The organism is Amycolatopsis sp. La24, assembly GCF_029087445.1.
Taxonomy (GTDB): domain Bacteria; phylum Actinomycetota; class Actinomycetes; order Mycobacteriales; family Pseudonocardiaceae; genus Amycolatopsis; species Amycolatopsis nivea.
Map to the genome: position 1 here is coordinate 57,672 of NZ_JARACH010000012.1, position 55,579 is coordinate 113,250.

A 55,579-nucleotide genomic window follows, 5' to 3' on the forward strand; every position below is an offset into this window, starting at 1 on the left:
ACCATTCCCTCGTCGGCGCGCAGCAATCCCACGCCCTGCTCGGCGGGACCCGCGAGGAGTGCCGACACCGTGGTGTCCAGCGCGACCGCGATCCGCTGCAACGTGCTGACGCTCGCGGCGGCCAGCCCGCGCTCGAACTGGCTGAGAAAAGCGTGCGAGAGACGGGAAACCTCGCCGACCTGCTTCAGGGTGAGCCCTCGGCCGCGCCGCAGCTCGCGCACCCTTGCCCCGAGCAGCTGCGCGGGATCGGGCGCAGCGCCGGAATCGGGGGAGGGAGGGGTTCGCATTGGCCCGACTATACCGGAGCGGGGGTGTTCCGAAGTGGACGTTGGAGGGGGGACGGGGCGATGTGCAAGGGAAATTCTCGCCCGGATCCTGATGGGGCGTCCTGTGCGGGGGACCGCGGGCTCACCAGCAGGCGCCGGAATGGATGCGGCCGCTTCGGTAGACGCGTTCGAAAGCCTTGATCGAGCTGCAGAAGCCGTCGAGTACGTCTGTGTTTACGGCATCTTCGACGGTCGCGCCGTCCTGGAGCGCGGTCCACACTCCCGGGGCGAGCTGGACGGCTCGGGTGGTGCCCTGCATTTGGAACCAATTGCGCACCTGGCTGGGCAATGACGAGACCTGCACGACTTTGGGATAGCCAGCCGGAAGCGATGCGTACGGCGTGGTTGTCGCCGGTGCTTCCGCGGCGCTGGGGGCAGCGGTCGGGGTCGACGGCGACGGGCTGGCGGGCGAGGGAGTACTGGAAGCCGCGGCCGATGAGGACGGCGTGCCGGGCGGACTCGCTGATTGGGGGCCTGCGCACGCGGCACCGGCGAATGCGCAGAGTGCGGCGAGGAGCACGCGCTTGCCAGGTCGTTTTCGCTGCGTCATCGCGGTTCAACCTCCACGGCCGTCCCAGCGCGGACTGGTCGTTCGCTGGGTGCCCGACCGATCCGACTGGTGCCCATCGAGTCGGCGGGAGCCGGAAGCCTGTTACGCGACCGGTTCGGCTCGTCGTCGAAAAGTGCTCCCGGAAGCCTCGGCGAGCCAGTTGACACACTTAGTACACTAAGTTGTATGACCGGTCGACCCAGCCGTGCGCCGCTTTATCGCACGATTCAGAGCGAGATCCAGCGCGACATCCTCAGCGGCAGGCTGAAGCCGGGGGACTGGCTGCCGTCGGAGAGTCAGTTGCGGGCGCAGTACGGGGTGTCCCAGACGTCCGTCCGGCGCGCCTTTCAGGAGTTGCAGCGGCTCGGGCTCGTGGAGCGGTTCCATGGTCGCGGCAGCATCGTCGCGTCGAACGAGATCCGGGCGATGAGCCCGATGCTCGGTCTGGGGCGCGAGCTGCGGCAGCGCGGTTTCGCGATCCGGCCCGAGTTGCTCAGCAATGCCGAGGAACCCGCAGCCGAAGCGGTTGCCAAGGCGCTCGACCTCGAAACCGGCGACACGGTGAGCCACATCGAGCGGCGGTACTGGATCGGCGACGATCCGTTCGTCTTCCTCGACCATTATCTTTCGCCTCAGCCCGGGATCGACTTCGCCGAGTTCACCGGGGATTCGCTGTACGCGTTCCTCTCCGGCCGCGACGCGCAGCCCACGCACGCGCGGGAGCGGGTCAGCGCCGTCAATCTCTCCGCGGCGGAGGCCGAACGGCTCCAGGTCGAGCCCGGGGTCGCGGCGATGCTCCGCGAGCGCACGTCGTTCGGCGCTGATCAGCGGCCGGTGGAGTTCACCCGCTACATCCTGCGCGGCGATCGCTACCACCTCGACATCGACCTCAGAAGCGAGCGATGAGCGCCGGGCCGCGGCTCGTCGTCGTGGGGGACGCGAGCATCGACTACTTCGTCCAGGTCCCGCACATCGCGGGCAACGACAACAAGGCCATCGGCTCCCTGTCCGGCGTCTACGGCGGCGGGATGAGCGCCAACCTCGCCGCGGCGGCCGCGCGGCACGGCATCGCGGTCGACCTGATCACCAAGACCGGAGCGGGGCCGGACACTGACGCCGCGCTGGCCGAACTCAGCAGGCTCGGGGTGTCGCTCGAGCATTCGCTCCGCGACCTCGAGCATCCGACCTGGATGTGTTTCGTCCAGCTCGACGCGAGCGGCGAGAAGGCGCTGACCGGCGCGGACACCGGGATCAAGATTCCGGCGATCGAGGAGATCGACGCGTCGGTCCTGGCAGGGGCGGACATCGTGGCTCCGCTGGCCGACGATCTCGAGTGGGCGGCCGCCGTCGCCGAACTCGGCCGGGAGCGCGGGGCGCGGGTCGCCGTCGATCTCGAACCGGACGCGTTCGAACCCGGCCAGCCGGAGTTCGCGCGGCTGCTCGGGCTCAGCGACATCGTCTTCCTGAATGCCGCTTCGGCGGCCAAACTCGCTGCCACTCCGCGGGAAGCGGCCCAGCGGGTGATCCGGCTCGGCGCGGAACTCGTTGTCCTCAGCGAAGGCGCGCACGGAGCGTCCACTGTGGACCGCGACGGGGTCGTGCATCGCGCGCGGTTGACCGGCGAGGTGACCGCCGTCGACACGACCGGGGCCGGTGACGCGCTGGCCGGGGCGTTCCTGGGCGCGTTGCTGGCCGGGGCCGGAGTGTCCGAAAGCCTTCGCCGGGCGGTGGCCCAGGCGACCCGGTGCGTGACCGCTGTCGGCGGCCGCACCTATCTGTCCGGCTCGCAGCGCGGCGGGTGGCCAGACGACTTGATCACGATCACGACTGAGAGGTAACCGAGTTGAATTCTGTGCTGCGTTCCCAGATCCACGGCAGTCTCGCCGCGGCCTGCCTGGCCGACGCGCTCGGCGCGCCGACCGAGGAACTGAGCCGGGACCAGATCCGCGCCGCGTTCGGCGGTTACGTCACCGAGCTCCACGCCCCGCTCCCGGGCGCGCCCTACGCCAAGGGCCGCGCCGCCGCGCAGATCACCGACGACTCCAGCCAGATGATCCTGCTGACCCGGCTGCTCGCCCGCACCGGAGCCGCGCTGAGCCCCGACGACATGGCGCGGCTGCTGATCGAATGGTCGAAGAACGAGAACTACTTCCCGCACTTCGCCGGGCCGACCACCCGCGAGGCGATCGCCCGGCTGGAACGCGGCGAGGACCCGCGCGAGGTCGGCCGGACCGGGACGATCATGACCCAGGGCGCCAGCAACGGGGCCGCGATGCGGGTCGGGCCGGTCGGGCTGTTCCACCACGGCGACCCGGAGGCGGCCGTCCGCACCGCGTTCACCACCTGCGTGCCCAGCCACAACACGCCGCCCGGCGTCGCGGGCGCCGCGGCCATCGCCGCCGCCGTCGCGCGGGCGTGCACTCCCGGCGCGGAGATCGTCGACATCGTCCGCGCGGCCGTCGACGGCGCGCGAGCGGGTGCCGAACTCGGCCGGACCGAGGGCCGGGACGTGCCGGGCGCGTCGGTCGAGCGGCGGATCGAACGTGCGGTCGCGCTGGCCATCACGGCTCGCGACGACGAGCACGCCATCGACCTGATCGCCGGAGAAATCGGCGTCGGCCTGCCCGCTGCGGAAGCGGTGCCGGCGGCGCTCGGGTTCTTCGTTGCCGCCGGCGGGGATCCGGTGCGCGTCGCGCGGCTCGCGGCCAACGCGGGCGGGGACAGCGACACCATCGGCTGCATGGCGGCCGCGATCGCCGGCGCGTACCGCGGCATCGAAGCGATCGACCCGGCCGCCGTCGCCCAAGTGGAGCGCGCGAACGACCTCGACCTGGCCGCGCTCGCCGACGAACTGCTGGCCGCGACCCAGCACTGATCTCCCCACCCCGATCCGAAGGGACGCTCGACGATGAGCGCACGAAGCGAAGAATTCGCCACGGTGAGCCGGAAGGAACGCCTCTCCTTCGGAGGCGGTGACCTGGCCACGAACATCGCCTGGGGCGCGCTGGCCACCTACGTGGTTTTCTTCTACACCAACGTGATCGGGGCCGCGGCGTCGGCGGTCGGCACGATCGTGCTCGTCGCGCGGCTGTTCGACGGCGTGGTCGACGTCGGGATGGGCGCGATCGTCGACCGGACCTCGACCCGCTGGGGCAAGGCGCGTCCCTGGGTGCTGTGGGCCGCCGGGCCGTTCGCCGTCGCGCTGATCCTGGTGTTCACCGTGCCGGGCATGGACCCGGCGCCGACGCTGGTGTACATCGCGATCACCTACGCGCTGATGAACATCGCCCTCAGCGCGGCGGTGATCCCGTACGGAACGCTGAACACCCGGATGACGCGGGACTTCACCGAACGGTCCCGGCTCAACGTCACCCGGATGTTCGGCGCCACCCTCGGCTCGCTGGTCGTCACCGTCCTCACCCTGCCGCTGGTGAGCGCGCTCGGCGACGACCAGCGCGCGTGGATCATCACGTTCTGCCTGTTCGGTGCGGTCGCGGCGGTGCTGTTCTTCATCACCTTCCGCAACACGCGGGAACGTCTCGTCGACACCGCGCCGCCGAAGGACCAGCCGGGGATCGCTGAATCGCTGAAGCTCGCGGGCCGGAACCGTTACTGGCTGCTGCTGTTCGCGATCTTCATCGTGTTCAGTGTCGCGGAATCGCTCTACACCGGGGCGACGGCCTACTTCGCCCAGTACTTCCTGGGCAACGCCGGGTTCGCCGCGCTCATGTCGTTCCTGCTCTACATCCCGGCGCTGCTCGGGATGCTGTTCATGCAGCCGGTCTACCAGCGGTTCGGCAAGGTCGCGCCGATGATCGTCGGCGCCGCGATCTTCGTGGCGGGTTCCCTGGTCATCGCGATCGACCCGACGGACATGACCCTGGCGGTCGCCGGTTCGGTTCTCCGCGGCATCGGGCGGATCCCGATCTTCGGCGCGATCTGGGGCATGCTGCCCGACACCATCGAGTACGGCGAGTGGAAGAACGGCCGCCGACTGGAGGGCGTGCTGTACAGCGCGGGCAGCATGGGGCAGAAGCTCGGGTACGGGCTGGGCGCGGCGGTGCTCGGCTGGGTCATGGGCGCGGCGGGCTACAACGGTTTGAACCATACGCAGCCGGATTCGGCGCTGTCCGCGATCAACGCGTTGTTCGTTTATGTGCCGATGGCGTTGTTCGTGCTGTTGATCATTCTGTTCTGGGCGTACCGGCTGGAGCGGATCTACCCGACAGTGGAGAAAGACCTGGCCGAACGGCGCGCGGCGGCTGGAGAACGCTCTCTTCCGCTCGGCGACTGAGGTGGGGTTGCCCCTACTGCGCTTGGGCAGCCAGCGGTATCGCGTTCGACTGGATTCTTCGCAACGCTGGGGTTGTTTCTTGGCGCGTGGAGGGGGATCCAGTGACGAATTCTGGTGTACGGCAGGGAAAAGCGCGGCTCGCTGCCCTGGTGGCGGCGGTTGTCGCGATCGGCGGCGCGGCTGCGTGCGCTGGTGCGGCCGATCCTCCGGCCGCCGGACCGCACTTGGTCCCGGTGAATGGCCGCAAGATGGCGTTTTCCGTGACTCCGGGCCGGTTGCCCGCGATTGTGCTCGACGCGGGCGGCGGGATGGATTCTTCGGAATGGCGCAAGGTCGTTCCGGAACTCGCGGCGAAGACCGGATCCGAGGTGATCGCCTACGACCGGGCCGGGGAAGGCAAAAGCGACGAGGCACCCGGCCCGTGGCGGGCGGACAATGCCGCCGCCGATCTCGCCGCGGGGCTGACGCAGCTGGGAGTAACGGAAAACGTCTTTCTCGTGTCGCATTCGCTGGCGGGCGAAGTCGCCTTTTCCTTCGCCCGGAGCCATCCGCGCTGGGTTGCGGGCGCGGTGTTCGTGGACGCTAATCTGCCACAGTTCTTCACCCCGGCTGAGACCGCCAAATTAGTGGCGTTGAACGAGAGACAAGTGGAAGAGCTCAAGAAGGCGCCGTCCACCCGGCAGACGCGCCAGTTGCTCGCCCAAGCCGACGGCTACGGGCCGGTGCACGCGGCGTATCACAAGCTGACCTGGCCGTCCGGCATTCCGGCGGCCGTGATCGTGTCCGCCGAGACGCCGTTTCCGACTCCCGAGGACGCGCAGTTGTGGCGGCGGGCGCAGCAGGACTTCGCGCACGCCGCGCCGAACCGGACACTGGTCACTGCTGAGCGCAGTTCCCATGACGTCCCGCTCGACCGGCCGGACGTGGTCGTCGCGGCGGTGGCGAATCTGCTGCAGCGTTGAGGTTTTCTCACTAGCCGGGTGAGCGCGGGGCGGATCTCGCCGCCGCGCGCCAGGCCCGCGAGCGCGGTGCGAACGTACGTGAGGGGAACCCTGAGGGAATCTGATTCCCTCAGGGTTCCCCTCACGTACGTCGGCGAGAGCGGAGAAAGCCACGCAGCCCGGCGGCAGTGCATCGCCGCAACGGGGCCGCCCGCCGCAGCTGCCGAGAAAATCTCACTGACCGCCGAAAAGCGAACGCGGGACCCCGGCGTCGTGCCGGAATCCCGCGTTCTCGAGGAGAAAGTCAGTCTTTCTTCAGCGCGTTCTTGACTTTGCCCGCCGCGTCGCCGAGAGCGTCCTTCACGTTTTCGGCGGCTTCCTTGATCCCGGCCTTCGCCTGGTCGGCTTTGCCTTCGTTCTCCAGCTTCTCGTCGCCGGTCAGCGAACCGGCGGCCTCCTTGGCCTTGCCGCCGAAGTCGTCTGCCTTGGCGCCGATCTTGTCGCCCATCGACATGAGTGCCCTCCTTCATTGCCGAACAACGAACGCGGGAATGCGTCAGAGTGAACGACAACGCGGATCCCGAATCGTCACTCACCCGATGATGTGATCGTCGCCACTCGTTCGGGGAGTGAGTTTTGCGCGGCGGCGGGGTCGATCCGATGAACTGAACAACGGGAACCGACTGGAGGAGAATCGATGGCTTCGACGACTGACACGGCGGCCAAGACCCAGGACGTGGAGAAGGTCAACGCCGGTCCGCTGACCAGTTCGCAGGGGACGACCACCGTCGCGGACGTGGTGGTGCAGAAGATCGCCGGGCTCGCGACGCGGGAGATCCCCGGCGTGTACGACCTCGGCGGCGGCGCGGCGCGGGCGTTTTCGGCGCTGCGCGAGCGGATCCCGGGCGCGACGGCGTCGGCCGGACAGGGCGTTTCGGTCGAGGTGGGGGAGAAGCAGGCCGCGGTGGACCTGCAGATCGTGGTCGAGTACGGCGTGTCGATCGCGGAGGTCGCGCGCTCGATCCGGCGGAACGTGATCAGCGCGGTGGAGGGGATGACCGGGCTCGAGGTGGTCGAGGTCAACATCAACGTCGGCGACCTGCACCTGCCGTCGGACGACGAGGAGGACGCGTCCGGCGACAGCGGCCGGGTGCAGTGAGCGGACGGGACCGATGAACCCGCTTGAGGAGGCCCGCCGGATCGTTGCCGCGGTGCGCGAACTGCCCGAGGTGGCGGACGTGCACGGCGGCGAGTTCGGCCGGGTCGCGACGCTCGGGGCGGGCGGCCGGGTGGGCGGAGTCCGGGTGACCGACGAGGACGTCACCGTCGGCGTGACGGTCCGGGCCCCGTTCTCGGCGGGCGACGTGGCGGCCGCGGTGCGCGCGGCCGCCGCGTCCCCCGGCCGTCCGGTGCACGTGCTGATCGCCGACGTCGAAGTGCCGGCCGCGGGGGAACCCGGGCCGGAAAACCGGAAGGAGACGGTGTCGTGAACGCAACGGGATTGGGGCTGGTCACCGGCCTCGCGCTGGGCCTCGCCGCCGCGATCGGCGGGTTCGGGGCGTTCCTGCTGGTCCTCGTGCTGGGCGCGGCGGGACTGCTCGTCGGCCGCCTGCTCGACGGCAAGCTCGACCTCTCGCAGCTCACCGGCCGCGACCGGGGGTGAGCCGTGGCTGTCGCAGCGGAGGAGCGGGGGACCCTCACGATCAGCGAGCACACCGTCGAGCGGCTGGCCGCCCACGCGGCGGGCGAGATCGACCGGGTGGGCGGGGCCGCCGGGCGGACGCTCGGGATCAGCCTCGGCGGTGAGGCGCTGGACCGGTCGGCGAAGACGTCCGCGCGGATCGCGGGCGGCGAGGTGGAGCTGGACGTGCGGATCTCGCTCGAATACCCGGCCCCGGTCGGCGCGACCACCGAGCGGGTGCGCGGCCATCTGCGCGGGCGGGTCGAGGAACTGACCGGGATGCCGGTCCGCCGCGTCGGCATCACGGTGACGGCCTTGCACACCGAGGCCGCGGGACAGAGGAGGGTGGAGTGAAACGCCGAACCCGCCGGTCTCTTCCGGCGAGCTTGACCGCCGCGGTGCTGCTGGTGTTGTGCGTCCTGGTCGCTGTCGCGGCGATCCAGCGGCTGACCGGGAACCAGCCGTGGCTGGACTATCGCGCGGTCGCGACCGCGGTCCACAACGCGCGCTGGACCGACCTCGTCCCGGCGCTGATCTCAGCCGCGGTGGCCCTGGCCGGGCTGGTGCTGCTGTGGGCGGCGCTCCTGCCGGGCAAACGCCGGATCCTCCCGCTGACGGGAGACCCGGATTCCGGGGCCGACACCACGGGCTACCGATCCGCCTTGCGCGCGGCCGCGACGGACGTGGACGGCGTCGAGCAAGCGCGGCTCAAGACCGGTTCGCGCAAGGTCAAGGTGCGGGTGAAGACCGCCCGCACCCGGCCGGACGGCCTGTCCGACGCGGTCCGCGCGGCCGTCGAATCCCGGCTCGACCACATCTCGCCGGCCCGGCGGCCCGCCGTGTCGGTGCGAGTCCGTGCGACGAGGGAGGCCTCATGAACCGCCCGGCCACGCTCAACCGCTTCCTGCTCGCGGTGATCGGCCTGGTGCTGCTCGCCGCGGGCGGATTCGGTCTGGCTACCCATTTCCGCGTGCTCAGGCTCATCGATCCGGAAGCGCCGCTCGTGCCGGGCACCGCGGAGCCGCCCACCTGGGTGTTCTACGCGATCGCCGCGGCTGCCGTCGTGGCGGGGCTGCTCGCGCTGCGCTGGCTGCTGGCCCAGCTCGCGCACCGGCCGCGCACGGGAGTGTGGCGGTTCGAAACCGATCCCGCCTACGGACGCACCGAACTGCGCGCGGACGACGCGGTGGCCCCGTTCGTCGAGGAGCTGCGCGGGCATCCCGGAGTGCACAAGGCGAGCGCGTCGCTCGCCGGAACCCGGGAGACGCCGTCGCTGGCGCTGATCCTCACCTGCGAGCGGGACGCCGATCTGGGCGAGATCCGCGGCCGCATCACCGGAGAAAGCCTGCCGCGGCTCGAGGAAGCGTTGGAGCTGAAGGACATTCCGGTCGCGATCGAGTTCCGCTTCACCGGCAAGGCGGCGTCCCGTGTCGGGTGAGGGGTAGGGGAGACCCCGGCGTTACCATCTGCGCGTGGGCGACAACGTGTCGAATGAATCGACGGAGCTGCTTTCGGTGCGCGAGGAGCAGCGGAGGATGACGCGGCAGCGGATCATCACCGCGGCGCGGCAGGTGTTCGAGGAACGGGGCTACGGGCAGGCCTCGATCGGCGACATCGCCAAGGCGGCGAAGGTCAACCGGGCGACGTTCTACCTGCACTTCACCAACAAGGCCGAGGTGTTCACCGAGGTCTACCGCGCGGTCCGCGAGGACCAGAGCGCGCAGTACTGGTCGCTGCTCGGGCGGGCGCTCGCCGAGGGCAGGGCGGCGAGCGTGCGCGCCTGGCTCGACGGGGCGCTGTCCTGGTGGGAGAGCCAGGCGGCGCTGCTGCCCGCGATCCACGAGGCGATGGCCAGCGACCTCGAGGTCGCGGCCCGGTGGAAGGACCAGATCGACCAGCTCGCCGGCGGGCTCGAGGAGTACCTCGTCCAGTTCCCGCAGGCGCGGCGCGAGGAGCGGCGGCTGCGGGTCGAACTGCTGATGGTGCAGCTCGACCAGGTGTGTTTCCGCGCGATCGTGCAGAAGGTGTTCGTCATCGAGCGGACGCAGCTGCTCGACGTGGTGACCGGGCTGTGGGTCGACGCGCTGGGGCTGGAGCGCGACTGAACCAACGGCTAGATCAACAGCTTGACGCTTGACTCGACACAGTGTCGTCCTTATTCTTCCGGGGACACCTGTGCCGCCAGTGAACGCGCAGGTCAGGCGAGGACGGCCGCAGCCCTGTGCGGCCTGCCCGCCTGGTGTCGAGGCGTCGACAGGGAAGACGCCGGTCTTCGCCCACCTGTCAACGACGACTCGGGAGCGTCCCCTATGTCCTCCAGTCCTGGCGTCGCCGCTCCGTCTCCGGCGCTGATGCGGCGCGTGGTTTTCGCGTCCGCCATCGGCAACACCGTCGAGACCTACGATTACGCGGTCTACGGCTTTCTGACGGTCGTGCTTTCGAAACTGTTCTTCCCCGCGCAACAGCCGGGCGTCGCGCTGCTGTCCGCCTTCGCGGTGTTCGGCGTCGCCTTCGTGGTGCGGCCGCTGGGTTCGCTGCTGTTCGGCTCGATCGCGGACCGGATCGGGCGCAAACCCGCGCTGGTCGCCACGGTCGCGCTGATGGCGGGCAGCACGGCGGCGATCGGCGTGCTGCCGCCGGTGGCGTCGATCGGCGTCTGGGCGCCGATCCTGCTGGTGCTGTTCCGGTTGCTGCAGGGCCTCGCGGCGGGCGGCGAGTACGGCACGGCGATGACTTACGCCGCCGAGTTCACCCCGCGCGGCAAGCGCGGCGCGATGACCAGCCGCGTGCAGATCGGGAGCGTGGCGAGCCTGCTGCTGGCCGCGGGCGCGGTGCTGTTGCTGAGCACCCTGCTGACGCCCGCGGCGATGGCGAGCTGGGGCTGGCGGATCCCGTTCCTGCTGGCCCTCCCGCTCGGCCTGGTCGGGCTCTACATCCGTTCCCAGCTCGACGAATCCCCCGAGTTCCGGGCGCTGGAGCACCGCACGCAGGTGCCCGCCTCGCCGGTCAAGGAGTCGTTCACCGCGCACTGGCGGCTGATCGTGCTGATCTTCGGCATCGCCGCGTTCCAGCAGGTCGGCTACTACGTCGCCTTCACCTACGCGCAGACCTACTTGATCCGTCTCGGGTTCTCGCAGTCGCAAGCCACATTGGCGACGGTGATCAGCATCGCGGTGGCGGTCGTGCTGGTCGCGCTGGGCGGACCGCTGTCGGATCGCTGGGGCCGGTGGCCGATGCTGCTCGGGCTGTCCGCGGGCACCTTCGTGCTGGCCTACCCGCTGTTCATCGGGCTCTCCTCGGCGAAAAGCCTGGGCGCGGCCATCGGGATGACGGTGCTGCTCGGCGTCCTGCCCGCGCTGTACACGGCGGTGGCTCCGGCGTCCTATGTGGAGGTTCTTCCCGCCCGGGTGCGCGCCACCGTGTTCGCGGTCGGGTTCGCGTTGGCGGCGACGTTGCTGGGCGGTCCGGCGCTGTATGTCAGTCAGACGCTCGTGCAAGCCACCGGGGACAACCGTGCGCCCGCGCTGTTCCTGATGTTCGGTGCGCTGTTGAGCTTGATCGCGGCGTTGTTCGTGCGGCGCGCGACCAAGCGGGTGGAGGATGCGGAGCCGGCTCCGGCGGTCAGCGAGCGGTCTCCCGAAGGGGTGTGACCCGTGTTGCTCACCGATCTCGCTGAGCAACTCGACACCGCGGCCCCGAGGATTACCGGCGAGCTGATCGACCAAGCCGGCACCTGTCTTCTCGACGCACTGGCCTGCGCCTACGGCGGACGCGACCTGCCGTGGGCCAGGCAGGCCAGGGCGATCGCGGGCAGCGGCGACGACGCCACGATCTGGGCGACCGGCGGCCGAAGGACAGGGCTCGCGGACGCGGTGTTCGCGAATTCCGTTGCCTGCCATGCGTTGCTGCACGAGGACACGCATGCCGAAAGCCGGGTGCATCCCGGGACGGTGGTGATTCCGGCGGCGCTGGCGATCGGGGAACGCCTGCGCTCGCCGTTGCCCGCGCTGCTGCGGGCGATCGTCCTCGGCTATGAGGCCATCGCGCAGGTTTCGGCCGCGGTGCTGACCGAGGAGTTCGGTGTACGCGGATGGCGGGCCAGCAGTGTCTTCGGTCCCTTTGGCGCCGCGGCTGCGGCAGCGTATTTGCTGGGGCTCAGTCCAGTGGCCACCGCGCACGCGTTCGGGATTGCTGCCAGCTCCGCTGCGGGCTTGTGCCAGTGGGCGCACGACGGGACCACCGAGGTGTTCTTCCAAAACGCCGGAGCGTCACGGGCAGGCGTCGTCGCGGCACTGCTCGCCCAGGAAGGCGCGACTGGCGCGGCGTCGGCGGTGGACGGGATTTTCGGCCTGCGCCAGGCATTCGGCGGCGCACGGGACGAAGCCCGGCCGCCGGACGTCCGGCTGGACCGGATGGCGATCTCGCAGACGTTTTTCAAGGCGTACCCGTCTTGTGCGTTGACTCAGGAACCGATCGACGCGGCCATCGTCCTTGCCGGACAAGGAATCCACCCCGAGCAGGTCATCGAAGCCACGGTGTACACGTCCGGCGTGGCGGCGCGCTATCCGGGCTGTGACAACGCGACTGCCTTGGCAGCACCGATTTCCCGGCAGATGAGCCTGCAGTTCGCGGTGGCGGCCGCGTTGACCGACGGCGCGATCCGTCCGGACCGCTATGCCGGAACGCTCGATCCGGGGCTGGCGAAGCTGGCGGCGCGGATCTCGGTAGCCGTGGATCCCGCTGCGGACGCGGCTTTTCCGGCGCGCCGAGACGCGCGGGTGGCAGTCCGGCTCGTCGACGGACGCGTCGTGTCCGCGGAAAGCCGGGAGCAAGGACGAGCGTCCGTGCCCGCGAAGTTCCGCTCCTACGCGGAACCGATGCTGGGCGCGGGGATCGACACCGTCCTGCGGGCCGTCCGGGAACCCTTCTCCGGCACCGATTCCGCGGAGTTCGCCGCGCATCTGCGCTGAATCGACAAGTTGTCGCTTGACTCGACACTGTGTCGTGTCTAATCTGGCTCGCAGGCCGGGAGCCGTTCCACGGAAGGACAATGACGTTGCGTTCCGAAGTCACGTTTCAGATCGGGTGCGACATCGGCGGTACGTTCACCGACGTCGTCGCGCTCGCCTCGGACGGACAGTCCTATGCGGACAAGTCCGACACCGTTCCGGACGATCTCGCCGCGGGACTGCTTGCCGCGCTGGAAAATCTCGCCGCTCGCGTCGGGTTGCCGCTGGCCGAGCTGCTCGCCGCGACGACGCGGTTCGTCAACGGCACGACCGTGGTGACGAACGCCGTCGCCGAACTGCGCGGCGCGAAGGTCGGGCTGATCACCACGCAGGGCTTCGGCGACAACCTGCTGATCGCGCGGTCGGCCCGCAACGCGCACCGCGACCACCACAAGCAGCTCAGCCTTCCGCAGATCGTCGCCCGCGAGAACGTGCTCGAGGTGCCCGAGCGGATCGACCGCAAGGGCCGGGTCGTCGTTCCGCTCACCGAGCGGCGGGCGCGCGAGGCGGTGGAAGCGCTGGCGGCCAAGGGCGTCGAATCGATCGCCGTGTCCCTGTTGTGGGGCTTCGCGAACCCGGAGCACGAGGAACTGCTCGCCTCGATCGTCGAGGCCGAGCATCCGGAGCTGTTCTTGAGCGTCGCGTCGCGGCTGCACCCGGTCATCCGGGAGTACGAGCGGACGATGACCACGGTGCTCAACGCGTTCACCGGGATCCGGGTCGCCGAGTACACCGAGCGGATCGAGCGCGAGCTGGCGGCGCGCGGGCTGCGCGAACCGGTCGCGTTCATGCAGGGCTTCGGCGGCACGTCGAGCGCGGCGGAAGCCCGGCAGCGGCCGATCACGCTCATCGACTCCGGACCGGCCGGCGGCGTGATCGGGGCGCGGGCGCTGGCTGACCGGCTCGGCCTCAAGGACATCGTCACCGCGGACATGGGCGGCACGTCGTTCGACGTCTCGGTGCTGCGCGACGCGACTCCGAACGTCACCCGGCGGGTGATGCTGGGGGAGCGGTTCCTGACCGCGCTGTCCAAGATCGACGTGCTGCCCATCGGCACCGGCGGCGGCAGCATCGCGTGGCTGGATTCGCGCGGAGTTCCGCAGGTCGGGCCGCACAGCGCGGGAGCTGAGCCGGGGCCGATCTGCTACGGCAAGGGCGGCGCCCGTCCGACGGTGACCGACGCGTCGGCGGTGCTCGGGCTGCTGGATTCCGGGTCCTTTCTGGACGGTCGCCGGGCGCTCGACACCGGCAGTGCCAGCGAAGCCCTCGCCCGCGAGATCGGGAAACCGCTGGGCGTGGACGCGGTTCAGGCCGCGGCGGCGGTGCACCGGATGGTGGTCGCGGACATGGGCAACGCGGTCCGCGCCGTGACGGTGGAGCGCGGGCACGATCCGCGCCGGTTCGCGATGGTGGCTTTCGGCGGCGCACTCGGCCTGTTCGCCGCGGACATCGCCCGCTCGGTCGGCATCCGGCAGATCGTGATCCCGGCCGAAGCCGCGGTGTTCTCCGCCCGCGGGCTGCTTTCCAGCGACGACGTGCGCACCCGCGCGCGCTCGGTGATGTGGCAAGGCGGCGGGGCCGAGGCGGTACACGCCGCGCTGAAGGAACTCGACGCGGAACTCGTCGAGGCGTTGCACACCGCGGGCTACTCGGGCGACCGGATCGACGTCCGCTGGGAGGGCGACTTCAAGTTCCTTGGCCAGCAATGGGAACTGCGGGTGCCGATTCCGCGGCGGGACGAGTTCGGCGAAGCGGACCTGGTCGCGATCCAGGACGGGTTCGCCGCGCGCTACGAGCAGGAGTACGGCGAGGGCACGGCTTGGGTGGGCAGTCCGGTGGTACTGATGTCGGTGCGGGTCACCGCGACCGGCCGGGTCGACTTCTTCGAGCCGGCCAAGCAGGAGCTGACCGGCGACGCGGCCGAACCGGTCGGGCGCAGGCGGATCCGGCGGGCCGGAGAGCCCGAAGTGGACGTCTACGACGCGCGGCGGATCACCGCCGGGGCCAGGATTTCCGGTCCGGCGCTGATCGAACACTCGCTGACCACCGTCTCGCTGCCCGCGGGCTGGGAACTGAACGTGGACGGCTGGGGCAACTACCTGCTGACCGACACCGCCCGGACGACCGGGTGCACCGGGGAGGAAACCGCATGACCGCCGCCGCGACCGGGCTCGACCCGGTGGACGTCGAAATTCTCGCCAAGGCACTGGACAACGTCGCCGCGGAAATGGGCGTGGTGATGATGCGCGCCTCCGGCAGCCCCGCGATCGCGGAGGCGGTGGACTTCTCCACCTTCATCGCCGACGCCGAGGGCGACATCATCAGCTACGCCGGCTACATCACGATGTACCTGGGCGCGGCCCGCCAGGCGGTCCGGCACCTGCTCGCGACGTATCCCCGCGAGCAGATCCGGCCGGGCGACATGTTCCTCTGCAACGACCCGTTCACCACCGGCAACGCGCACGCCGTCGACGTCGGCGTGGTGCGGCCGATCTTCTTCGGCGAGCAGCTGGTGGCGTGGTGCTGGGCCGAGGCGCACGTGAACGATTTCGGCGGCGCCGCGCCCGGCGGGATGGACCCGACGGCCACCGAGGTCTACGGCGAAGCGCTGCGGCTGCCCGGGGTCAAGATCGTCGACCAGGGGCGTCCGGTCGAGGACGTGTGGCGGATCATCGAGACGAACATCCGGGTGCCGGAGCTGGTGCTCAACGACATCCGGTGCTTCATCGCCGCCTGTCACCGCTGCGACGAACGGCTGCAGGCGCTCGTCGAGCAGTACGGGGCGGACACTTTCCGCCGGTATGTCGAGGCCGCCAAGGACCTGGCCGAGCAGGCCGTCCGGCGCAGGATCGCGGATCTGCCGAAGGGCACGTTCACCGCCGAGGAATTCGCCGAGCACAACGGGCATGCCGACGAGCTGTATCCGATCCGCTGCACGCTCACCGTCAGCGAGGACACGCTGCGGTTCGACCTGACCGAGTCCGCGCCGCAGACCGACGGGTTCATCAACGTCAGCGCGGCGACCACGCTGGGCGCGGTCGTCTCCCCGCTGCTGATCACCCTGTTGCCGGACCTGCCGATCAACCAGGGGACGCTGCGCCCGATCGAGGTGGTGACCCGGCCGGGCACGATCTGCGACGCGCGCCAGCCCGCGCCGATGGGCGCCGGGCACATCGAGACCGGGTTCCGGATCGGGAAGGTGGTCACCAGGCTGCTCGCCGATCTCCAGGCAGGCAGCGAAAACGCCTTCGTCCGCGAGCACGTGACCGCGCCGTGGCAGGACTCGTGGAGCGCCAGTTTCTTCTACGCTCCCGACGAATCTGGCCGGCTCGTGCCGTTCCCGGACATGAACGGCGGCGGCAGCGGAGCGGGCGCGCAGGCGATCGCGGACGGCATGGACGTCAGCGGCGTGCTCGCCCAGCCGCAGAACAGCATTCCGGACATCGAGATCAACGAACTCGCCTATCCGGTGCTGTACCTGTGGCGCAAGCTGAACCCGAACTCCGGCGGACCGGGCCGGACCCGGGGCGGCGCGGGCATCGACCTCGCGTTCACGCCGTGGTACACGCCGGGCGGCCAGGAGCACGTCATGGCGGCCTGCTGGCAGGTTCCGCCGTGCGGGGTCTTCGGCGGCTATCCCGGATCCACCAGCGGTTCGGCGCTGGTCACCGGTGCCCAGGCAGACGAGGCGTTCGCCCGAGGCGAGGTCCCGCGCGCCGTCGAGGATCTCGCCGCTGCGCCGAAACCGTTGCAGGGAAAGCAGTTCGGGCTTTCGGTCGGTGCCGGCGACGTGGTGGTGCTGCGGGTCGGCGGCGGTGGCGGCTACGGCGACCCGCTGGAACGCGATCCAGAGCGGGTCGCGGCGGATGTGCGCGCGGGCGTGGTGACGGCCGACGCGGCGCGGGTTTCCTACGGCGTCGTGCTCGACGCGGCGGGCCGCCCGGACCTCGCCGAGACCAACCGCGAGCGGGACCGAATCCGTGCCAGCAGGCGGGAATGGCCCCGGGAAGACGGCTTGGCGGTGCGCCGGAGCCCGGCGCACGAACGGCTGGCCGAACGCGGCCAGTGGTGCCAGCCGAGGCCGGGGGTCGAACTCGCGGAGTACGCCGACCCGGACACCGGAACCCTGCTGCGTGCGGACGTGGTCGTGCACCCGGACGCCCGATGACGGGCCACAACGAAAGGCGGAACGACGTGGTTGCCCCGGATACTTTCCCGGACGCGCTGGCGGCGCTGGCGAAGCTGTTTCCCGGCGAGGAGGCGGTGGTCGCGCCCGAGGGGCGGCTGACCTTCGCCGAGTTCGCGCGGCGGTGCGACGAGCTGGCCGGCGCGTTCCGCGCGGCGGGGCTGCGGCCGGGCGAGCGGGTGGGGATCCTGCTCCCGAACGGGCTGCGCTGGCTGGTCACGATGCTCGGCGCGCAGCGGGCCGGGCTGGTCGCGGTGCCGGTCAACACCTGGTACCGGTCGGCGGAGCTGGCGCACCTGGTCGGCACCGCCGACCTGCGGCTGGTGGTCACCGAACAGCAGGTGTTCGGCAAGGACATGCTCGCCGAGCTCACCGCGGCCGGGCACAGCGAGGTCTTCGAGCCCGGAGCCCGCGCCGACGGGTATCTGGGCGCGCTGTTCTGGCCGTCCGCCGAGCCGTTCCCGTCCGGGCTCGAGCCCGCCCCGGCTCCGGAACGCAGCGCGGGACCCGACGACCTCGCGATGATCCTCTACACCAGCGGCAGCACGGCGCTGCCGAAGGCGGTGCCGCTGGAACACGGCAAGCTGCTGCGCAACGGATACGAGATGGGCGAGCGGATGCACGTCGGTCCGGGCGACCGGCTGTGGTTCGCGATGCCGTTGTTCTTCGGCTACGGCGCCTGCAACGCGCTTCCGGTCGCGCTGAGCCACGGCCTGACCTTGTGCGTCGAGGAGAAGGTCGACGGCGACGCGTCGCTGGCTTTCATCGAGCGCGAACGGTGCACTGTCTCCTATGGACTCGCGACGGCGGTCCGGGCGCTGCTGGCCGCGCCGAGTTTCGGCAGCCGGGACATTTCCTCGCTGCGGACCGGCCCGGTCGGGTTCAACGCCGAGGACAAGCGGCTGGCCATCGAAGGGCTCGGCATCACCGAGGCGTGCAGCGCCTACGGGCTGACCGAGTCCTACGGCTTCGTGACCATGACCGACGCGAGCGACCTGCCGGAAGTCAAGCTGCACACCCAGGGCAGGCGGCTGCCGACCCAGGAGATCCGCATCGTGGACAAGTCCGGGGCGGTGTGCCCGCCCGGCGCCACCGGCGAGATCGAGATCCGGGGCTGCGTGATCGACGGCTACCTCAGCGGGTCGGACGTCAGCGGCGGCACGCATTCCCCGGACGGCTGGTTCCGCACCGGCGACCTCGGGTCGGTCGACGCGGACGGGCGGCTGTCGTTCGGCGGCCGGTGGAAGGAAATGCTCAAGATCAAGGGCATCAACGTCGCGCCGGTGGAAATCGAGGGCATCCTCGGCGAGCACGCCGAGGTCGACCAGGCGTACGTCTTCGGACTGTCCACTCCGGACGGCGACCAGGAGATGGCCTGCGTCGTCGTCGCGGACGAGCGCAGCGGCGCGGACGGGACCGAACTGGCGGACCGGCTGCGGGAGTACGTCCGGTCCCGGGCCGCGAGCTACAAGGTGCCCGCCCGGGTCGTGGTGCTGGATTCGGCCGCGGTGCCGCAGACGCACACCGGAAAGGTCAGCAAGCTCAAACTGCGCGAGATGCTGGAGGCGGCGGGATGACCGGGCGGCGCACCCCGGCGTTCGCGGACCTGCCGACGCTGCCGGACCGCGACGAGCACCACGCGTGGGACGTGTGGGGGCGCGCGGACGAAATCGGCACGCTCAACCTGATCGGCCCGCAGCAGCGGCTCGCCGCGGCGAAGACGGTGCGCAGCGGGCAGATGATCTCGCTGACCCTGCCGCTGGACGAACCCGCTCCCGGGCTGTTCGAGGAACGCGAGCTGTTCCGGCACGTCGTGGAGGACACCGCGGCCGGGCACGACGACCGGCTGGACGGGTTCTACCTGCAGGGTTCCTCGCAGTGGGACGGGCTGCGACACATCAACGCCGGACGGCACGGGTACTGGGGCGGCCGCAGCGAAGCCGACCTGGCGAGCAGCGAGGTGCTGGGCGTCGACCGGTGGGCCGAGCACGGCTTCGGCGGACGCGGGGTGCTGGTCGACGTCGCCGGGCACCTGGCGGCCCAAGGCACGCCGCTCGCCCCGGCCGAGCCGGTGGAGATCACTGCCGCGCTGCTCGACGAGGTCGCCGCCGCGCAGGGAACCGTCTTCGAATCCGGGGACATCCTCGTAGTCCGCACCGGATGGACGGAGTGGTACCGGGAGCTGCCGGAGCGGGAGCGGGCCGCGCTGCGCGGCACGATCGGCACCGGTTTCGCTTGCCCCGGGCTGGAGTCGGCGAAGGACATGGCCGGGTACCTCTGGGACCGGGAGTTCGCCGCGGTCGCGATGGACAACGTCGGCGTCGAGGTCTTCCCGGTGAACCGCGCCAAGGGCTTCCTGCACCGCCGGCTGATCGCGTTGCAGGGCATGCCGCTGGGCGAGCTGTGGCTGCTGGACCGGCTCGCGCGGGCGTGCGCGGAGCGGGGGAGCTACGAGTTCCTCCTCGTCTCCGGGGTGCTGCCGCTGCCGCGCGGGGTCGGCAGCCCCGCGAACGCGCACGCGATTCTCTGACGCTTAGAGAAAGGAACGAACATGCCGCTAGGACCGGTACGCCAGGTGGCGATAGTCGGGATCGGCATCACCGAGCTGTCCCGGAAATCCGCGCGCAGCGGTCTCGACCTGGCCGCCGAGGCGCTCCAGTCCGGGCTGGACGACGCCGGGCTGAGCGCCGGGGACGTGGACGGGCTGTTCACGAACGTCGGCTATCCGCTGTCGATCGATTACGACCGGATGGCAGAGGCGTTCGGACTGCGGATCCGCGCCGCTGTGCAGACCTGGAGCCACGGCCGTTTCGTCGGTCCCGCGCTGCAAGCGGCCGCCCAGGCCGTGGCGCTCGGCACCACCGAGGTCGCCGCCTGCCTGGCCGGGGTGTCTTTTTCCGGACTGGGCATGGTCGGCGGCGCGGGCGACGCGGAAGGGCTGCGGCAAGGCGGCGGCTCGCACGGGGAACTGCCGCATTACGGCATGACCGCTCCGGGCGCGGGCGCAGCGATGGCGTTCCGCCGGTACTGCGAGCGGTACGGCGTCGACCCCGCGCTGATCTCCGCGGTGCCGATGGCGATGCGCCGTCACGCGCGGCTCAACCCGAACGCGCAGATGACCAAACCGCTGGAACAAGCGGATTACGACGCGCAACCGTACATCGTGGAACCGTTGCGCCGTCCGGACTTCGCGCTGCTCAGCGACGGCGGTGCCTGCCTGCTGGTGACCACTGTGGAGCGAGCGCGCGATCTGCGGCAGCCCGCGGTGATCGTCTCCGGCATGCAGGGCCTGCGCGCCGGCCGGGACGAGTTCATCTTCGCGCCGCCCGGGCTGGGCGTGTTCACCCAAGGCGACGAGCGCCGGGTCGAGGACCATCCGGTGTACGCGATGGCGGGGTTGTCCGGGCCGGGCGACGTGGATTCGCTGCAGCTCTACGACGCTTTCTCGCCCAATGTGGTGTTCGTGCTGGAGCGATTCGGCTTCACCGGCGAAGGCCAAGCTCTCGAATGGCTGCAGGACGGCCGGATCGAGCTTGGCGGCGAACTGCCGGTGAACACCGCGGGCGGGCTGCTGTCCGAGGCACACCTCTGCGGCTGGGGGCACATGGCCGAGGCAGTCCGCCAGATCCGCGGCCAGGCCGGCGACCGCCAGGTGACCGGATGCGAAGTCGTCCAGTGGGCGACGCCGTTCGGCGATTCGACTGTCTTCACGAAGGACCGGTGACCACGATGACCACTGCGCGACCTCTTCCGCTTCGCTACCCCGAGGACGTCGAACACCTCGACGGCGCGGCTCGCGGCGAACTGCGCGTGCCGGTGTGCGGCTCGTGCGGCGAGGCCTTCTGGCCGCCGTCGCCGGTGTGCCCGCGCGATTTCCGCCGCGACGTCGAGTGGACGAACGACGCCGGGACCGGCCGGGTGCACAGCTGGGTCCGGTTCCACAAGCGGTACTTCGAGGGCGACGACGTGCCGTACGTCGTGGTGCAGGTCCGGCTCGACAGCGGCCCGAACCTGACGACGACGTGGACCGGCTCCGGCGATCCCGTGCTCGGCGAACCGGTCGTCGTGTCGTTCCGCGAGGCCGGCGACGGGGTGTGGCTGCCGGAATTCGGGCCGGGGGAGCGGGCGTGAACCTGTCTCGTGAACTGGCGGCCCGGATCGGACCGGTCGGCGTGTGGCTGTCCGTCCTGGCGGAGGTCCCCGCCGCCGAGGCCGCGAAGGCGGCGCGGGTGGTCGAGGACCTCGGGTACGGTGCGCTGTGGATCGGGGAATCCCCGGCGCACAAGGAAATCTTCACCAACGCCGCGTTGCTGCTGTCGGCGACCACACGGCTGACCGTGGCCACTGGGGTCGCCACCATCTGGGCCCGGGACGCGGTCGCCACTGAAGGTGCGGCCCAGACTCTCGGCGAGGCGTTCCCCGGACGGTTCGTGCTCGGCCTCGGCGCCAGCCACGCGGAGGCCGGACGCGGGAGCGGCCATGACCGGCCGCTGACGGCGTTGCGCGAGTACCTCGATGTGCTGGACAGCGACCGTTACCAGGGGCCGCGCCCGGAACGCGCGGTGCCGCGGGTGCTGGCGGCGTTGCGGCCCCGGATGCAGGAACTCGCCCGCGACCGGGCCGCCGGAATGCACTCGTTCTTCGTGCCGCCCGCCCATACCGCCGCCGCCCGGGAACGGCTCGGCCCGGAACCGTTGCTCGTTCCGGAACAGGCGGTGGTTGTCGACCCAGACGCTGTGCGGGCGCGCGAGGTGGCGCGGAAGCACATCGCGACCCGGCTGGCGCTGCGGAATTACGTGAATCACTTGCGTGCCTTGGGTTTCGGCGACGCTGACTTCGCCGACGGCGGAAGCGACCGGCTGGTGGACGAGCTGGTCGTCTGCGGTGATCCGCGAGTGGTGGCGGCGCGGGTTCGCGAGCATCTCGCCGCGGGGGCTGACCACGTGGCGATCCATCCGTTGACCGGTACGCCGGGTGTCGAGCCGGTGCTGGACCAGCTTCGGGCGCTGGTTTCCGAGGGAGGAATTCCGTCGTGACTGATCGTTATCGCGCGGTCGAAGGGCAGTTCCAGCTGACCGGCGTCCAGGCGCTGGCCCGGCTGCCCTTCGACGTCCGCCGCGCCGACCAGCGGGCGGGGCTGCGCACGGCGGCGTTCGTGTCCGGCTACGAGGGCTCGCCGCTCGGCGGATACGACCTCGAACTCGGCAAGCATGCCGAACTGCTCGCCGAGCACGACGTCGTGTTCAAACCGGGCGTCAACGAGGAGCTGGCGGCCACCGCGGTGCAGGGCGCCCAGCTGGCGGCCCAGTCGGAGAACCGGCGGGTCGACGGCGTCACCGGCTACTGGTACGGCAAGTCGCCTGGCCTGGACCGCGCCTCGGATGCCTTGCGGCACAACAATCTCATGGGCACTCATCGCCTCGGCGGCGCGCTGGCGCTGGTCGGCGACGATCCGGGCGCGAAGTCCTCGACAGTGCCCGGCAGCTCCGAACTGCTGCTGGCCGACCTGGGCCTGCCGACGCTGTACCCGGCGGATCCGCAGGAGGTGCTCGACCTCGGGCAGCACGCGGTCGCGCTGTCCCGGGCCTGCGGGCTCTGGGTCGGGTTCAAGATCGCCACCAACGTCGCCGACGGGACCGGCGCCGTGCGCGTCGATCCCGGCCGGTTCCGTTCCGTGGCACCGGATCCGGTGGTCGACGGGCGGCCGTTCGTCCACGAGATGACCGCCCGGATGCTGCAGCCGGACCTCGGCAGGCTGGAGCGCAGCCGGGACGGCGCGCGGCTCGAACTCGCCCGTCGCTACGCCGCGGCCAACAGGCTGAACACGATCGTCGGCGGTCGCGACGCCCGGATCGGGATCGTCGCCGCGGGCAAGACCTATCACGATCTCCGCCAGGCGCTGGAGATTCTGGGCCTGGACGAGTCCGAATGGGAGCGGCGCGGAGTCCGGCTGCTGCGGCTCGCGATGGTGCACCCGCTCGACCCCGAAATCGTCACCCGGTTCGCGGCGGAACTGCGCGAAATCGTGGTCGTGGAAGAAAAACGTTCCTTCATCGAGACCGCAATCAAGGATCTGCTCTACGGCCGCGCCGACGCACCGGCGGTCACCGGCAAACGCGGCCCCGACGGCACGGCGCTGGTCCCGGCCGACGGGGAACTGGATCCGGACCGCATCGCCGCGGCGCTCGCGGTCCGATTGCGTGCGCACGGCGGCTTCCCGTCGGTGGAATCCTGGCGGGCCCCGCGACGCACGATCGCGCTTCCGCTCGCCGCGCGCACGCCGTACTTCTGCTCGGGCTGTCCGCACAACTCGTCCACGAAGACGCCGGAGGGTTCGCTGGTCGGCGCGGGGATCGGATGTCACAGCCTGGTTCTGATGACCGGGCGCGAGGACTACGGCGACATCACCGGACTGACCCAGATGGGCGGCGAGGGCACGCAATGGGTCGGCATGTCGCCATTCGTGCGCGACGACCACCTGGTGCAGAACCTCGGTGACGGCACCTTCCACCACTCCGGCAGCCTGGCGGTGCGCGCGGCCGTCGCGTCCGGGGTCAACATCACCTACAAACTGCTGTACAACTCGGCCGTCGCGATGACCGGCGGGCAGCAGCCAACCGGGGTCATGACCGTTCCCCAAGTGATCGCGGCGATGCTGGCCGAGGGCGTGCGCCGGATCATCGTCACGACCGAGGAACCGGCGCGGTACCGGCGGGTGCGGCTGGGCCGCGGCGTGCGGGTCTGGCACCGGGACCGGCTGGCCGAAGCGCAGGAGACGCTCGCCCGCGTCCCGGGCGTGACGATGCTGATCCACGACCAGGAGTGCGCGACCGAACTGCGCCGCAAACGCAAGCGCGGGCTCGCCCCGGAACCGCCGCAGCACGCGGTGATCAACGAACGCGTCTGCGAGGGCTGCGGCGACTGCGGGGAGAAGTCGAACTGCCTTTCGGTGCAGCCGGTCGACACCGAGTTCGGCCGCAAGACCCGGATCGACCAGTCGTCCTGCAACAAGGATTTCTCGTGCCTGGACGGGGATTGCCCGTCGTTCCTCACCGTGCTTCCCGGCAAGAGCGCGGGGAAACGGCCGCTTGCCGAACCGTTGGCGGCACCGCTTCCGGAGCCGACGCGGACGGTCTCGGCTGAGCGCTTCACGGTGCGGGTGACCGGGGTCGGCGGCTCGGGCGTGGTCACGCTGTCGCAGATCCTCGCGACCGCGGCGAGCATCGCCGGGCTGCCGGTGCGGTCGCTGGACCAGACCGGGCTCGCACAGAAGGGCGGTGCGGTCGTCTCCGACGTCAAGATCGGCGCGGCGCACGCGAACAAGGCGAGCGACGGCGAGTGCGACCTCTACCTCGGTGCCGACGTGCTCGTCGCCGCGGACCCGCGCTACCTCGCCGTCACCGATTCGGGCCGGACCACCGCGGTGGTCTCGACGTCGAAGGTCCCGACCGGGGCGATGGTCGCCGACACCAGCGTCACCTTCCCGGAGGAAACGGCGTTGCTCGACCGGCTCCGCGAAGCGACCGGAACCGTGACGGCGCTGGACGCCCGGGAAATGGCCGAGGTGTTGTTCGGCCAGGACCAATACGCCAACCTCCTGCTGACCGGGGTGGCCTACCAGCGCGGCGCGCTGCCGATCCCGGCCGAGGCGATCGAAGAAGCCATCTCCCGCAACGGGGTTCGGGTCGAGACCAACGTGCAGGCGTTCCGCCGCGGTCGGCAATGGGTCGCGGACCAGAGGGCGCTGGCGGCCGTGCTCGCGAGCTTGCGCGGAGAACCCGAACCGGAACCCGCGCTGACCCCGGAAGCCCGCGAACTCCTGTCCACCGTCGGCGAGAGCGCCGAACTGGCGCGGTTGCTGCGGGTCCGGGTGCCGGATCTGATCGCGTACCAGAACGTCGCCTACGCGCGGCGCTATGTGGAGCAGGTCGAACGGGTGCGCCGTGCCGAGTCCGGCGTGGTCCCGGGTTCGACGGCGCTGACCGAGGCGGTAGCGCGGAATCTGTACAAGCTCATGGCCTACAAGGACGAGTACGAGGTCGCGCGCCTTTCGCTGGATCCGGCGCAGGAACGCCAGGTCCGCGCGCGGTTCGGCGCCGACGCCCGCATCGCGTACCGGTTGCATCCGCCGGTGCTGAAGGCGCTCGGCATGCGCCGCAAGATCGAACTGGGACCGTGGTTCAAGCCGGTTTTCCGGGTGCTGGTGGCGGGACGGCGGTTGCGGGGCACCCCGCTGGACCCGTTCGGCCGTGCCGCGGTCCGGCGGCTGGAACGGGATTTGATCGCCGAATACGAACGGGTCGTCGGCGAGCTGGCCGAGCGGCTGGACCCGGAAAACCATGCCCTGGCAGTGGAAACGGCTCTCTTGCCCGATCTGGTGCGCGGGTACGAGGACGTCAAGCTCGGCACGGTCGCGACATACCGGAGCACGCTCGCGCAGCGGATGGACGAGTTCCGTGCGGCGAAAGCTGGTGCGCCGTGCTGAACGAACTCCGCCGGGCCTTGCCTGCTGGCCGGGTCCTCACTGATCCGGATGTCCTCGCTGCCTACGCCCACGACGAGGCGGTCTGGGCTCCGCACGAGCTGCCGTTGGCTGTCGTGCGGGCGCACACCGCCGAGGAGATTCAGCAGACCGTGCAGGTGTGCCTGCGCCACCGTGTGCCGATCGTGCCGCGCGGGGCTGGCACGGGTCTGTCCGGCGGCGCGAACGCGGTCGGCGGCGGGATCGTGTTGTCCACCGAGCGGATGACCGCCATCCGCGAGATCAACGCCGCCGAGCGGCTCGCGGTGGTCGAACCCGGCGTCGTGAACGAAACCCTGCGGTCGGCGTGCGCGGAACACGGCCTCTGGTACCCGCCGGACCCGGCGAGTGCGCCGTGGTCGACCATCGGCGGCAACGTCGCGACCAACGCCGGCGGGCTGTGCTGCGTCAAATACGGCGTCACCCGCGATTACGTGCTCGGGATGGAAGTCGTCACCGGGACCGGGGAACTGGTCCGGCTCGGCCGCCGGACCGCGAAAGGCGTGGCCGGATACGACCTCACCGGGCTGATGGTCGGCTCGGAAGGCACGCTCGGCATCGTCACCGAGGTCACCGTTCGGCTGCGCGGCGCGCGGGCCAGCGAACGCACAGTCGCCGGGTATTTCCCCAGCCTGTCGGCGGCGGGAGACGCGGTCGCGGCCGTCAGCGAGTCGGGTGTGGTGCCGTCGGCGCTGGAGCTGATCGACCGGCACACCCTCGCCGCGGTGGACGCCTGGAAGAACATGGGCCTGTCCGCCGAAGCCGAAGCGGTGCTGCTCGGCCGCACCGACGCACCCGGCGAGGACGAGGCAAAGGTGCTGACCGACTGCTTCACCGCGGCCGGAGCCACCTGGGCGGCCGCATCGTCCGACGTGGACGAAGCCGAGGCACTGTTCGCTGCGCGGCGGCTGGCGTATCCGGCGCTCGAACGGCTGGGTCCGGTGCTCACCGAGGACGTCTGCGTACCCCGCGGCGCGGTGCCGGAAATGCTCCGGCGGATCGAAGCCATCGGCACCCGGCATGCCGTGCGGATCGCGAATGTCGCGCACGCCGGGGACGGCAACCTGCATCCGGTGCTCGTCGTCCCGGCCGAGGAAAGGGCACGGGCGGAGGCGGCGTTCGAGGAGATCCTCGACGAGGCGATCGCGCTGGGCGGCACGGTCACCGGGGAACACGGCGTCGGCCTGCTCAAACGCGGCGGGCTCGCCCGGGAACTCAGCCCGGCGGTGCTGGCGATGCACGCGGCGGTCAAGAACGCGCTCGATCCGCACGGAATCCTCAACCCGGGCAAGGTGATCGCGTCGTGCGCGCCGTCGTCCTGACTGCTCCGGGAGAGCTGACGGTCGCTGAGGTGGACTGTCCGGAACCCGGCAGCGGCGAGGTCCTGGTGAAGGTCGCCGCCTGCGGGGTGTGCGGGCACGACCAGGCCGACCGGGCCGGTTTGCTGACCCTTCCGCTGCCCGCGGTGCTTGGTCACGAGATCGCCGGAACCGTCGTCGCCGGTGGAACCCGGTTCGCGGCCGGTGCTCGGGTCGCGGCGAAGCAGTTCGGCACCTGCGGCTGCTGCGAACCGTGCGTGACCGGCGATGAACTGCGCTGTCCGCAGCGTGCGTTCCTCTACGGCGGGTTCGCCGAATACGCCGTGCTGCCGGAATCCGCCCTGCTCCCGGTGCCGCCCGGGGTGTCGCTGGCCGAGGCCGCGGTGGTCGCCTGCGCAGTCGGCACCGGACTGCAAGCTCTCCGCCGGGTGGCGCGCGTCGAGCCCGGCGAGACGGTCCTGGTCACCGGAGCCAGTGGGGGATTGGGGTTGCACGCAGTTCAGGTTGCCGCCGCGCTCGGGGCGCGCGTGCTCGCACTCACCGGGAGCCCGGACAAGGCCGCGCAACTGGGGAATGCCGCTCAGGTGGTGCTCGCCGGAGACACCGCCGGGCAGGACATCCTCGACGCGACCGACGGTCGGGGCGTCGACGTCGTGCTCGACAACACGGGGCACCAATCCGTGTTCCGCCAAGCTTTCCGCGCCCTCGCCCATGCGGGCCGGTACGTGCTGACCGGGCAGGTCAGCGGGGAGCCGATCCGGGTCCACCCGGCTTTCGTGTTCGAGAAGGAAGCCGTCATCACCGGCTCGGGGTCCACGCTGATGCGCACCTTCGCCGACGCGATGGCCTTGGTCGCCGAGCGCCGGGTGCGGCCCGTGGTGACTCCTTACCCGCTCGAAGCCGCAGCGCGTGCTTTCGCTGACCGGGTGACCGGGCGGGCTGTGGTGGTTCCTTCTGGAGGAGAGTCGTGACTAGACCGCTGGCCGGTGTCCATGTCGTGGAGTGCGCGAGTTTCGTCGCCGGACCGACCGGTGGCCTGACTCTCGCGCAACTGGGTGCCGACGTCGTCCGCATCGACCCGATCGGCGGCGGCAGCGATTACCTCCGCTGGCCGGTCGCGCCGACGGGGGAGAGCTACTACTGGGCGTCCCTGAACAAGGGCAAGCGCTCGGTCGCGATCGACCTGCGGAATCCGGAAGGCCGCGAACTGGTTCTCGCCCTGGCCACCGCTCCCGGCCGCGACCGCGGAATCCTCATCGACAACGCGGTCGGCCGCCCTTGGCTGGCCCACGAGCGGCTGGCCGACCGCCGTCCCGACATGATTCACGTGCGCGTCCAGGGATATCCGGACGGACGGCCCGCGGTCGACTACACGGTGAACGCCGAGGTCGGGGTCCCGGGGATCACCGGCAGCGGCGACTGGGCCGCCCCGGTGAACCACGTGCTGCCCGCGTGGGATCTCGTCACCGGGCTGAGCGTCGCGACCGGCTTGCTCGCCGCGCTGCACCGTCGCGACCGCGCCGGCGAAGGGTCCTATGTGGAGCTGGCGTTGTCCGACGTGGCTCTCGCTGGCGTCGCGAACCTGGGCTGGCTGTCGGAAGCCGCTGACCGGCAAGGGGAACGGCCTCGGCACGGCAACCACGTCTACGGCAGTTTCGGCGTCGACTTCGCCTGCCGCGACGACGCCCGCGTGATGGTCGTGGCGCTCACCGACGGCCAGTGGCGCGCGTTGCAGTCGGCCACCGGGACTGCGGAAGTGTTCACCGCACTGGAAAAGGCACTGAACGCTGACCTGCGCGACGAAGCCGAACGGTACCGCCTGCGCGAGACCATCGCGGCGGTCCTGCGGCCGTGGTTCGCCGCGCGCGACCTCGGCGAGGTGGGCAAGGAACTCGACGCCGCCCGGGTCCTGTGGGGCCGCTACCGGGGGATGGCCGACCTCGTGACCGAACACCGCGAGCAAGCCCACGAAGTGCTCGCCGACCTGCAACTGCCCAGCGGCAGCCCGGCCGTCACGGCGCGGTCGCCGCTGCGCTTCTCCGGCGAACGCGGTCCCGCCGGAGCGTGCCCGGCGCTCGGCGCGGACACCGATTCCGTACTGGCCGAAGTGCTCGGCCTCACCGCCGCCGAACTCGGCGGCCTGCACGACCGGCGGGTCATCGCCGCGCCGGAAAACCCGTACAAGGAGGTACGTTGACCATCGATTCGAGCATCGCCCTCGACCGCACCCGGTTCTTCATCGACGGCGCCTGGACCGAGCCGAAGGGCACCGAAACCCACCTCGCGCTGGAAGCCGCCACCGAGAAACCGCTCGGCCGCGCCGCGCTGGGTTCCGCCGCTGACATCGACGCCGCCGTCCGGGCCGCCCGCCGCGCGCTGGACGAGGGACCGTGGGGCCGGACCACCGCGGCGGAACGCGCGGCGACGATGCGCCGGTTCGCCGCGGCGCTGGCCGCTCGCGCCGCCGAGACGGCCACGCTCGTCAGCCGGGAGAACGGCATGCCGATCGGGCTGTCGAACGCCTTCAACGGCGACGCGCCAGCCGGGCTGCTGAACATGTACGCCGACCAGATCGAGGCGACGCAACTGGAGGAAATCCGGCCGAGCGCGTCCGGGTCGACGGTCGTGCGCCGCGCTCCGGTGGGCGTGGTCGCAGCGATCACGCCGTGGAACTACCCGCAGGTGCTCGCGATGATGAAGATCGCCCCGGCACTGGCCGCGGGCTGCACCGTGGTGCTCAAGCCGTCGCCGGAAACCGCGCTCGACGGGTACGTTTTCGCCGACGCCGCCGCGGAAGCCGGGCTGCCGCCGGGCGTGCTCAACATCGTGGTCGCCGGTCGCGAAGCCGGCGCCTCGCTGGTATCCCACCCGCTGGTGGACAAGGTCGCGTTCACCGGATCCACCGCCGCGGGCCGGACCATCGGCGCGGAATGCGGGCGGCTGATCCGCCGGTGCACGCTGGAACTGGGCGGGAAGTCGGCGGCCATCGTGCTCGACGACGCGGACCTCGACACCTTCGTCGCCGGTCTCGACAACGCCTGCTTCCAGAACAACGGCCAGACCTGCACCGTCCAGTCCCGCGTCCTCGCCCCGCGCTCGCGCTACGCCGAGGTGGTCGACGCGGTCGCGCAGTACGCGCGCGAAATGGTGCTGGGCGATCCGCTCGACCCGGCCGTCACGTGCGGTCCGATGGCCAGTAAGGCACAGCTCGAAAGGGTCCTCGGCTACCTCGAACTGGGCCGCGCCTCCGACGCCCGGCTGGTGGCGGGCGGCGGCCGTCCCGCCGCGCTGTCCCGCGGCTGGTTCGTGGAGCCGACGGTGTTCGCCGACGTGGACAACCGCGAACGGATCGCGCAGGAGGAGATCTTCGGCCCGGTCGTCACCATCACCCCCTACGAGGACGAGGACGACGCGGTCCGCCTCGCCAACGACAGCGAATACGGGCTCGGCGGCTCGGTCTGGACCGCCGACGAGGACCGCGGCCTCGCCCTCGCCCGCCGTGTGCGGACCGGGACCATCGGCCTCAACTACTACCTCCAGGACCTCGGCGCGCCGTTCGGCGGGATGAAGGGCAGCGGCGTCGGCCGCGAACTCGGGCCCGAGGCGCTCGACAGCTACCTGGAATTCCAGTCCGTCTACGCCAGCGCCGCCCAGCTCTGACCCAGCGCCGCCCCGGGGCCGCACCGTGCGGCCCCGGGGACCGACCGCGGAGGAGAAGACCCGTGCCCCCTGTTCGCCGCCTGCGCACTGTCGCGCTCGCCCTCGCGCTTGTCCTGCCCCTTACTGCTGTCCCGGACGCTGCCGCCGCCACTCGCTACCGGGTCCAGCGGCTGGTCAGCGGCACCACGCTGCACTCGCCGAACGGCATCGCCCTCGCCCCGAACGGCGACCTGCTCACCGCCAGTCTCGCCAGCGAAACCATTTCCGCGGTGGACCCGCGCACCGGACGGAACCACACCCTCGTCGGCCCGCGCGACGGCCGTTCCGACGACCTCGCGGTGGCCCCCTCCGGCGAAATCCTGTGGACCGACCCGGTCGGCGGCGTGGTGAAAGGGCGCGCGCCGGGCGGCCGGATCCGCACCGTCGCCCGCGACCTGCCCGGCGTCAACTCGATCGCGTTCGACCGGTCCGGCAAACACCTGTACGTCGGGCAGCTGACCTTCGCCGACGCGCTGTGGGAGATCGACCTGGCCGGTCAGGCCGCGCCGCGCCTCGTCGTGCGCGATCCGGGCGGGCTCAACGCGTTCGCCTTCGGCCCGGACGGCATGATCTACGCGCCGCGATCGAAATACGGGGAAGTGGCCCGGGTCGATCCGCGAACCGGAGCGATTTCGGTGCTGGCCCAAGGATTCCGGCAGCCGGTGTCCGTCCGCTTCGATCCGCGGAACCGTCTCTACGCGCTCGACGGCGCGACCGGTCAGCTGGCCCGGATCGACCCGGACGGCGCCAAGCACACCGTGGCGATGCTGCCCGCCGCGGACGACAACATGATCATCGACTCCAGCGGGCGCGCCTATGTCAGCAACATGGCCGACAGTTCCGTCTCCCGAGTGGACCTGAACACTGGCGCCGTCACGGTCATTACGTCCAGCCGGCTGGCGTTCCCCGCAGATCTCGCCTCCGACGGGCGGACGCTCTACGTCGCGGACGCGACCGCGCTGCGCACCGTGGACCCGCGCACCGGTGCGGTCGGCGAAATCCAGCGTCGGCTGTCGTCCTCGCTGGAGTTTCCGTCCGGGATCAGCGTCACCGCGGGGCATTTCGTGCTCACCTCGGAGCTGATCGGGTCCGTCCAGGTGGTGGACCGCCGCACCGGGAAGGTTGTCCGAGAGGTGCACGGCCTCGACAATCCCGCGGACGCCGTCGAACTCTCCGATGGCAGCCTGGTGGTTTCCGAACCCGCGAAGGGAAGGCTGCTGCGCGTCGTCGGCGAGGACGTCCGTCCGCTGGTCGAAAACCTCGGTGCACCAACGGGTCTTGCCGTCACCAAACGCGGGACCGTTCTGGTCGCCGATGCTCGCGGCCGTCTCCTCGAGGTCGAACCCGGCTCCGGAAAGGTCGTCGAACGAGCTGCCGGGCTCGGCGGGCTGCGGGCCGTCGCGGTCCGGCCGGACGGAACGGCCGTCGTCCTCGACGCCACCGGTCACCGCGTGCTTTCGGTGAACCGGCAAGGAAAAACCGAGGTGCTGGCGACCGGGCTCGATGTCGGCTACCTGGACGTCCCGTACGCCCGCTCCGGCGGTCTCGCGCTCGGCTCCGACGGGACTGTCTACGTCGCCGCGGACCGGCACAACGCCGTCGACGCGATCCGGAAGACCCGCGGATGACCGCACGGGAGTTCCGGTTCGGCGTCAACCTGCTCACGCCGTCCTCGCGCGCGGAATGGCAGGCGCGGTGCCGCGAAGCAGAAGACCTCGGCTACGACGTCATCGCGGTCGCCGACCACCTGGGCATGCCAGCGCCGTTGCCCGCGCTTGTTTCGGCGGCCGAAGCCACCACCCGGCCCCGGCTCGCGGTGTTCGTGCTGAACTCCGGGTTCTACAACGCGGTGCTGCTGGCCCGCGACCTCGCCGGAACGGACGCGCTGCTCGACGGACGCCTCGAGGTCGCGCTCGGAACCGGCTACGTCAAAGCGGAATTCGACCGCGCCGGGATTCCGTGGCGCAGCGCGTCCGAACGGGTCGACCACCTTGAGCGCACCGTGCTGGAGGTGGGGCGGCTCCTTGACGACCCGGACCACCGCCCGAGCCCGGTCCGGCGGCCGCCGCTGTGCGTCGCGGGCAACGGCGACCGGGTCCTGCGGATCGCCGCTGAACATGCCGACATCGTCGCGTTCAGCGGGGCCGCGCCCGGGCAACGCCCCGGCATGCTCCGGTTCCTCGGTGCGGACGCGCTCGCCGCTCGCGTGGACCACGTGCGGCAAGCGGCCCCGCACCGCTTCGCCGACCTCGAACTCAACCTGCTCATCCACGCCGTCGCCCTCGACGGCGACCGCCAGTCCGCGGTCGACCGGCTGCCCCGGTTCGAGGCGCAACCGATCGATTTGGCGCAGGTGCCCACTGTCCTTTCCGGACCTCCGGCGGAGATCGCGGAAACCCTTCACCAGCACCGGAAGACGTTCGGCTTCAGCTACGTCACGGTGCCCGAACCGGCGATGCGCGATTTCGCTCGCGTCATCGCCGCGATGAGGAGCTGACCCTGATGGCTCGTTTGGCCCGGACCGCGGGTTTGTCCGATGTGCAGCAGGAGATTCTGTCCACGGTGCGCTCGTTCGTGGACAAGGAGATCATCCCGCACGCGCAGGCGCTGGAGCACGCGGACGAGTACCCGGCGGAGATCGTCGAGGGCATGAAGGAAATGGGCCTGTTCGGGCTCACCATCCCGGAGGAGTACGGCGGCCTGGGCGAGTCGCTGCTCACTTATGCGCTGGTGGTCGAGGAGATCGCGCGCGGCTGGATGAGCGTGTCCGGCGTGATCAACACCCACTTCATCGTGGCGCACATGATCAAGCAGCACGGGACACCGGAGCAGAAGCAGCACTTCCTGCCCCGGATGGCGACCGGCGAGGTCCGCGGGTCGTTCTCGATGTCCGAGCCGGACCTCGGGTCGGACGTGGCGGCGATCAAGACCCGGGCGCGGCGCGACGGCGACGACTACGTGATCGACGGCGCGAAGATGTGGCTGACCAACGGCGGCTCCTCCAACCTGATCGCCTTGTTGGTGAAGACCGACGAGGGCGCGGAGAAGGCGCACCAGAACCTGACGACGTTCCTGGTCGAGAAGCCCTCCGGGTTCGGCGAGGTGCTTCCGGGGCTGACGATCCCGGGCAAGATCGACAAGATGGGCTACAAGGGCGTCGACACCACCGAAGCGGTGTTCGACGGCTTCACGATCGGCGCGGACAAGGTGCTGGGGGAGGCTCCGGGCAAGGGCTTCTCGTACATGATGGACGGCGTCGAGGTCGGCCGGGTGAACGTGGCGGCGCGGGCGTGCGGGATCGCGATCCGGTCGTTCGAGCTGGCGATCGCGTATGCGCAGCAGCGGTCGACGTTCGGCAAGCCGATCGCGCAGCACCAGGCGATCGCGTTCAAGCTCGCCGAGATGGCGACCAAGGTCGAGGCCGCGCATCTGATGATGGTGAACGCGGCCCGGTTGAAGGATTCCGGTGCGCGCAATGATGTCGAGGCGGGGATGGCGAAGCTGATCGCCAGCGAGTACTGCGCCGAGGTGACCCAGGAGGCGTTCCGGATCCACGGCGGCTACGGCTACTCGAAGGAATACGAGATCGAGCGCCTGATGCGCGAGGCCCCGTTCCTGCTGATCGGCGAGGGCACCAGCGAAATCCAGAAAACCATCATCAGCCGCGGCCTCCTCCGCGAATATCAGGCCTGACGCGGGGCAAGCACCACGACCGGAATCTCGCGTTCCGTCCAATCCTGGTACTTCGCGAAATCCGCGTACAGCTCGACCAGCCGCGGCCAGAGTTCGCGTCGTTCGTCCGGCGACGCGACTCTCGCCGTGACCGGGACGTCGCGGCGGCCCTTGAGATGCACGCGGGTCTCCGGTTCCGCGCGCAGATTGAAGTACCACTGCGGATGTTTCGGCAGCCCGCCCTGGGAGGCGACGATGACCAGGTCGTCGCCGGAACGCAGGTACAGCAGCGGCGTGGTGAACAGCCGCCCGGACTTGCGGCCGCGATGGTCCAGCAGCAGCGTCGGCACGGGCTTGCGGAAACCCGCGCCGACGCGCCAGTTGTGGCCGACCCGGCCGTTGGTCAGGGTGAAGACTTTGACCTGTATTCGGGACATGTACTTCATGAGCGCCGCTGTCACCGGCGAGTCCAGGCCTTTCGGCGCCTGTGCGGGAAGGGAAAAGCGGCCCATCGTGACCTCCTGGCGGGCGAACGCGTCAGCGGGCGGTCGATCCGGCGAGCGGCATCGGGTCGAGCCCGAGCTTGCGGTGGTCCCAGGACCGGACCCGCTCCACGTCGACGCGGATCGCGACCCGTTTGCGGAGCATGAATTCCACCATCGGCTTCACCTCGTCGGTGTACTCGCCGTGGTACCGCTCCCACACGTTGACCCCGACCGCCCAGAGCGCGTCCGGATCGTCGACGACCTCGGCGCGCCCTTCGAGCGAGACGCCGCGCAGGACGTCGTAGGTCAGGCCGTCCTCGATCAGCACGGTGACGCGCGGGTCGCGGCGGAGGTTGACTGCCTTCTGCGCCTTGGCTTTCGTCTCGAACCACAGCACGCCGTCGATGACCGCGTACCACATCGCGACCGCGTGCGGATGCCCGTCGGGGCCGAGCGACACCAGGGTCGCGGTGCGCTGCGAGGCGAGGTAGGCCGACACCTCCTCGGGGCTCATCTCGATCTGCGCGCGCTGGTTGGTTCCCATCGGTTCCTCACTTCCTCCGGCGGGCCCCGGGCGGGCCGGCGAGTATCGAGGTGACGACGTCGACGAGGTCGCCGACGATCTGGCCGGTGGTCCAGTCCGCCGCGTCCGGCCCGTGCAGGCGGCGGGTGCGGCTGACGTCGCCGAGGACGTTCAGCGTCACGGTCATCGCCTGGGACAGCCGGAAATCGAGCGTGCGGCGGGGGACTCCGGGGCACAGCCGGTCCAGCTGCGCGACGAACGCGGCGTTGCGCTCGAAGAACGACTCGGCGACCGCGTCCAGCCCGTCGCCGCCGGTCGCCAGCAGCCGGCCGACCAGCCGGATCCAGCATTCGCCGCCCGATTCGAGCACCGCGACCACCGGCTGCACGAACGCGCGGGCCAATTCCCGTGCGGTGGCGTCTTTTCCGGGGGATTCCCGCAGCACGGCGTTCCGCTCGCCGGTCACCTGGTCGAGGCGGCTGCGCAGGACCGCGTCGAGCAGGCCTTCCTGGGAACCGAAGTGGTAGTGGATCGCCGCGACGTTCGTCCGCGCCTCCTGCATCACGGTCCGCAGCGACACCGCGCCGACGCCGTGCTCGGCGAAAAGCCGTTCCGCGGCGGCGATCAGGCGCTGCTCGGTCGCCTCCCCGCGAGCGGGGATCCGCGCGGCTTCGGTGCCCATGCCGTGGACTCTATCAGCCGTTTCAATCACGTGATAGAGGCTGCCGCGAGGGTCAGAGCCGGTCGTACAGGTCGGCCAGCCGGGTGAGCACCGTGCCCGCGGCGTCGATCGCCTGCTCGTCGAGGTCTTCGGTCAGCTCGCGCAATCCGGCGGCGAGGACCTGCTCGCGCTCCTCGTGCCGGCGGCGGCCCGCGTCGGTCAACGCGACGATCGACGTGCGCCGGTCCCCGGAGGCGGCCCGTTCGCGCGTGACGTAACCGGCGTTGGCCAGGCCGTTGACCAGCTGGGTGACCGCCGCCCCCGTCGTTTCGACGTGCCCGGCCAGCTGGTTGACCGTCATCGGCCCGTGTTCGGCCAGGCTCTTGAGCGCGCGGGCGTGCGCGAGCGAAAGGGCTTCGGCGCTGCGGGTCGCGCGGCCGCGCAGCCGGGAATCGGCCGCGCTGAGCCGGTAAGCGGCTCGTGCCAGCCGGGTGATCGCCTCGTCGCCCATCGGGTCTTCTCTCCTGTGGTGCCCGCCGCATTCCTTGCCGCGCGGAGTCTAGCCGTGGCACATTAGCTAAGTACTTAGTTATTTGAGGAGGCGAGCATGACGACACGTTCGGCCGGGCAGAGCTGGGCCCTGGACATCGCGCTGGCGCAGGGCGGCTTCGACGCGCTGCACCCGGAAGGCAAGGGCACGCTCGAACAGCTCGGGCACGATCACGCCGACTTCGACAAGGTGTTCGCGATGGTCCGCGCCGGAGCGATGCTGCCGAAGGCGTGGGCCGTCGTCGCGGGACAGGCGGAGGAGCGGGCCGCGCACCACGAGCGGCTGGGCTACCGGAGGACGGCGTCGGACCTGTACCTGCGGGCGGCGGTGATGTACGGCCGCGCGCAGTACTCGATCTTCGACTCCGCCGACGGACGCAAGGCGAAGTTCCGCGAACGCTGCGATTCGTGCGTGGCGCGGCTGGGAGAGCTTCGGGGCAACACGGTCCGCCGGGTCGAGCTGGACTTCGAGGGCGGCAAGATCTTCGCTCTCCTGCACCTGCCAGCACGGCCGGTTTCCGGTGCCCCGGCGGTGATTCTCGGCCCCGGCATGGACATGATCAAGGAGGACTACATCTTCGCGGCCGAGCGTTACTACACCTCGCGCGGAGTCGTGGCGTTGTCCATCGAAGGACCGGGACAGGGGGAGACGCGGGCGCGCGGGCTGACCGTGACCCTGGACAACTACGAGCGCGCCCTCGAAACCTATGCCGCGTACCTCGCCGGTCTGTCCGAAGTGGACGAAAACCGGATCGGCATGTTCGGCATCAGCATGAGCGGGTACTGGACCCTGCGCGCCGCGGCGATGCCCGGCACCCGCCTGCGCGCGGTCGCCGCGTTCGAGGCGGTGTCCGGCGATTTCGAGACGATTTTCGAGCGGGCGCAGCCGAGTTTCAAGAACAACTACCTGTACATGGCGGGCTACACCGACGAAGCGGCGTTCGACCGCGATCTGAAGGAAAAGATGCCGCTCGGCGACCTCGTGACCAGTATTCGTTGCCCGGTGCTGCTCGGCATCGGCGAATTCGACGAGCTGACGCCGGTGGAAGGCGCGCTCGAGACCTACGAAAAGATCCGTGCGCCCAAGGAAATGCGGGTTTACGAGGACGAATTCCACCCGCTGGGCGGCACGGCAGCGGAGGTCTTCGCCTTCGGCGCGGAGTGGCTGACGCGCGGTCTCGACGGGGAGTTCGACGTGCCCGGGCGGGACGAGCGGTTCTTCGTCCACCGCGACGGCCGCACGACCGAGGGGACGGCGGACCCGCGTTGGTGGCTCGGGGCGACTCCGGCCGGTTTGGCGAAGGCTCGAACCGGGGCTTTCAGGGAGTGAGGACGGTCTTGCCGACGAGCCGTCCCGAGGCTGCTTCTTCGTGCACTGTCGGGAGATCGGCGAGCGGTCGCCGGTCGGCGACGGTGATCCGCAACGTCCCCGCTTCGACACGCCCGCGCGGGACGAGCGGTTCTTCGTCCACCGCGTCGGCCGCACGACCGCGGGGACGGCGGACCCGCGTTGGTGGCTCGGTGCGACTCCGGTCGGTTTGGCGAAGGCGCGGAGCTGAGCGGTTCGAGCGCTGGGGTCAGCGCTCGAACCGGGGCTTTCAGGGAGTGAGGACGGTCTTGCCGACGAGCTGTCCCGAGGCTGCTTCTTCGTGCACCGCGGGGAGATCGGCGAGCGGCCGACGGTCGGCGACGGTGATCCGCAACGTCCCCGCGTCGACGCGCTCGACGAGTTCGGCCAGTTGCTCGGCGTTGCTGGCGACGAACACCCGCGCCGTCCGGATGCCGCGTCCGGGATTGTCCGGCGGGGGAGTGGTGGTGCTGACCAGCGCTCCGCCGTCGGCGACCAGGCCGGCGAGCGCCGCGGTCTCCTCCGGAGTGGTGGGCACGAGGTTGAGCACGACGTCGAACGGCGCTCCGTCGACGGCGGCGGAACCGAAGTCGAGATGCCCGATGAGCCGGTCGGCTCCGTAGTCGCGGAGGCGTTCCGCGGTGCGCGGGCTCGAGGTCGCGGTCACCGTCGCGCCTGCCTGATGGGCGAGTTGAACGGCGAAGCCGCCGACCGCCCCGCCTGCCCCGTTGATCAGGATGGTTTGGCCCGCTTGCAGGCGAGCGTCGTCGAAGAGCGCCTGCCAGGCTGTCAATCCGCCGACCGGCAGCGCGGCGGCGTCGGGCAGCTCGACTGTCTTCGGGGCGGCCGCCAGCGCGTCCGCGGGAACGACGGCGTACTCGGCGGCCGCGCCGTCGGCGTTCATCGGCAGGAGGGCCACGACCGGGTCGCCGACCTGGCGTCCGTCGACCCGGGGACCGAGCTCGGCGATCGTCCCGGCGACCTCGATGCCCGGCACGTGCGGGAAGGTCAAGGGAAACACCTCCTGCAGGCCGCCCGCCCGGATCCCGAGGTCGACGGGGTTGAACGAGGTGGCGGCCACCTGGACGAGCACCTGCCCCTCGCCGGGCGTCGGCCGCTCGGCCTCTTCGAGCGCCAGGACTTCGCTTCCGCCGTAGCGGTGGTAGCGCACTGCCTTCATGACATCCTCCGTATGTGTTTCGAAGTCGAAGCACCTCTGAGTATGCTTCGATATCGAAGCAAAGTCGCGGAGACGTGAGGACGGCCACAATGATTCAACTTCGAAGCATCTAGACTGGCGGCATGGCGGACGCGCTGGAGCCCAAGCAGCTCAACACCTATTTCACGCTCATGGAGGCGGTGAGCCTGCTGCAGCACGCCGTCAGCCAGCAGCTGCGGGCCGAGGGCGACCTCAGCTACGTGCAGTTCGAACTGCTCGCCCGGCTCGCCGACTCCGCCGGGCCGCTGACGATGACGGAATTGGCCGACGGCGTCGTCTACAGTCGCAGCGGCCTGACTCACCAGGCGGGCCTGCTCGAAAAGGCGGGCCTGGTCACCCGCGGCCCCAGCGCGGACGACCAGCGGGCCACCGTCGTCGGCATCACCGACGCCGGACGGGAGCTGGTTGCGAAGGTGCTTCCCGGGCATATCGACGCCGTCCGCCGGTTGCTGTTCGCCCCACTGTCCACTTCGGACCTGGATGCGCTGGGCGGCATCATGACCCGCGTCCGCGACCACATGCGCGCCGAGCCGCCCCGGTCGGTCTCGTCGCGGAGGAGCGCGAAGGGGAACGGCGTCCTCTAACGCGCATTGTCGTTGTTCTTAGACTGGCGGCGTGGAAGACATCGAGGCGATCGCAGTCCTGCAGGACCCGGTCCGGCGGCGGCTGTACGACTACGTGGTCTCCCAGGACCACGACGTGAGCCGGAACGAGGCGGCCGAGGGGGCCGGGATCCAGCGCACGCTCGCCGCCTTCCACCTCGACAAACTCGTGGATGCCGGGCTGCTGGAGACGGAAAGCAAGCGGCTGAGCGGACGTTCGGGCCCGGGCGCCGGTCGTCCGGCGAAGCTCTACCGCCGGTCCGGAGCCGAACGCCAGTTCTCCGTCCCGGCGCGCGACTACCGCACCGCCGCCGACCTCCTGGCCGAGGTCGCCGAGGTCGCCCGTCTCGACACCGAACTGCAGGCCGCCGCCCGCCGCGAGGGCCGCGCCGCCGCTTGTCCGGTCGAAGACCTCGCCGCCGCGAAGGAACTGCTGGCCGCCCGCGGGTACGAACCCCGCGAGGACGGCGACGTCCTGCGCCTCGTCAACTGCCCGTTCCACGTCCTCTCGCAACGGCACCCGGGGCTGGTGTGCGGCATGAACCTGGCGCTGCTGGAAGGACTGCTCGACGACGCCGAAGGCCTGCGCGCCCGGATGGATCCGCGTCCGGGCCTGTGCTGCGTCGTTGTCGAGCCTTCTAAAAATAATGAGAGTTGACATAGAACGTCCGGCGATGGTGAGGTGAATGAGTGACGGAACATCACCTCGCCCAGCTCAACGTGGGCATCCTCAGACATCCCCTCGAAGACCCCCGGATGCACGGCTTCACGTCGATGCTCGACACGCTGAACGAGGTCGCCGACAACGCGCCCGGCTTCGTATGGCGCCTGGTCGAGGACGGCGGCAACGACGCGACCTCGCTGCGGACCTCGCTCGGCGACGACGTCCTGGTGAACATGTCGGTCTGGGAGAGCCGCGACGCGCTGTGGGACTACGTCTACCGCAGCGGCCACCTGGACATGCTGCGCCGCCGGTCGGAATGGTTCGAACTGCCGAAGGCGCCGTTCCAGGTGCTGTGGTGGGTGCCCGCCGGGCACGTCCCGACGGTCGAGGAGGCCGTCGAGCGGCTGGAACTGCTGCGGGAGAAGGGACCTTCGCCGAGCGCGTTCGGTTTCCGGGACAGCTACCTGCCCGAGGGCGCCGCCTCCACGGCGTGACGGTTTCCGCGACACGTCCGGTGGGTCGCCGGGACCGGCCCGCGGGATGGCTAGGGTGTCCGGCGTGGCGAACATGTCCCGTTGGTCGGATGAGAATGGCGGCTTGGACTTCGGTCTGCTGGTGCTGCGGCTGATGCTGTCGGTCGCGATGGGGGCGCACGGGCTCACGCAGGTCTTCGGCCTGTTCGGCGGTGCGGGCATGGCGCACTTCGAGAACGTGTTGCGCGGCTACGGGTTCAGCCACAACATCGAATTCCTGACCTGGCTGACCGGCATCACCGAAGTCGCCGGCGCGGTCCTGCTGGCACTGGGCCTGCTGACCCCGCTCGCCGCGGCAGGCCTGCTGGGCGTGGCGATCAGCGCGGTCCGGGTGAAGTGGTCAGGCGGCCTGTTCGGCACCAGCGGCCCGGGATTCGAACTGGAACTGACCCTCGCGGCGATGGCGTTGGCATTGCTGCTGACCGGCCCGGGGTGGTACGCCCTGGACCGGCACACGGCATGGCGGCAGAAACCCCTGGGCTTCGCGGTGGGCGGGTTGTTCCTGTCGGTATGCGCGGCGATCGGGGCGGGTTCGCTGTTCTGACCGTCGCCAAGTTGGGGGACTCGAACGCAGCGGGCCTGCCGCCGAAGCCGCATTAGGGCCGGAGTGGGCGGTCGCCAGCCCGTCGTCGCACGTCCGCTGGGAGGACGGTCGATCCGGCGCGGCGTTGCTGTTCAGAGATCCCGCAAACCGCCCCCGCTCAACGCATGGCGTTCCCGCCGCCCCGGTGCTATCTTCCTCCTAACCGCTTGCAAACCGCAATCACTCGGGAGGTCCGCCATGCCGGACACCACCTGTCACATGTCGATGTCGCTGGACGGGTTCGTCGCCGGGCCGGCGCAGAGTCGGGAGGACCCGCTCGGCAAGCGGGGGAAGGAGTTGCACGGCTGGCACATCGGCGACCCCCGCGCCACCGACGCCGACAGGACCGCCAGCGAGTGGCTGATGCGGCCCAGGGGTGCGTATGTGATGGGGCGGAACATGTTCGGTCCCGTCCGCGGCGACTGGGACGAGGACTGGTCCGGCTGGTGGGGTGCCGAACCGCCGTATCACGCGCCGGTGTTCGTGTTGACTCATCATGCTCACGAGCCGATCGAGATGGAGGGCGGGACGACGTTCTACTTCGTCACCGACGGGTTCGACGCCGCCTACGCAGCGGCGTGTGAAGCCGCTGGGGACAGGGGCGTCGACATCGCTGGAGGGGCGTCGACGGTTCGGCAGGCGCTGATCGCCGGGGTGATCGACGAGTTCACGCTCGACATCGCGCCCGTGCTGCTCGGCTCGGGCGAGAGCATGTTCGACGGGGTGGAATCCTTCGGTTTCGAGCCCGTCGAGGTGCTGCATTCGCCGCTCACCACCCACATCCGCTATCGCCGCGTCAGCTCGTAGGCACCTCCAGCGTCGCGGCGAGCAGGCTCCGCGTGTACGGATGCGACGGCGCGGCGAGCACCTGATCAGTCCGTCCTGACTCGACGGCCCGGCCTTCGCTGAGCACGACGACCTCGTCCGAAATGCTGCGCACCACCGCCAGGTTGTGCGTCACGAAGATCATCGAGGGTCCGTCGTTCATCAATGAGCGCAGCAATTCCACTACGGACGCTTGCACGGAAACGTCCAAAGCGGACGTCACCTCGTCGCAGATGATCAGTTTCGGCTCGCACACCAGCGCCCGGGCGATCGCGACTCGCTGGCGTTGTCCGCCGGACAGTTCCGCCGGGTAGCGGCCGGCCAGCCGGGCGGGAATCTCGCGCGGTCGAGTGCGGTGCGGGCCTGGCGGCGGCCTTCGCGGGCGGTTACGCCGAAGTAGTGCCGCAGGGCGACCAGCAGACCCCGGGACGCTCGGCGCGGGGGAATCGCCGGTTTCCGCTGCCACGGTGCCACTCTGAAGCACCGGCGCGAGAGCCGCGTCCGTCCGGCACAGTGGGAAGTGGACGGCGCGGCGGTGACCGAACTTTCCGCCGACCGCGGGCGAAGCGGGTCAGCCGCCGTACCTCGCCGGCGCCTGGAGCGGTTCGAGGACGTCGTCGACGCTGGCGTGCGACCGAGTCCGCTGGAGCCGTTTCACGCCGACCGGCGGCCGTCCCACCCACAGCACCGCCTGGGGCGCGTGCCCGAGCGTGACGCGTTCCGCGAGCGTCTCGCGCATCCGGCGGCTGGCCCGGCTCAACCGGCCGGACGAGAGTCCGTGGACGGTGGCGGTCAGCAGCACCGAACTCAGCGCCTCTCCCGCGCGCAGCCAGGCGAGGTGATCGTCGCCGGGCGTGCTGAGGACGACCAGCGTCGCGCCGTCGCTTCGCGGCTCGGCTTCGCTTCGAGGGATTCGGTATCCCGCAGCTGCGCGGACGAGGACGCCTTGCGGAGCCGCCAGGGATGCGCTTCGCGCATACGCCTCTTCCCGAGGCAGCTGAGCAGGAACTCGCGCGCCTTCGCCGAGCGCGGTCATGAGGTATCTGCGGACCGCGCGGTCTTCCACTGGGTGCAAGACCGCGCCTTCGCGGGCGGCGGCTTGCGAAAGCCGGTCAAGGCAGTCCGACGGCACGGGCCGTCCGCCGCACGGCCGCAAATCCTCCCGTCGGCGGGCGATCGACGTCGCCAGAGCAGTCTCTCCGGGAGCCGGTTCGCCGGGATGCGGCGTCACGACGGCCAAGTGGCCCGGCTCCAGCGGGCACGGCAGCCGGTCCACCGTGCACGCCCAGCCGAGACCGGCGAAGGCGACCCGGAGGTGGTGCAGGGCCGCGCCGCTGGTGAGCGTCTGCCATCGCCCGGCGGAGTCGTTGGCGGCTCGCCAGCGGGCCGGGTCCGCGTACAGGTGGAGGGTGCGGTACCCGGTGCGCCAGTGCCAGAACGGGGCGTCGGCGGCGCCCGGCGCGAGGAGAGCGGCGGCCACCGCCGCCTCGACGGCCGCGGGTCCGGGAACCCGCGAACTCGCCAGTGAATTCGGCCGTGGATTCGGCATTGTTGCTTCCCGCTCGGGTTGGGGGGAGTGCGTCCGGTCGGTGCCAGGCTCCATGGTGCGCTCCCTCGGCGGCCCGCGATAGGGGCCGGGGTTCATCAATTCGGAGCGACCTGCGTCCGCGGAGCTCGCGGTCCTCGCGTCCGGGCGGCGGCCCGGAGTTTGCCCGTCTCCTCCGGGGGAATCCGGCGGAAAACGAGGAGGAGACGCATGGTCGAAGTGAGCCGGACGGTGCCCGCGCCGCCGGAAGCGGTGTTCGAGGTGCTGGCGGACGGCTGGTCCTATTCCGGCTGGGTGGTGGGCAGCTGCCACATCCGCGACGTCGACGCGAGCTGGCCCCAGCCGGGCTCGCGGATCCACCACAGCGTCGGCGGTTGGCCGGTGCAACTGGAGGACACCACGGTGGTGCTGGCGGTCGAACCCGGCGTTTCGCTGGAGCTGGAGGCCCGGGGCGGCGCGCTCGGCACGGCGCGGATCGAGCTGTCGCTGGCTCCGGACGGCGAGGGCCAGACGACGGTGCGGATGGCCGAGCGGGTGACGAGCGGGGCGGGCAGGTTGGTGCCGGAAAGCGCGCTGGCACTGGTGCTGGGGCCGCGGAACCGCGAGTCGCTGGCGCGGTTGGCGGCGTTGGCGCTCGGGCGGTGGCGGGGGACCGGAGAGAGTCAGCCGTAGACGGCTCGGTTCGCCGCGCGGATCACCGCGGCGTACCCCGGGCCGAGCAGGTGCTCGCGGGCCAGCGCGGCGCGGGCGGCGTTCGCGCCCGGCCCGCCGTGGACCGCGCCGCCGGGGTGCGCCGCGGCGCCGGCGAGGTACAGCCGGTCGACCGGCGTGTCGGCCCGGCCGAGTCCCGGCACCGGACGGAAGAACAGCTGCTGGTGGATCGCCGTCGTGCCGCCGTTGATCGCGCCGCCGACGAGGTTCGCGTCGTGGTCGGCCAAGTCCGCCGGGCCCTGCACACGGCGCGCGAGGATCAAATCCCGGAACCCCGGGGCGTTGCGCTCCACCGTCGCCTCGATGCGCTCGGCCTGTCGCCGCACTGTGTCGCGGTCGACGCCGCGCGGGACGTGCGTGTACGCCCACACGGATTCGGTACCGGCGGGAGACCGCGTCGAATCCGCTGTCGTCATCTGGCCCAGCAACAGGAACGGCTGCTCCGGCACCCGGTCCCGGGCCAATTCCGCGCCGAAAGCGGACAATCCGTCCTCATTGCATCCTAAATGGACGGTTCCGGCGCCGCAGGCGTCCTTCGCGGTCCACGGGATCGGCTCGGACAACGCCCAATCGAGCTTCACCGTCGCACTGTCCCATTCGAACACCCGGAGATCCGCCAGCAACCGCGGAGGCAGCCATTCCGATGCGACGAGCTTGCCGTACAACGTCTCCGCGGTGACGTCCGCCAGCACGGCCTTGCGAGCCCGGATCGGCTCGCCGTCCGCGCAGCGCACCCCGACCGCTTTGCCGCGCGCCACCAGCACCTCGGTCACCGGTGTTCCACAATGGACAGACCCGCCCTTGGAGCGGAGCCTGCGCACCAACGCGGCCACCAGTTCGCTCGCCCCGCCCTCCGGGACCGGGAATCCGACGTCCTGGGCCAGCATCCCCAGCAGCCAGCCGAAGACCGCGCTTCCGGCGTTGTCGACGGAAAGGTCGCTGTGCGCGGCGTTTCCGGACAGCAGCAGCCGGGCGCCTTCGCCCTCGAACCGTTCGCGGGCGAATCGGCGGGCGGGCAGCGTGAGCATCCGCGCGAGCCGCAGCACCTCGGCGGTTCCGGTGCGGCGCAGGAACCGGGCGCCGGCCCGCACCGGCGGGAACGGAGTGAACAGCGCGTCCAGGAATTCGTCGCGGAATCCTTGCCATTGCGAGAAAAGCTCCCGCCACGATCGGGCGTCTCCGGGAGCGAACTGCGCGATCGATTCCGCGGTGCGGTCGAGGTCGCGGGAGAGGACGGCGCAGCGGTCGTCCGGGAAAACGTGCGCGAGCGCGTCCGGCGCGTGGAGCCAGCGCAGGCCGTGCTCGGTCAGGTCGAGGCCGCGGAGCACCGGGGACGCCGCGCCGAGCGGGAAGAACGCGGCGCACAGGTCCGAGCGGAAGCCGGGGGCGGTGATCTCCTCGGTGCGCAAGGCCCCGCCCGGAACGGGTTGTTCTTCCAGGACCACGACATCCCAGCCCTCGTCGGCGAGCAGGTTCGCCGCGACGAGGCCGTTGTGCCCGGCTCCGATGACGATCGCGTCGGCGGTGTGCACGGGCTCAGGCCTGCGACTGGCGGGTCGGACGGCCCCGGCCCAGCGCCCTTGCGCGGTCGAGGAGCCCGGGGCGCGACGAGGCGAGCGGGGCCGACGGCGCGCCGTCCTTCCGGCGCATCCCGGCGACCAGGTCCTGGACGGTTTCGGCCGAGCTGTACCGCGGCGTCCAGCCGAGCACGAGCCGCGCCCGCGAGGCGTCGACCAGCGCGGCCTGATCAGCGAGCTCAAGCCAGCCAGGGTGCAACGGCTGGAGCCCGGCCAGCCAGGCCGCGCGAGCGACCGTCCGCGCGACCGGCTTCGGTACCGCGATCCGGGTGCCGCCGACGGCATGCGCGAACGCGGAAGCGTCGAGAACGTCCTCGGCGGCGAGGTTGAACGGGCCGACCGCGCGCTGTTCGAGAGCCAGCCGGAACGCTTCGGCGACGTCGTCGGTATGCACGGCCTGGAGCCGCAGACCCTGCCACAGCGGCACCGGCGAGAACCGCCCGCCGATCAGGCGAGGCGGCAGTGCGGGCGGGAGTAGCCACCGGGTGAATTCCCCCGCCGCGCGCCGTTGCAGGATCGCGCACGGGCGCATCCACGCGACGGCGACGTCCGGGTGCGCGGACGTGAACAGGTCCAGCGCGTCTTCCAGATCCGCTTTGCCCCGGCTGTACGCGCTGGCCGCGATCCCGCGACAGGGCCAGTCCTCGGTGACTTTCTCGTCGTTCGGCTCCGGCGCGTAGGCGGCTGCTGACGACGCGCACACCACCTGTCCGACGCCTGCCTTGCTGACCGCTTTCAGGACGTTCGCGGTCCCGCCTTCGTTGGTGCGCGCCATCGGCGGGTCGCTCCAGGCGGGGGAGATGGCCCAGGCCAGGTGCACGACTGCGTCCGCACCGGTGAAGATTCCGGTCAGCAGCTCGTCGGCATCCGGCGCGCCGATGTCCACCGAATGCCATTCCGCGCGCGAGTACGGCTCAGCGGCGCGATCCGGCACCCGGCGGGCGACACCGGCGACGTCGTGGCCGGGTCCGAGAGCACGCAACAACGCGGTGCCGACGTTCCCGCTGGCGCCTGTGATCACGATCCGCATGCGGGCCGTTTACCCGCTCCGCACTGGCGGAAACGTCCGCCGAGACGCCGGTCACCCGCGGTCCAGTCCCATTTGACACCCGATGCGAACACATGTTCGACTCCCGTGCGGGCCGCCGGGAACCGCGGGCGGTCCGGGAGCGGGGAAGCGAGCAGGTGAGCCTGAGGTGAGCGAGTGGCCGTCGACGGTGCGGAAAGTGGATCCGCCAATTCCGGTGTGGGTGGGCGTGCGGAAGCTGCTCGTGCTCGGCACCGAGATCCTCGCGCCGCGCGACCGCGCCGGGCTGCGGATCGAGACCGAGCACCCCGGGCTGCTGTTCGAGTGGGCGCGCCGCGAGGACGGCGGGCTGCTCGGCTGGGTCACCTACCAGCTCGTCACCGGCGACGAGCAGTGGTCTCGGCCGGTCAGCCACTACGTGCCCGCGCACCTGCTCCGCCGCCGCGGACCCGCACGCCGTCACCAGTACGGCGACTACCGGCCCCGGACCCACGGATGACCGCGCCCGGGTAGTAATTTCCCTTGCGAGCGAGGGGAGCGGACGAGAAGTGGCACGGCTTCATGTCGGCTGCGCGATGTGGACGCACAAGGCGTGGCCAGGGCGGTTCCTGCCGCAGTCGCTGCCCGCGAAGGAGCGCCTGCGGGCCTACGCGGGCTGGTGCAACGCGGTCGAGGGCAACACCACCTTCTACGCGACCCCGGCCCGGAGCACCGTCGAGACGTGGGCGCAGCAGACCGGTCCCGACTTCCGGTTCGTGGTCAAGGTGCCCAAGACCGTGACGCACGAGCGGCGGTTCGCGGGGGTCGAAACCGAGATGCGGGCGTTCCTGGACGCGCTCGAACCCCTCGGCGAGCGGGCCGTGCTGTGGACCCAGGTGCCCGGTTCGTTCGGCCCTTCGGACGTCGACGTGCTCGGCCGTTTCTTGCGCCGTCTCCCCGCCGACCTGCGGCGCGCGGTGGAGGTGCGGCATCCCGAGTTCTTCAGTGACGCCAGCGCGGCGTCGCTGCTGGAAGGGACGCTCGCGACCGCGGACGCGGAGTGGGTGCCGTTCGACACCACGGTCTTTTTCCAGCGTCCGCCGACCAGCGAGGCCGAGCAGGACGCCTGGGCGAAGAAACCGCGGCTGCCGCGCCGGACGCGAGCGCTGACCGACCGGCCGGTCGTCCGGTATCTGGGTCGGGACTCGGTGGAGGAGACGGTGGCGGGCTGGCAGCCGTGGGCCGAGGTGGTCGCCGGCTGGCTGCGGGAAGGCCGCTCGCCGACGGTTTTCCTGCACACTCCCGACAACGACGAAGCACCGGCGCTCGCCCGCCGGTTCCACGACGACGTGCGCGCGCTGGTGCCCGGCCTGGACGCGCTGCCCGAGCCGGAGCCGGTGGAACCCGCGACGCTGTTCTGAGCAACCGGGCCGGCTACCCAGCCGGGACGAACGCGATCAGCCGCTGATGCGGATCGTCGACCACCTGCAGGACAATCTGGTCCACCGTCTCCTCGACCCCGCCCGGCAGCCGGAGCCGCACCCGCAGGTGGGTGTGCGGCCGGACGACGTCGTTGCGTTCCCAGAGGGCCGCGAACTCGGCGTCGGTCCGGAGCAGTTCGTCGATCCAGTCCCCGGTCGGCGGGCCCGCCGGGCTGCTCGCGCGCACGATGCCGATCGTCGTGCGCCGCATCGCTTCCAGGTCCGCGAACCGGCTCTGGAGCACCGGATCGGTGAACAGCATCTGCACGTACCGGCGGCGCTCCGGCGGGACCGCGCCGAAATCGGTCATCAGCCGCGCGGCGGCGGCGTTCCAGGCCAGGATCGCCGTCGCCGGTCCGACGAGCACCGCGGGAATCTCGCCCATCCGGTCGACAAGGCGGCGCAACGGATCGCTCGGCTCCGGGTTCGGCGGAGGGACGTCGGGGACGGTGACGAGATCCAGCGCGTACTGCGTCTGGTCGTCGTCGAGCCCGAGCGCGGCGGCGATGCGGCGGACCACATCGGCGCTCGGCATGACCCGGCCCTGCTCGATCCGCGTGTAGTACTCGTCGCTGACGAACGCCAGCGTGGCGACCTCGCCGCGCCGGAGACCGGGCACTTGACGGCGGCCCGTTTCGGCGGAGGCGGGCGGCGGGGCTTCGTCGCGGCGGGCGTGCAGGAACGCGCCGAGCTGGACGAGCCGCGGGTCGCGTGCCATCAGCGCGGGCTCCGGGGGAGGGGGATCGGATTCTTCCCCTCCCGCGCCGGACGGCGGGGGCGCACGGTGGAGGCATGATCGACCGCGAACGCATCGACGTCCACACCCACCTGGTCCCTCCCTTCTGGGGCGAGGCCCTCGCACAGCACGGCGGCGACCCGTCGGGCTGGACGCTGCCCCCGTGGACGCCCGACGACCACCTGAAATTCATGGACGCCAACGGCATCGCCACGAGCGTACTGTCGCTCACCGCCCCGAGCGTGACCGGCTGGACCGGCCCGGCGCGTCGCGAGACGGCCCGCCGCGTCAACGAATACACCGCCGAGCTGGTGCGGGAACGCCCGGACCGGTTCGGGTTGTTCGCCACGGTTCCGTTGCCCGACGTCGAAGGCGCGGTAGCGGAGGTCGACCACGCGTTCGGCGCGCTCCGGGCGGACGGCGTGGTCCTGCTCTCCAACTACGACGGCGTCTATCTGGGCGACGGCCGGTACGCGCCGCTCTGGGAAGCGCTCGACCGCCACCGAGCGGTGGTCTTCATCCATCCCGCGCATCCGCTCGTGCCGTTGCTGCCCGGGATCCCGGGACCGATGGTGGACTATCCGTTCGACACCACGCGCAACGCGGTGCACATGGTGTTCAACGGCATCACCGAGCGCTTCCCGAACGTGCGGATCATCCTTTCGCACGCGGGCGGTTTCGTCCCCTTCGCGGCGTTGCGGTTCTGCCAGATCCAAGCCGCGCTGGAGCCCGCCGGACCCACCGCCGACGACTGGCTGGCCCGCTTCCGCAGCTTTTACTGGGACACGGCGCTGTCGTCGGGCGAATACGCTCTCGGTGCGCTCGCCCGGTTCGCCGATCCCGCGCGGATTCTGTACGGCAGCGACTTCCCTTACGCGACAATGGAAGTGAGCACCCGGTTCACCGAGATCCTGGACACCGGAAGCGGGTTGACCGCCGAACAAAGCCGGGCGATCGACGCAGGGAACGCCCGCGCGCTGTTCCCCCGGCTGGGCTGAAACCCCGGTCAGCCCGCGTCGACGAGGTCCACCGCGGTCGGACCGTCCGGCAAGTCCGCGAGCAGCACCCCGGCGTCCACCGCGACGGTCCGGTCGCCGTACGGGGTGCGGGCCCGGTATTTCCCCGGCGGCGGCAACAGCGTGGTGCACGGCGTGACGATTTCGCCCGCGACAGTCCCGTGCACGCGGTGCGGGCGGCCGAGGATCGCCGCGGCGCCAACGAGATCGCCTGCGGTGACCAACGTGCGGACCAGAGTCGAGGAACAGCCGGGAAGCAGGTCGACGGCATGCGCGGTAAAGCCGTGGGCAGGCCCGAGTTTCCGCAGCAGGGCGGTGTCCCCGGCGCCTCGGTGGCCGAACCGGAAGTTGCTGCCGGTGACCACGGCGGTGGCGTTGAGGGTGCGTATCAGGACGCCGTCGATGAACTCCTCGGCCGGCGTGCGCGCGAGGCATTCGGTAAACGGGAGGACGAGCACCTGGTCGGCACCGTGCCGGCGGGCCAGTTCGGCGCGATGTTCCACCGTCGCCACCGGAGTCGTGTCGCGCGGCCGTCCGGCGATGGTCGCCGGATGCGGGTCGAAGGTCGTGAGGACCACCGGCGCGCGGTGCTCCCGGCCGAGGCGCACCGCGTGGTCCAGAACCCGCTGGTGGCCGCGATGCAGTCCGTCGAAGACGCCGAGCGCGACGACGGACGGACCCCATCCGTCCGGCACCTCGGCGATGCCGTGCCAGAAAACCGTGCTCACGCGAACCTCCCGCGCTCGTGCCGGGACCGGAACCGCGGCGCCCCCGGGGATGCGGGGGGCGCCGCGGCGGACCGGTCAGCGCCGCTTCAGGAACGAGACGTCGTCGTTGCCGATGAGGTCCGGCACGGTCCAGCCGTCGAGGTCGTATTCGGCGAGGCACTGCTCGGCCAGGCCCTTCATCGACTCGGTCGTGCCCTGGGCCTCGGCGGCGAACAGCAGCTCCGCCTTGACGTTCTCGTGGTTGCCGGAGTAGTTGCGCTCGTAGAGTTCGTGCCGCCCGCCGAACTCCGAGCCGACCGCGTCCCACAGCGCCTTCATCACCTTGACCCGGTCGACCGCCTCGTAGCCGTTGGAGCCGCGCACGTACTTGTCCAGGTACGGCCGCACCTCGGGGGTCTTGAAGTCGATCGAGTGCGAGTTGAGGTAGATCAGGCCGCTGGCCACGTCGGATTCGATGATCTCCTTGATCCGCGGGTAGGCCTGGATCATCAGCATCCGGTAGGTCAGGCCGTAGTCGAGCTTGGGCAGCAGCGCCCCGTTGGTCCACTCGTCCGGGTTGCGCGCCATCGCGTCGGCGAGCGCGAAGAACGTGTTGCGCCATCCGACGACCTCCCCGACCCGGGTCTGCACGCCGCGGAAGTCCTTGCTGCCGGTGATTTCCAGGGCCTTGAGCAGCAGTCCGGCGATGAAGTCGATCTTCGTCGCGAGCCGGATGCAGCCGTGGAAGGTGAACCGCGGGATGAAGCCGGAGACCGGGAAGAACCCGTTGATCTTCTCGATGTCGCCGTAGAGGAACACGTTCTCCCACGGCACGAGGACCTTGTCGAACACGAAAATGGTGTCGTTCTCGTCCATCCGCGAGGACAGCGGGTAGTCGAACGGACTGCCCATCACCGCGGCCTGCTGCGTGTAGGACGTGCGGCAGATCAGCTTCACGCCCGGCGCGTCCATCGGCACCGTGCAGATGAGCGCGAATTCCTTCTTCTTGATCGGCAGCCCGTAGTGGGCGATGAAGTTGTAGTTCGTGATGGCCGAACCGGTCGCCACGACCTTCGCCCCGGACACGATCAGGCCCGCGTCGGTTTCCTTCTCCACCTTCATGAACACGTCGCCGACCTCGTCCGGCGGCAGGTTCCGGTCGACCGGCGGGTTGATGATCGCGTGGTTCCAGTACAGGACCTTTTCCTGGGATTCCTTGTACCAGCGCTTCGCGTTCTCTTCGAACGGCGCGTAGAAGTCGGAGTTCGCGCCGAGCGTGCCGAGGAAGCTGGCCTTGTAGTCCGGGCTGCGGCCCATCCAGCCGTACGTCATCCGCGACCAGGTCTCGATCGCGCGGCGGTCGGCGAGCAGGTCGTCCACGGTGTGCGGGCTGCGGAAGAACGGGTGCGTGACCCCGCCGTTGCCGGTGTCGGTGGGCACGGTCAGCGCGTCGCGGGTCTCGGGCGAGTGCAGCGCGTCGTACAGCCGGGCGGTCATCCGGACCGGGTTGCGGAAGGCGGGGTGCGTGGTGACGTCCTTGACGCGCTCGCCGTAGATCCACACTTCGCGTCCGTCCTGGACGGACTGGATGTATTCGTCGCCGGTCATCGGCGCGGAAGCGGTGGGGGCGGAGGTCTCTGAGCGGTCCTGCTGGATGGTCATGACTGGATGTCCTTTCGGGTGGCGGTCAGGCGGCGTGCGGGCGCAGCGGGGTGAACGTGGTCGAGGCGCCGAACCAGCCCGCCTCGGGGCAGTCGAGCGAGCCGCCCCAGTGGGTGCCGGTCTCGCGGGGGCCGAGTTCGCGGAACGCGCCGGCGTAGAAGAGCAGCGGCTGCCGGTTTTCGACAGCGACGTCGACGACCTCGCCGACCACGATCAGGTGGTCGCCGCCGTCGTAGGTCCGCCACGGGCGGCACGAATACACCGCGGCGGAGCCGACCAGGACCGGCGCGACCGGCCCTTCGGCCCATTCAGGTCCGGGATCGGCCGGACGTCCGGCGAAGTGCCAGGCGGTGTCTGCCTGGTCGGCGCCGAGCACGTTGACGGCGAAGGCGGCGCCGTCGAGGTAACTGCAGGCCTTGGACTGCCGGGTCAGCGTGACCTGGCACAACGCGGGTTCGAGCGAGACCGCGGTGAACGCGTTGACCGTGGCCCCGTGCGGGGTGCCCTGGTCGCTGCGGCAGGTCACCACGGTGACGCCGGTGGCGAACCGGCCGAACGCGTCGCGCAGTTCGCGGGACGGAACCGTCATCTCGCACCTCCTCGTGCGATGTACGCTATGCGTACGAAGTGAACGCTATGCGTGCAGTGATTGGAAGGATGCATCAGGAGGCGACGGAGGTCAAGGCCGGCACCGGAGCGGGTGAAATACTGCGGAGCGTGACGGCAGCCGGAAACGAGCGCGACTTCGTGCAGAGCCTCGAGCGCGGGTTCGCCGTGCTCCTCGCCTTCGACGAGGAGCGCACCAACCCCACGCTCGCCGAACTGGCGACCGCGACGAACCTGTCGCGCCCCGCGGTGCGCCGCCTGCTGCTGACCCTGCAGCGGATGGGCTACGTGACCAGCGACGGACCGCGCTGGTCGCTGACCCCGCGCGTGCTGACCATCGGCCAGCACTACACGGCGACCCGCGCGATGATCGACCTGGCGCAGCCGCACCTGCTGCGGCTGGCGGAGGCGACGGGGGAGTCCGCGTCGCTGGCCGAACTCGACGGCAACGACGCGGTCTACGTCGCCCGCGTGCCGGTGCGGCGGATCATGAGCATCAACGTCGCGGTCGGCACCCGGCTGCCCGCGCACGCGACCTCGATGGGCCGGGTGCTGCTCGCGTGGTCGGGCCCGGAGCGGATCACCCGCTACCTGGAGGACGTCCCGCTCCGCTCGTACACCGCGCGCACGGTCACCGATCCGGCGGAACTGCGGCTCGCGCTCTCCGCGGTGCGCGAGGACGGTGTGTCCATTGTGGACGGCGAACTGGAGGAAGGCCTGCTGTCCGCGTCGGCCCCGGTGCGCGACCGGAGCGGGGCGGTCGTCGCGGCACTCGCCTCGTCGACGGCCACCGGACGGCTCGCGCCGGAACGGCTGCGCAAGGAAACCGTCCCAGTGCTGCTTGAAACGGCGGCGGCGATCAGTACGGACCTCGGGTACGACCCGCGGCCGGTCCCGGTGAAGCGGGACGGCTTCTACTGAGGTTGCTGCCGGGTCGTTCTTGTCGCGGCGACTTGCACGACGGCGTCATGCCCTGCGCGAGGATGTCCCTGTCGCTCTAAGGCAACCAGCGGTTTCGCGGGGGAACTCTGCCTCAGACTGGGTGCATACTCGCCGCCCTTGAGCGGGAGGCCGAACTCTGCCTCAACGGGCAGGCTGCGCGCGCTGTTCGCCCCTGAGCGGGGTGCCGAACGCGGCATCGAACAAGCAGACTGAGCGCATACTCGCCGCCCTTGAGCGGGACGCCGAACTCGGTCTGGGCGGGCAGGCTGGACGCGTGCTCTTCGCCCTTGCGTGGGACGCCGAACTCGGCATCGAGCGAGCAGGCTGGGCGCATACTCACCGCGCTTGATCGGTGCCACGATCGAGTGTCCTCCGCGATATTTCTGTTCCTCTTCCCGCCGCGTCATCCGAATTCCGTTCTCCGCCCGCCGCCTTTTCGCGAATAGCGTTGCGAGCCGCGCGAGATTATCCAGCACTGACACCGGCGAAATCCCGCTGCCGCCGAAATTGTCAGACCCCGCCGCTACCTTGCTGGACATGACGCTTCTGGGGTTCTCCGAGGAGGACGAGTACCTGCCCGACTACGGCACCATTGTGCTTCGAGACGACGTATACCGCAGCGCGCCCGCGCTGGACAACAAACTGCTCGGCGAACTCGCGACGAACGCGTTGTCCGGCACGGTCGCGACAGCGGGCGACGGCTGGCTGCACTGCTCGGCAAGCCATCCCTGGCAAGCCGTGCGCTGCGAAGCCCACGACGGGCCGCCGGAACTGCGGCTCGAGGCATGGGAAGACATTGTCGAGTCGCCGTTTCACAGCCGCTCCGGGGCCGTGAGCCTGGGATTGCTCACCGGCGGCGCCGGCGGCGACGCACTGAACCTGGGAGCGAGAGGCCTTTTCCGTACGCGGGTCTGCCGGAAACCGGCGGCGGCCGGGGAAGAGGGCGACGTCTGGCTGATCCAGTTCTGGCCGTCACCCGACGGACCGGAGCCGCCGCGGTGGCTCAAACGCACCCGTCCCGCGTTGCATCCGGAGGACCCGGGCTGGCAAGAGGTAGTGGGTTACCACCTGATCGAAGTCTCGTGGTACTTCACGCTCGTGGGCATGTCGCGCCAGGACGGCTGGCTCGACGAACCGTTGCCCGGTGAACCGCCCTCGGACACCGTGTGTGCCCAGTTGGGCGTCGACCCGCCGCGCACGCGACGGGACGCGATTCCCTTGCTGGTCGCGGCAGGCCTGCTCGTGGACGACGGCACCGGCGGGTACTCGGCGGGAACGCCGCGGCGCGCCACGGAGGTGCTCGACCTGCCAGCGGACCTGGCCGCCCGGTTGGACGCGGCCGCCGTCCGCGCCGTCTACATCCTGCTCGCGGCGGATCTCGTCAGCATCGCGGCGTGGT

General features: G+C 70.6%; 59 protein-coding genes (2 of these 59 only partly in view). 42 read left to right on the top strand and 17 right to left on the bottom strand.

The genetic code is table 11. The features are described from left to right. Both PUT80_RS14680 and PUT80_RS14685 read right to left on the bottom strand, forming a co-directional pair. A protein-coding gene (locus PUT80_RS14680; protein ID WP_051728933.1) for a cupin domain-containing protein crosses the window boundary here: on the bottom strand, positions 1-287 show its start. Its footprint begins 298 nt before the window's first position; only the first 287 of its 585 coding nucleotides appear in the window; the start codon lies at positions 285-287; its stop codon lies off the left edge, out of view. A 121-nt stretch (positions 288-408) separates the two neighbouring features. Next, entirely contained in the window at positions 409-630 is a 222-nt protein-coding gene (locus PUT80_RS14685; protein WP_275292258.1) for a hypothetical protein, read from the bottom strand. Positions 631-1,062: 432 nt separating this feature from the next. Here PUT80_RS14685 and PUT80_RS14690 point away from each other — a divergent pair, with 432 nt between their 5' ends. The 5 genes from PUT80_RS14690 to PUT80_RS14710 all read left to right on the top strand — a co-directional run bounded on the left by PUT80_RS14690 (position 1,063) and on the right by PUT80_RS14710 (position 6,132). After that, positions 1,063-1,782 carry a GntR family transcriptional regulator gene (locus tag PUT80_RS14690; protein WP_037812885.1) on the top strand — a complete coding sequence of 240 codons (720 nt, stop codon included), beginning with the start codon at positions 1,063-1,065 and terminating at the stop codon, positions 1,780-1,782. Next, on the top strand, positions 1,779-2,714 hold the full coding sequence (locus PUT80_RS14695; RefSeq protein WP_238606819.1) for a carbohydrate kinase family protein: 936 nt from the start codon (positions 1,779-1,781) through the stop codon (positions 2,712-2,714). Before PUT80_RS14690 ends, PUT80_RS14695 begins: the two co-directional genes overlap by 4 nt. Before the next feature lie 14 nt (positions 2,715-2,728). Beyond that, entirely contained in the window at positions 2,729-3,751 is a 1,023-nt protein-coding gene (locus tag PUT80_RS14700) for an ADP-ribosylglycohydrolase family protein (RefSeq protein ID WP_238608360.1), read from the top strand. A 33-nt stretch (positions 3,752-3,784) separates the two neighbouring features. Continuing rightward, complete coding sequence (locus PUT80_RS14705) at positions 3,785-5,170, top strand: glycoside-pentoside-hexuronide (GPH):cation symporter (protein ID WP_275292259.1); 1,386 nt, start codon at positions 3,785-3,787, stop codon at positions 5,168-5,170. 101 nt (positions 5,171-5,271) lie between these two features. Further along, positions 5,272-6,132 (top strand): alpha/beta hydrolase, encoded by an 861-nt coding sequence (locus PUT80_RS14710; protein WP_275292260.1) that lies wholly within the window; start codon positions 5,272-5,274, stop codon positions 6,130-6,132. Positions 6,133-6,415: 283 nt separating this feature from the next. Here PUT80_RS14710 and PUT80_RS14715 read toward each other — a convergent pair whose 3' ends face one another. Further along, positions 6,416-6,625: a CsbD family protein gene (locus tag PUT80_RS14715; protein ID WP_037812879.1), complete on the bottom strand. Its 210-nt coding sequence runs from the start codon at positions 6,623-6,625 to the stop codon at positions 6,416-6,418. A 183-nt stretch (positions 6,626-6,808) separates the two neighbouring features. Here PUT80_RS14715 and PUT80_RS14720 point away from each other — a divergent pair, with 183 nt between their 5' ends. The 24 genes from PUT80_RS14720 to PUT80_RS14835 all read left to right on the top strand — a co-directional run bounded on the left by PUT80_RS14720 (position 6,809) and on the right by PUT80_RS14835 (position 34,219). Then, on the top strand, positions 6,809-7,270 hold the full coding sequence (locus PUT80_RS14720; protein WP_037812877.1) for an Asp23/Gls24 family envelope stress response protein: 462 nt from the start codon (positions 6,809-6,811) through the stop codon (positions 7,268-7,270). Between the two features lie 13 nt (positions 7,271-7,283). Further along, positions 7,284-7,601 (top strand): hypothetical protein, encoded by a 318-nt coding sequence (locus PUT80_RS14725; RefSeq protein WP_275292261.1) that lies wholly within the window; start codon positions 7,284-7,286, stop codon positions 7,599-7,601. Further along, a complete protein-coding gene (locus PUT80_RS14730; protein ID WP_037812875.1) occupies positions 7,598-7,774 on the top strand; it encodes a hypothetical protein in 177 nt (58 codons plus the stop codon). Before PUT80_RS14725 ends, PUT80_RS14730 begins: the two co-directional genes overlap by 4 nt. Positions 7,775-7,777: 3 nt before the next feature. Continuing rightward, the gene (locus PUT80_RS14735) at positions 7,778-8,146 is read left to right on the top strand and encodes an Asp23/Gls24 family envelope stress response protein (protein ID WP_037812873.1); all 369 of its coding nucleotides are present in this window, start codon (positions 7,778-7,780) and stop codon (positions 8,144-8,146) included. Further along, positions 8,143-8,670 (top strand): DUF6286 domain-containing protein, encoded by a 528-nt coding sequence (locus PUT80_RS14740; RefSeq protein WP_275292262.1) that lies wholly within the window; start codon positions 8,143-8,145, stop codon positions 8,668-8,670. The genes PUT80_RS14735 and PUT80_RS14740 overlap by 4 nt, the downstream gene beginning before the upstream one ends. Continuing rightward, entirely contained in the window at positions 8,667-9,230 is a 564-nt protein-coding gene (locus PUT80_RS14745; RefSeq protein ID WP_043840024.1) for a hypothetical protein, read from the top strand. The genes PUT80_RS14740 and PUT80_RS14745 overlap by 4 nt, the downstream gene beginning before the upstream one ends. 34 nt (positions 9,231-9,264) lie before the next feature. Further along, on the top strand, positions 9,265-9,897 hold the full coding sequence (locus PUT80_RS14750; RefSeq protein ID WP_275292263.1) for a TetR/AcrR family transcriptional regulator: 633 nt from the start codon (positions 9,265-9,267) through the stop codon (positions 9,895-9,897). 204 nt (positions 9,898-10,101) lie between these two features. Then, the gene (locus PUT80_RS14755; RefSeq protein WP_200864585.1) at positions 10,102-11,442 is read left to right on the top strand and encodes an MFS transporter; all 1,341 of its coding nucleotides are present in this window, start codon (positions 10,102-10,104) and stop codon (positions 11,440-11,442) included. Between the two features lie 3 nt (positions 11,443-11,445). Then, complete coding sequence (locus PUT80_RS14760; RefSeq protein ID WP_275292264.1) at positions 11,446-12,762, top strand: MmgE/PrpD family protein; 1,317 nt, start codon at positions 11,446-11,448, stop codon at positions 12,760-12,762. A gap of 80 nt (positions 12,763-12,842) precedes the next feature. After that, entirely contained in the window at positions 12,843-14,954 is a 2,112-nt protein-coding gene (locus PUT80_RS14765; protein ID WP_275292265.1) for a hydantoinase/oxoprolinase family protein, read from the top strand. Next, complete coding sequence (locus tag PUT80_RS14770) at positions 14,951-16,969, top strand: hydantoinase B/oxoprolinase family protein (protein ID WP_275292266.1); 2,019 nt, start codon at positions 14,951-14,953, stop codon at positions 16,967-16,969. Before PUT80_RS14765 ends, PUT80_RS14770 begins: the two co-directional genes overlap by 4 nt. 26 nt (positions 16,970-16,995) lie before the next feature. After that, positions 16,996-18,564, top strand: a complete 1,569-nt coding sequence (locus tag PUT80_RS14775) for a class I adenylate-forming enzyme family protein (RefSeq protein WP_043840120.1) — start codon at positions 16,996-16,998, stop codon at positions 18,562-18,564. After that, a complete protein-coding gene (locus PUT80_RS14780; protein WP_275292267.1) occupies positions 18,561-19,517 on the top strand; it encodes a cyclase family protein in 957 nt (318 codons plus the stop codon). The genes PUT80_RS14775 and PUT80_RS14780 overlap by 4 nt, the downstream gene beginning before the upstream one ends. 21 nt (positions 19,518-19,538) lie before the next feature. Next, positions 19,539-20,711: a thiolase family protein gene (locus PUT80_RS14785; protein WP_275292268.1), complete on the top strand. Its 1,173-nt coding sequence runs from the start codon at positions 19,539-19,541 to the stop codon at positions 20,709-20,711. Positions 20,712-20,716: 5 nt separating this feature from the next. Further along, positions 20,717-21,118: a zinc ribbon domain-containing protein gene (locus tag PUT80_RS14790; RefSeq protein ID WP_275292269.1), complete on the top strand. Its 402-nt coding sequence runs from the start codon at positions 20,717-20,719 to the stop codon at positions 21,116-21,118. Then, positions 21,115-22,023, top strand: a complete 909-nt coding sequence (locus PUT80_RS14795) for a TIGR03620 family F420-dependent LLM class oxidoreductase (RefSeq protein ID WP_275292270.1) — start codon at positions 21,115-21,117, stop codon at positions 22,021-22,023. Before PUT80_RS14790 ends, PUT80_RS14795 begins: the two co-directional genes overlap by 4 nt. Then, the gene (locus tag PUT80_RS14800) at positions 22,020-25,472 is read left to right on the top strand and encodes an indolepyruvate ferredoxin oxidoreductase family protein (RefSeq protein WP_275292271.1); all 3,453 of its coding nucleotides are present in this window, start codon (positions 22,020-22,022) and stop codon (positions 25,470-25,472) included. The genes PUT80_RS14795 and PUT80_RS14800 overlap by 4 nt, the downstream gene beginning before the upstream one ends. After that, a complete protein-coding gene (locus PUT80_RS14805) occupies positions 25,466-26,830 on the top strand; it encodes an FAD-linked oxidase C-terminal domain-containing protein (RefSeq protein WP_134730055.1) in 1,365 nt (454 codons plus the stop codon). The genes PUT80_RS14800 and PUT80_RS14805 overlap by 7 nt, the downstream gene beginning before the upstream one ends. Continuing rightward, positions 26,812-27,798 (top strand): zinc-binding dehydrogenase, encoded by a 987-nt coding sequence (locus PUT80_RS14810; RefSeq protein WP_051728927.1) that lies wholly within the window; start codon positions 26,812-26,814, stop codon positions 27,796-27,798. Before PUT80_RS14805 ends, PUT80_RS14810 begins: the two co-directional genes overlap by 19 nt. Further along, the gene (locus PUT80_RS14815) at positions 27,795-29,024 is read left to right on the top strand and encodes a CoA transferase (protein WP_037812858.1); all 1,230 of its coding nucleotides are present in this window, start codon (positions 27,795-27,797) and stop codon (positions 29,022-29,024) included. Before PUT80_RS14810 ends, PUT80_RS14815 begins: the two co-directional genes overlap by 4 nt. Beyond that, on the top strand, positions 29,021-30,487 hold the full coding sequence (locus tag PUT80_RS14820) for an aldehyde dehydrogenase (protein ID WP_275292272.1): 1,467 nt from the start codon (positions 29,021-29,023) through the stop codon (positions 30,485-30,487). Before PUT80_RS14815 ends, PUT80_RS14820 begins: the two co-directional genes overlap by 4 nt. A gap of 62 nt (positions 30,488-30,549) precedes the next feature. Continuing rightward, positions 30,550-32,154 (top strand): PQQ-binding-like beta-propeller repeat protein, encoded by a 1,605-nt coding sequence (locus PUT80_RS14825; RefSeq protein WP_275292273.1) that lies wholly within the window; start codon positions 30,550-30,552, stop codon positions 32,152-32,154. Continuing rightward, positions 32,151-33,023: a TIGR03621 family F420-dependent LLM class oxidoreductase gene (locus PUT80_RS14830; RefSeq protein ID WP_275292274.1), complete on the top strand. Its 873-nt coding sequence runs from the start codon at positions 32,151-32,153 to the stop codon at positions 33,021-33,023. Before PUT80_RS14825 ends, PUT80_RS14830 begins: the two co-directional genes overlap by 4 nt. A gap of 5 nt (positions 33,024-33,028) precedes the next feature. Next, the gene (locus tag PUT80_RS14835; protein WP_275292275.1) at positions 33,029-34,219 is read left to right on the top strand and encodes an acyl-CoA dehydrogenase family protein; all 1,191 of its coding nucleotides are present in this window, start codon (positions 33,029-33,031) and stop codon (positions 34,217-34,219) included. Here PUT80_RS14835 and PUT80_RS14840 read toward each other — a convergent pair. Genes PUT80_RS14840 through PUT80_RS14855 form a run of 4 tightly spaced genes read right to left on the bottom strand, consistent with a single transcriptional unit; the run spans position 34,210 to position 36,378 of the window. Next, positions 34,210-34,710 (bottom strand): nitroreductase family deazaflavin-dependent oxidoreductase, encoded by a 501-nt coding sequence (locus PUT80_RS14840; protein WP_275292276.1) that lies wholly within the window; start codon positions 34,708-34,710, stop codon positions 34,210-34,212. The genes PUT80_RS14835 and PUT80_RS14840 overlap by 10 nt on opposite strands. Positions 34,711-34,735: 25 nt before the next feature. Next, complete coding sequence (locus PUT80_RS14845) at positions 34,736-35,227, bottom strand: PPOX class F420-dependent oxidoreductase (protein ID WP_134730043.1); 492 nt, start codon at positions 35,225-35,227, stop codon at positions 34,736-34,738. Positions 35,228-35,234: 7 nt separating this feature from the next. Beyond that, the gene (locus tag PUT80_RS14850; protein ID WP_275292277.1) at positions 35,235-35,888 is read right to left on the bottom strand and encodes a TetR family transcriptional regulator; all 654 of its coding nucleotides are present in this window, start codon (positions 35,886-35,888) and stop codon (positions 35,235-35,237) included. Positions 35,889-35,940: 52 nt separating this feature from the next. After that, positions 35,941-36,378: a MarR family transcriptional regulator gene (locus tag PUT80_RS14855; RefSeq protein ID WP_037820697.1), complete on the bottom strand. Its 438-nt coding sequence runs from the start codon at positions 36,376-36,378 to the stop codon at positions 35,941-35,943. Positions 36,379-36,474: 96 nt separating this feature from the next. Between PUT80_RS14855 and PUT80_RS14860 the strand changes: the two genes are divergently transcribed. Further along, positions 36,475-37,746: an alpha/beta hydrolase gene (locus tag PUT80_RS14860; RefSeq protein ID WP_275292278.1), complete on the top strand. Its 1,272-nt coding sequence runs from the start codon at positions 36,475-36,477 to the stop codon at positions 37,744-37,746. Here the strand turns inward: PUT80_RS14860 and PUT80_RS14865 are convergent. Both PUT80_RS14865 and PUT80_RS14870 read right to left on the bottom strand, forming a co-directional pair. Continuing rightward, positions 37,736-37,888 (bottom strand): hypothetical protein, encoded by a 153-nt coding sequence (locus PUT80_RS14865; protein ID WP_275292279.1) that lies wholly within the window; start codon positions 37,886-37,888, stop codon positions 37,736-37,738. The genes PUT80_RS14860 and PUT80_RS14865 overlap by 11 nt on opposite strands. 126 nt (positions 37,889-38,014) lie before the next feature. Next, positions 38,015-38,944, bottom strand: coding sequence for an NADP-dependent oxidoreductase (locus PUT80_RS14870; RefSeq protein WP_275292280.1), 930 nt, complete (start codon positions 38,942-38,944; stop codon positions 38,015-38,017). A gap of 122 nt (positions 38,945-39,066) precedes the next feature. Between PUT80_RS14870 and PUT80_RS14875 the strand changes: the two genes are divergently transcribed. From PUT80_RS14875 to PUT80_RS14895, 5 genes are all read left to right on the top strand, one after another. Continuing rightward, positions 39,067-39,567, top strand: coding sequence for a MarR family transcriptional regulator (locus PUT80_RS14875; RefSeq protein ID WP_275292281.1), 501 nt, complete (start codon positions 39,067-39,069; stop codon positions 39,565-39,567). A 31-nt stretch (positions 39,568-39,598) separates the two neighbouring features. Continuing rightward, positions 39,599-40,243 carry a helix-turn-helix domain-containing protein gene (locus PUT80_RS14880; RefSeq protein ID WP_134730031.1) on the top strand — a complete coding sequence of 215 codons (645 nt, stop codon included), beginning with the start codon at positions 39,599-39,601 and terminating at the stop codon, positions 40,241-40,243. Between the two features lie 32 nt (positions 40,244-40,275). Next, positions 40,276-40,743 (top strand): DUF3291 domain-containing protein, encoded by a 468-nt coding sequence (locus PUT80_RS14885; RefSeq protein ID WP_275292282.1) that lies wholly within the window; start codon positions 40,276-40,278, stop codon positions 40,741-40,743. A 103-nt stretch (positions 40,744-40,846) separates the two neighbouring features. Further along, a complete protein-coding gene (locus tag PUT80_RS14890; protein ID WP_200864202.1) occupies positions 40,847-41,326 on the top strand; it encodes a DoxX family membrane protein in 480 nt (159 codons plus the stop codon). Between the two features lie 237 nt (positions 41,327-41,563). Next, positions 41,564-42,172, top strand: coding sequence for a dihydrofolate reductase family protein (locus tag PUT80_RS14895; protein ID WP_275292283.1), 609 nt, complete (start codon positions 41,564-41,566; stop codon positions 42,170-42,172). On the opposite strand, the gene PUT80_RS14900 is transcribed toward PUT80_RS14895, so the two are convergent. Beyond that, positions 42,162-42,656: an ABC transporter ATP-binding protein gene (locus PUT80_RS14900; RefSeq protein ID WP_275292284.1), complete on the bottom strand. Its 495-nt coding sequence runs from the start codon at positions 42,654-42,656 to the stop codon at positions 42,162-42,164. The two genes, PUT80_RS14895 and PUT80_RS14900, sit on opposite strands and share 11 nt — an antisense overlap. A 105-nt stretch (positions 42,657-42,761) precedes the next feature. After that, on the bottom strand, positions 42,762-43,739 hold the full coding sequence (locus tag PUT80_RS14905; protein WP_275292285.1) for an NAD(P)H nitroreductase: 978 nt from the start codon (positions 43,737-43,739) through the stop codon (positions 42,762-42,764). Positions 43,740-43,946: 207 nt separating this feature from the next. Between PUT80_RS14905 and PUT80_RS14910 the strand changes: the two genes are divergently transcribed. After that, the gene (locus tag PUT80_RS14910) at positions 43,947-44,408 is read left to right on the top strand and encodes an SRPBCC family protein (RefSeq protein WP_275292286.1); all 462 of its coding nucleotides are present in this window, start codon (positions 43,947-43,949) and stop codon (positions 44,406-44,408) included. Here PUT80_RS14910 and PUT80_RS14915 read toward each other — a convergent pair. After that, positions 44,399-45,979: an NAD(P)/FAD-dependent oxidoreductase gene (locus tag PUT80_RS14915; RefSeq protein WP_275292287.1), complete on the bottom strand. Its 1,581-nt coding sequence runs from the start codon at positions 45,977-45,979 to the stop codon at positions 44,399-44,401. The genes PUT80_RS14910 and PUT80_RS14915 overlap by 10 nt on opposite strands. Before the next feature lie 4 nt (positions 45,980-45,983). Then, positions 45,984-47,054: an NAD-dependent epimerase/dehydratase family protein gene (locus PUT80_RS14920; protein WP_275292288.1), complete on the bottom strand. Its 1,071-nt coding sequence runs from the start codon at positions 47,052-47,054 to the stop codon at positions 45,984-45,986. Positions 47,055-47,220: 166 nt separating this feature from the next. On the opposite strand from PUT80_RS14920, the gene PUT80_RS14925 reads away from it, so the two are divergent. Further along, positions 47,221-47,550 (top strand): hypothetical protein, encoded by a 330-nt coding sequence (locus PUT80_RS14925; protein ID WP_051171685.1) that lies wholly within the window; start codon positions 47,221-47,223, stop codon positions 47,548-47,550. 76 nt (positions 47,551-47,626) lie between these two features. Continuing rightward, complete coding sequence (locus PUT80_RS14930; protein WP_238608359.1) at positions 47,627-48,451, top strand: DUF72 domain-containing protein; 825 nt, start codon at positions 47,627-47,629, stop codon at positions 48,449-48,451. Positions 48,452-48,464: 13 nt separating this feature from the next. Here the strand turns inward: PUT80_RS14930 and PUT80_RS14935 are convergent, their stop codons facing one another. Then, positions 48,465-49,229, bottom strand: coding sequence for a helix-turn-helix transcriptional regulator (locus PUT80_RS14935; protein ID WP_275292289.1), 765 nt, complete (start codon positions 49,227-49,229; stop codon positions 48,465-48,467). Between the two features lie 74 nt (positions 49,230-49,303). On the opposite strand from PUT80_RS14935, the gene PUT80_RS14940 reads away from it, so the two are divergent. Next, complete coding sequence (locus tag PUT80_RS14940) at positions 49,304-50,245, top strand: amidohydrolase family protein (protein WP_275292290.1); 942 nt, start codon at positions 49,304-49,306, stop codon at positions 50,243-50,245. An 8-nt stretch (positions 50,246-50,253) separates the two neighbouring features. Here PUT80_RS14940 and PUT80_RS14945 read toward each other — a convergent pair whose 3' ends face one another. From PUT80_RS14945 to PUT80_RS14955, 3 genes are all read right to left on the bottom strand, one after another. After that, positions 50,254-50,991, bottom strand: a complete 738-nt coding sequence (locus tag PUT80_RS14945; RefSeq protein WP_275292291.1) for an adenylyltransferase/cytidyltransferase family protein — start codon at positions 50,989-50,991, stop codon at positions 50,254-50,256. A gap of 75 nt (positions 50,992-51,066) precedes the next feature. Continuing rightward, the gene (locus PUT80_RS14950; RefSeq protein WP_275292292.1) at positions 51,067-52,632 is read right to left on the bottom strand and encodes a 4-hydroxyphenylacetate 3-hydroxylase N-terminal domain-containing protein; all 1,566 of its coding nucleotides are present in this window, start codon (positions 52,630-52,632) and stop codon (positions 51,067-51,069) included. A 25-nt stretch (positions 52,633-52,657) separates the two neighbouring features. Next, complete coding sequence (locus PUT80_RS14955; RefSeq protein WP_037819593.1) at positions 52,658-53,221, bottom strand: flavin reductase family protein; 564 nt, start codon at positions 53,219-53,221, stop codon at positions 52,658-52,660. Between the two features lie 119 nt (positions 53,222-53,340). Between PUT80_RS14955 and PUT80_RS14960 the strand changes: the two genes are divergently transcribed. The 3 genes from PUT80_RS14960 to PUT80_RS14970 form a co-directional block, all read left to right on the top strand. After that, a complete protein-coding gene (locus PUT80_RS14960) occupies positions 53,341-54,159 on the top strand; it encodes an IclR family transcriptional regulator C-terminal domain-containing protein (RefSeq protein WP_275292326.1) in 819 nt (272 codons plus the stop codon). Positions 54,160-54,361: 202 nt separating this feature from the next. After that, positions 54,362-54,529 (top strand): hypothetical protein, encoded by a 168-nt coding sequence (locus PUT80_RS14965; protein ID WP_158714573.1) that lies wholly within the window; start codon positions 54,362-54,364, stop codon positions 54,527-54,529. A gap of 188 nt (positions 54,530-54,717) precedes the next feature. Continuing rightward, a protein-coding gene (locus PUT80_RS14970; protein ID WP_275292293.1) for a hypothetical protein crosses the window boundary here: on the top strand, positions 54,718-55,579 show its beginning. It continues 1,166 nt past the right edge of the window; the window shows 862 of its 2,028 coding nt (coding positions 1-862); it begins with the start codon at positions 54,718-54,720; its stop codon lies off the right edge, out of view.

What these genes read in the sequence shown, in the direction of transcription:
- PUT80_RS14690 (WP_037812885.1), top strand. Translation starts at nt 1,063, where the DNA reads ATGACCGGTCGACCCAGCCGTGCGCCGCTTTATCGCACGATTCAGAGC.
- PUT80_RS14705 (WP_275292259.1), top strand. Translation starts at nt 3,785, where the DNA reads ATGAGCGCACGAAGCGAAGAATTCGCCACGGTGAGCCGGAAGGAACGC.
- PUT80_RS14840 (WP_275292276.1), bottom strand. Translation starts at nt 34,710, where the DNA reads ATGGGCCGCTTTTCCCTTCCCGCACAGGCGCCGAAAGGCCTGGACTCG.
- PUT80_RS14755 (WP_200864585.1), top strand. Translation starts at nt 10,102, where the DNA reads ATGTCCTCCAGTCCTGGCGTCGCCGCTCCGTCTCCGGCGCTGATGCGG.
- PUT80_RS14950 (WP_275292292.1), bottom strand. Translation starts at nt 52,632, where the DNA reads ATGACCATCCAGCAGGACCGCTCAGAGACCTCCGCCCCCACCGCTTCC.
- PUT80_RS14850 (WP_275292277.1), bottom strand. Translation starts at nt 35,888, where the DNA reads ATGGGCACCGAAGCCGCGCGGATCCCCGCTCGCGGGGAGGCGACCGAG.
- PUT80_RS14715 (WP_037812879.1), bottom strand. Translation starts at nt 6,625, where the DNA reads ATGTCGATGGGCGACAAGATCGGCGCCAAGGCAGACGACTTCGGCGGC.
- PUT80_RS14845 (WP_134730043.1), bottom strand. Translation starts at nt 35,227, where the DNA reads ATGGGAACCAACCAGCGCGCGCAGATCGAGATGAGCCCCGAGGAGGTG.
- PUT80_RS14955 (WP_037819593.1), bottom strand. Translation starts at nt 53,221, where the DNA reads ATGACGGTTCCGTCCCGCGAACTGCGCGACGCGTTCGGCCGGTTCGCC.
- PUT80_RS14855 (WP_037820697.1), bottom strand. Translation starts at nt 36,378, where the DNA reads ATGGGCGACGAGGCGATCACCCGGCTGGCACGAGCCGCTTACCGGCTC.
- PUT80_RS14695 (WP_238606819.1), top strand. Translation starts at nt 1,779, where the DNA reads ATGAGCGCCGGGCCGCGGCTCGTCGTCGTGGGGGACGCGAGCATCGAC.
- PUT80_RS14860 (WP_275292278.1), top strand. Translation starts at nt 36,475, where the DNA reads ATGACGACACGTTCGGCCGGGCAGAGCTGGGCCCTGGACATCGCGCTG.
- PUT80_RS14720 (WP_037812877.1), top strand. Translation starts at nt 6,809, where the DNA reads ATGGCTTCGACGACTGACACGGCGGCCAAGACCCAGGACGTGGAGAAG.
- PUT80_RS14765 (WP_275292265.1), top strand. Translation starts at nt 12,843, where the DNA reads ATGACGTTGCGTTCCGAAGTCACGTTTCAGATCGGGTGCGACATCGGC.
- PUT80_RS14910 (WP_275292286.1), top strand. Translation starts at nt 43,947, where the DNA reads ATGGTCGAAGTGAGCCGGACGGTGCCCGCGCCGCCGGAAGCGGTGTTC.
- PUT80_RS14920 (WP_275292288.1), bottom strand. Translation starts at nt 47,054, where the DNA reads ATGCGGATCGTGATCACAGGCGCCAGCGGGAACGTCGGCACCGCGTTG.
- PUT80_RS14790 (WP_275292269.1), top strand. Translation starts at nt 20,717, where the DNA reads ATGACCACTGCGCGACCTCTTCCGCTTCGCTACCCCGAGGACGTCGAA.
- PUT80_RS14770 (WP_275292266.1), top strand. Translation starts at nt 14,951, where the DNA reads ATGACCGCCGCCGCGACCGGGCTCGACCCGGTGGACGTCGAAATTCTC.
- PUT80_RS14875 (WP_275292281.1), top strand. Translation starts at nt 39,067, where the DNA reads ATGGCGGACGCGCTGGAGCCCAAGCAGCTCAACACCTATTTCACGCTC.
- PUT80_RS14935 (WP_275292289.1), bottom strand. Translation starts at nt 49,229, where the DNA reads ATGGCACGCGACCCGCGGCTCGTCCAGCTCGGCGCGTTCCTGCACGCC.
- PUT80_RS14835 (WP_275292275.1), top strand. Translation starts at nt 33,029, where the DNA reads ATGGCTCGTTTGGCCCGGACCGCGGGTTTGTCCGATGTGCAGCAGGAG.
- PUT80_RS14830 (WP_275292274.1), top strand. Translation starts at nt 32,151, where the DNA reads ATGACCGCACGGGAGTTCCGGTTCGGCGTCAACCTGCTCACGCCGTCC.
- PUT80_RS14870 (WP_275292280.1), bottom strand. Translation starts at nt 38,944, where the DNA reads ATGAAGGCAGTGCGCTACCACCGCTACGGCGGAAGCGAAGTCCTGGCG.
- PUT80_RS14785 (WP_275292268.1), top strand. Translation starts at nt 19,539, where the DNA reads ATGCCGCTAGGACCGGTACGCCAGGTGGCGATAGTCGGGATCGGCATC.
- PUT80_RS14905 (WP_275292285.1), bottom strand. Translation starts at nt 43,739, where the DNA reads ATGCCGAATCCACGGCCGAATTCACTGGCGAGTTCGCGGGTTCCCGGA.
- PUT80_RS14895 (WP_275292283.1), top strand. Translation starts at nt 41,564, where the DNA reads ATGCCGGACACCACCTGTCACATGTCGATGTCGCTGGACGGGTTCGTC.
- PUT80_RS14745 (WP_043840024.1), top strand. Translation starts at nt 8,667, where the DNA reads ATGAACCGCCCGGCCACGCTCAACCGCTTCCTGCTCGCGGTGATCGGC.
- PUT80_RS14940 (WP_275292290.1), top strand. Translation starts at nt 49,304, where the DNA reads ATGATCGACCGCGAACGCATCGACGTCCACACCCACCTGGTCCCTCCC.
- PUT80_RS14725 (WP_275292261.1), top strand. Translation starts at nt 7,284, where the DNA reads ATGAACCCGCTTGAGGAGGCCCGCCGGATCGTTGCCGCGGTGCGCGAA.
- PUT80_RS14930 (WP_238608359.1), top strand. Translation starts at nt 47,627, where the DNA reads ATGTGGACGCACAAGGCGTGGCCAGGGCGGTTCCTGCCGCAGTCGCTG.
- PUT80_RS14780 (WP_275292267.1), top strand. Translation starts at nt 18,561, where the DNA reads ATGACCGGGCGGCGCACCCCGGCGTTCGCGGACCTGCCGACGCTGCCG.